Raw genomic sequence first — 55,589 nt, forward strand, 5'->3', positions numbered from 1 at the left:
GACCAGCGTGGGCACCCTGTCCATCCGCCGCTTCTTGCGCCCCGTGTGCTACCAGAACATCCCCGCGTCGATCCTGCCGGACGATTTGGGGTAAGACCATCCAAGGAGACTAGAAAATGACCCCCAACGAGATCAAAGCAGCCCTTGGTTCGGGACTGCTATCGTTCCCCGTGACCCATTTCGACGGCAACGGCGCGTTCCAGCAGGACAGCTACCAGAAGCACATCGACTGGCTGGCGGGCTTTGACGCACCGGTTCTGTTCGCGGCAGGCGGCACGGGCGAATTCTTTTCGCTGACCCCGTCGGAAATCCCGACCATCGTTCAAGCGGCCAAGGAAAGCGCGGGCAAAACCGCCATCGTGTCGGGCTGCGGCTATGGCACCGAAATGGCGGTCGAGATTGCTCAGTCCGTGCAGAAAGTTGGCGCTGATGGCATTCTGCTGCTGCCCCACTACCTGATCGACGCCCCCCAAGAAGGCCTGTTCGCGCACGTCAAAAAGGTCTGCCAGTCGGTAGATTTCGGCGTGATGGTTTACAACCGAGACAACGCGGTGCTGCAGCCCGATACTCTGGCGCGCCTGTGTGATGATTGCCCCAATCTGATCGGTTTCAAGGATGGCACCGGCGATATCGGTCTGGTCCGCCAGATCACGGCCAAGATGGGCGACCGCCTGACTTATCTGGGGGGCATGCCCACCGCAGAGCTGTTTGCCGAGGCCTATCTGGGGGCCGGGTTCACCACCTATTCCTCGGCCGTGTTCAACTTTATCCCCGCGCTGGCGAACAAGTTCTACAACGCGCTGCGGGCCGGGGATCGCGCCACTTGCGAAGACATCCTGAAAGGCTTCTTCTATCCGTTCATGGACCTGCGTTCGCGCCGCAAGGGGTATGCTGTTTCGGCGATCAAGGCGGGCGTCCGTTTGGTTGGCTTTGACGCGGGCACCGTGCGGTCGCCCTTGTCGGATCTGACCCCCGAAGAAGAGCAGATCCTGCAGCAGATCATCGACGCCAACCCCGTCTGAGGCCCAAAATGAAGATCACCGACGTTCGCACCCACCTGTTGGAACACCGCCTCGAGACGCCGTTCGAGAGCGCCTCGATGCGGTTCGACCGCCGCGCCCATGTGCTGGTGGAGGTCATCTGCGACGATGGCACCATCGGGTGGGGCGAATGTTTGGGGCCTGCGCGCCCCAACGCGTCGGTGGTCGCGGCCTACAAGGGCTGGCTGATTGGCCAGAACCCGATGGAGACCGAGAAAATCTGGGCCACCTGCTATAACGCGCTGCGCGATCAGGGGCAGCGCGGGCTGGCGGTCACGGCCTTGTCCGGCATCGATATTGCCCTGTGGGATATAAAGGGCAAGGTGCTGGGGCAGTCCGTGTCCATGCTGCTGGGGGGGCGTTTTCGCGAGAGCGTGAAGGCCTACGCCACCGGTAGTTTTAAACGGGATGGCGTGGATCGGGTTGAAGATAACGCTGCCGAAATTGCGGCCCACAAGGCCGCCGGTTTCCACGCCGCCAAGATCAAGATCGGCTTTGACGTGGACGAAGACCTGCGCGTCATCCGTGCCGTGCGCGACGTGATGGGCGACGACATGCGCCTGATGATCGACGCCAATCACGGCTATGACGTGGTGGATGCGGTGCGTCTGGGAAACAAGGCTGCCGACTATGACATCGATTGGTTCGAAGAGCCCGTCGTCCCCGAACAACTAGGGGCCTATGCCGATGTGCGCGCGCGCCAGCCGATTCCTGTCGCGGGGGGCGAGACGTGGCACACCCGTTGGGGCTTTGCCGAGCCCTTCGCCAAGCGTCTGGTGGATATCGCGCAGCCTGACCTGTGCGGGGTCGGCGGCTTTACCGAGATGCGGCGCGTGGCCGATATGGCGGCGACCAGCGGCATCCGTCTGGTGCCCCATGTCTGGGGGACCGGCGTTCAGATCGCGGCGGCGCTTCAGTGGATGGCGGCGCAGATTCCCAGCCCCGTGCGCCCTAGTCCCGTGGACCCGATCATGGAATTCGACCGGACCCACAACCCCTTCCGTCAGGCTGTCCTGACCACCCCGATCGAGCACGAAAATGGCGTTGTCCAGATTCCGAACGCCCCCGGTTTGGGGATCGAGATCAACCGCGATGCGCTGCGTGAATTTGCCATGAAGGACGCGTGATGATTGATCGCAAACTCACCGGTGCGCCGCCGAAAACCATCCTGCCGCGCGGAACTATCGACACCCAGATGCACATGTACGTGCCGGGCTATCCGGCGGTGGATGGCGGGCCGGGCCTGCCGCCTGCGCCCTTGCCGACACCCGACATGTATCGCTGCGCGATGGAGTGGCTTGGGATCGACCGCGTGGTGATCACCCAAGGCAACGCCCATCAGGCAGACAACGCATGTCTTCTGGCATGCGTGGCCGAGATGGGCGATCTGGCGCGTGGTATAGCGGTGATCAGCAAGGACACCTCGGACACCGAAATGGAGCACCTGACGGATGCCGGTATCGTCGGCGCGCGGATCATGGACCTGCCCGGTGGGGCGGTGGGTTTGGAGCAGCTAGAGGCCGTCGATGCCAAGGCTGCCGATGCGGGCTGGATGACGGCCGTGCAGTTCGACGGCACCGCTTTGCCCGATCTGGAGTCGCGCTTGACGGCTCTGAAATCCCGCTGGGTTCTGGACCATCACGGCAAGATTTTCGGCGGCGTCACACCCACCCATGTGGACACCATCAAGCGCTTGATCGACACGGGCAACGTCTGGTTCAAGTTCGCGGGCTGCTATGAGGCGACACTGGTCGGTGGCCCCGACTACCCCGATATCGCCGAATTCGCTCGGGATATCGCTGCCTATGCCCCCGAACGCATCATCTGGGGCACCAACTGGCCGCACAATCTGGCGAAAAAGACCGAAGATTACCCCGATGACGCCGACCTGACCGACACGGTCCTGTCTTGGCTGCCGTACGACAAATCCTTGCAGTTGGCACTGGTAGAAAACCCTCAGGAGCTTTACGGTTTTCCCAAATGGGAGTGAGGCATGAGACTGGTTTCTATCGGGGAATGTATGATTGAAATGTCGGGCGCCGGAGAGAACCTCTGGCGTTCGGGTTTTGCAGGGGACACGTTTAACACCGCTTGGTACGCGCGGGCGACTTTGCCCGCTGGATCAGTGGATTACGTGACCTGCGTGGGCACCGATCCGGTGTCGCAGCAGATGGTGGATTTCATGGGGGCAGGGGGCATTGGCACCGATCATGTGATGCGCCATCCGACCCGCGTGGCGGGCCTCTATATGATCACGCTCAAGGACGGTGAGCGTAGCTTTACCTACTGGCGCGATCAGGCAGCGGCGCGCTGTCTGGCCGACGATCCGGCGGCTTTGACCGCTGCTGTGAACGGGGCCGATCTGGTGTATTTCTCGGGGATCACCTTGGGCATTCTGACCGCTGATCGCCGCGTCGCTTTGCTGGAGTCTCTGCAGGGGCAACGAGTCGCTTTTGACCCCAACCTGCGCCCGCGCCTTTGGCCCGATACCGAGACCATGTGCGAGGCCATCATGCAGGCCGCGCATGTCAGTGAGATTGCCCTGCCGAGCTACGAGGACGAGGCGGATTTCTTTGGCGACGCAGACCCCGAGGCGACGCTGAAACGTTACGCGGATGCGGGCGCGACCGAAATCGTGGTCAAGAACGGCGGTGGCGACATGCTGGTGCTAGCAGATGGCCAAACTCATCTGATCGAACCCGGTCCCAAGGCACAGCCCGTGGATACCACCGGCGCGGGGGACAGCTTCAATGGTGCGTATTTTAGTGCCCGCTTACAGGGCCTACCCGCACCCGAAGCGGCGCGTTATGCCCACGGGATCGCCAAGCAGGTGATCGGCCACAAGGGGGCGCTCATGCCCATGGATCAGATCGCAAAGGACGCCGCATGACCCGCATTCTTGCCTTTGGTGACAGCCTGACATGGGGCCACAAACCCGAAGATGGCACCCGCCACCCCGCAGAGTTCCTGTGGCCGAACGTGTTGCAGCAGGAGCTTGGGGTCGAGGTGATCTCCGAAGGGCTCGGTGGCCGGACCACCGTATTTGATGACCATTCTGGTCCCTGTTGTCGCAACGGCGCCAAGGTGCTGCCAATCCTACTGCATTCCCACAGCCCGCTGGATTTGGTGATCGTGATGCTTGGGACCAACGATTTGAAGCCCACGATCTGCGGCCGCGCCGAGGGGGCGACTGCGGGGATGAAGCGGCTCGCGCAGATCATTCGCGCGCACCCCTATGACGGCATCGGTCAGGTGCCCAAAGTCCTGCTGGTTTCGCCGCCCCCCTGCGTGATCGGGCCAGACGGTGTGACGGGTGGTGGGCGTGATGTGGCGGAAACTCAGCGCCTCGCGCCAATGTATCAGCAGCTGGCGCTGGACCTTGGCGTTGCGTTTTTCGACGCGGGTACGGTTGCCACGACCTCGGCCATTGATGGCGTGCATTTGCCCGCAAAAGACACAGCTTCGATCGGCAGTGCATTAGCAGCGCCTGTGCGGGAACTCCTGAACCTCTGACCGTTAAGTGGCTGCGCGAAGGAGCGTGCGATACCGCTGTTGGCTGCCCTTCAGGTGCTGGCGCATTGCATCCCGCGCGCCCTGTTCGTCGCCGTTCAGAATGGCGGTGACAATGTTGTCGTGCTCTGTGTTGATCATGGCCCCATAAGCATGCGGGGAGCCTTCGGACGATGCCGTGTCCAAAGCGCGCCGCGGAATGCTGTTCGGGCCGACCACCTGCAAAAATTCACAGAAGCGTGGATTGTTTGTCGCCTCGGCGATGGCGAGGTGCAGATCGAAATCCGCATCGGCAGAGGGCGCGCCACTGGTGTTCGCGTCTGTCACTGTGCGCAGGGCGTCGATGATCCGCTCTTCTTGCGAGGGGCTGCGGCGCTGTGCGGCCAGACCGGCGGCCTCGACCTCGACTGCGGTGCGCAATTCCAACAGCTCGATCATGGACGACAGGCGCGCGCTGTCGATGTTGGTAAAGGGTGCAGGCACCTCGGCGGCGGGCTCTAGCACGTAGACGCCCGACCCTTGGCGCGGCTCGACCAAGCCATCGGCGCGTAGAGCGGCAATCGCCTCTCGCACAACCGTGCGGCTGACGGTGTGATCGCGGGTGAGTTGCGCTTCGCTAGGAAGTTTGTCGCCGGGGCAATATTTCCCAGACAGGATCATGGCCCGAAGGTCATCTCGTAGGGTTGCCACCAGTGTTTTGCGGGCCGAGGTTGTTATTGTTTTGCTCCTGATAACTGCTGGTTGCGCGGTTCGGACGGGCTTCGCGGCCCAAGCGTTGCGCGGACTGGCAGGATTTGGTTCAAGGGTACAAGAGTCTGACATACAATTGCAATTGTGAGGCCCGACTTCACCGCGAAAAGCGCATCGCGGGCGGGGAACCCAATGTCGGATGGCGCGTTCCACTTCGACGCAAAGCAAAGGAGTGCCGCCGTGCTGGGACAATACCTGTGGAAACTGCGGCAGGTGCTCAAGGAAATCTGGGTGAGGGTGCTGGGATACGGCGCGATCGCCGTGCTGGCTGCCTTGGTGTCCCCGTCTTTGGCCCCGTATGTCCCCGAAAATCTGAGGTTTGATCCAGGTGATGGCGCGGTTGAAGAGGTGCTTCAGATCATCGCCTCATCTATGTTGGCAGTGACGACATTCTCGCTGTCTATCGCGGTGCAGGCCTATGCCGCTGCGGCAACCTCGGCCACCCCCAGATCCACGGCTTTGCTGCAGCAGGACACGACAACGCAGAATGTGCTGGCGACCTTCCTTGGGGCGTTTCTGTTCAGTTTGATGGCAATCATCGGACTGGAGGCGGGCCTATACAGCGACGACGGGAAATTCCTGCTGTTCGTCTCGACCGTACTGGTTGTGGCGATGGTCGTTCTGGCGCTGCTGCGCTGGATCTCCCACTTGATCAACTTCGGCCGCATGAACGACACGCTCGACCGGGTGGAGCAAGCCGCGACCCAAGCGATCAAGACCCGTGTCGCAGCGCCCTTTCTTGGCGCCACCCCGCGTCTTGGAGCAATCCCGCCGGATGCGCGGGCTGTCTATCCGGCGCAGGTTGGGTACGTGCAGCATGTGGATGTGGCAGGGCTGGATAAGCTGGCCGAGGAGATGGATATCGAGGTTTGGATCTCTGAACCCGCGGGCAAGTTTGTGCATCCTTCCATTCCAATCCTCTATGTGACAGGCACGCGGCTAGACGAAGAGCAGATGGCGACAGTGCGCCAAGGTGTCACCATCGGGCGCGAACGCAACTTTGACCAAGATCCGCGCTTTGGTCTGATTGTTTTGTCAGAGATTGCGCTGCGTGCGCTATCTCCTGCGGTGAATGATCCGGGTACCGCAATTGACGTGATTTCGCGGCAAGCACGGGTGCTGAGCCTTTGGAAGCCTGAACCGCCGGACGAGCCGGATTGCAAGCGGGTCCATATGCCCCCGATCTCTGGCCAGAACATGATTGATGACGCGTTTCATGCGCTCACGCGCGATGGCGCGGCCTTTGTCGAAGTTCAAATACGGTTGCATATTGCATTGAAAGCTCTGGCAAAGAATAATGCAGAGGTGTTTGAACCGGCAGCCACCGCGTTGGCGGACCTGAGTGTACAAAGATGTACGGATGCGGGCATGTGTGATGACGACATTACCCGCCTGCGGAAACATGCCGATCTGACTCATCTTTTGTAGCTTTTTCTTTGAGTACGACTATTTTCTTTGGAACCTCCTGTGTGTTCAGTGCTTTGGTTGGTATGGCCGGGGCCAACTCGGCTGCCGAAGAGGACTTATTTTGAAGCTACCGATTGGTTATGACCGGACATCCGAGTTCGGCTCCCAACTTCCTGACCAAGATTTGCTCAAGCGATTGCGGGCGGAAACCCACGCGGTCCACGAGGAATTGGATCACCTATTTACCCCCTTCCAAGATGCGCCTCTTGACCATCTGGGATCGTTTTTGGCGGCCCAAATGGCCGGTTTGACCGCTCTGTCGACAGCTGCGCGCGTACCGCACGACGAGAACACGCTCATCCTTCTGTCCGAAACGTTGGACCGTTTAGAGCAAGACTGCCGATATTATGAATTGTCTGTCCCCGTGTTGCGTCACAAGCGGGACCTGCACCCGTTGGCTGTGGCTTATCTAGTGATCGGCTCGCGCATGGGCACCGAAGTGCTGCGCCGCAACCTGATCAAGCACGGGATCGAGCGTATCCCGCTTTATTTTACACCCCAAGATTACAAGCACGCTTGGCAAGATTTGTGTGCACGTTTGCAAGGCATGGCTGGCGCTGGACCTGAGGCTGACGATATTTGCGCTAGCGTAATTGCGGGTTTTCATTTATTCCACGATGCCGAAGCCCGAACCCGTGACTTGACAGGGAAATTCTCGTGAACGATGCCTTAGCTTCAGGTGAGCCGTATGATGGCCAAGTCGACCTGACGACCTGCGATCGTGAGCCCATTCATATTTTGGGCCGCACGCAGTCTTATGGTGTTCTGATTGCTGTATCCTCTGACTGGATCATTCAGCATGTGTCCGAGAATATTGAGCCTGTCCTACACGAGACACCAGAGAACCTGATTGGCACGCCGTTGGATGCGGTGATGCCGCGCAAAGCAATGTCGCGCATCCGTGCCAAGGTTCTGGAAGGTCGCGAAACGATCGCGCGCCTATTCGGTATCAAGCTGCTGGACCCGATGACCCGCTACGATGTGTCGATCCACAAGAGCGGACGACACACGATCATCGAATGCGAGCCCAAGCAAACCCATCATGTGGATTCCGATACTCTGTCGGATGTCTATCCCCTGATACAGCGCATCCGCGCGGCTGGCGATATCAATCAGGTGGTGACCGAGGCGGCGCGCGCCGTGCGGTTGTTGACCGGCTTTGACAGTGTGATGGTCTACCAGTTTCAGGGCGATGCCTCTGGTTCTGTTGTGGCGGAGAACCGTCGCGGTGACTTGCCAAGCTATCTGGGGCTGCGCTTTCCGGCGTCTGACATCCCAGTGCAGGCGCGCCAACTTTATAAGCGCAGCCTGTTGCGATTGATTGCGGATGTCGATGACGAGGGCAGCGCGCTCTACCCTCAGGTTTCGCCCGAAGGCAGCCCGCTGGACTTGTCGCTATCTGTGACGCGTGCGGTGTCCCCGATTCATCTGGAGTACCTGCGGAACATGGGCGTTCAGGCGTCGATGTCCGTGTCGATCATGCGCAACGGAGAGCTGTGGGGCTTGTTTGCCTGCCACCATCACTCTCCGCGCTATCTGGAATTCGAGCGTCGCACAGCGGTGGAACTGTTCGCCCACCTCTTTTCCTATGAGCTGACCCATTTGGAAGAGCAGGAGCGGTCCCGCGCGCAGTCCGAAATGTCGAGCCTACAGACCCGCCTCATGGCCTTGATGGCGCAGGGCGAAGACCTGGCGGAGAGCCTGATCAAGGTTTCGAGTGACCTGCGTGAAGTGATCCCTCATGACGGAATGGTCCTATTTGCCGATGGTGATTTCCACCAGATTGGCTCGACCCCGACCAAAGAGGAATTCGCCGGTCTGGCCCGTTTCCTGAACACCACTGCAGCATCTGGTGTTTTCACGAGCGATAGCATTGGCAAACAGTACAAACCTGCGGTCGACTGTGTGGATCGCTTTGCGGGTCTGATGGCGATCCCCATTTCACGCCGTCCGCGGGACTATCTGGTTCTTTTCCGCCGCGAGATTGCGACCTCGGTCACATGGGCGGGCAATCCGCAAAAGCCGGTGACGCCCGGACCCAACGGCCTGCGTCTGACACCGCGCAAAAGCTTTGATGCATGGCGAGAGATCGTCGCGGGGCATTGCGTCCCGTGGAACGAACACGCCAAGCACTCGGCAGAGCTCTTGCGTGTGCTTTTGCTTGAGATTTTCCTCAAGATTACTGATGCCACTGCCGATGAGCGCAAGCGCGCCCAAGAACGCCAAGAGCTTCTGATTTCAGAGTTGAACCACCGTGTTCGCAACATCCTGAACCTGATGCGCGGACTGGTGAAGCAAAGCTCGCAGGAGCGCGACACGGCAGAGGCTTTTGCACAGCGTTTGGATGGCCGTATCCAGTCGCTGGCCCGGGCGCATGACCAACTCACCGAGGACGAGTGGGATTATTCCTCGCTCAAAGATCTGATCCATCTGGAATTGGCGGCCTACACAAGCGGTGAGTCGTCTGGCCGCGTAGAATTGCTGGGGGATGACGTTCAGATATCGCCGCGTGCCTTTACCAATCTGGCACTGGTCATCCATGAATTGGTGACCAACTCGGTGAAATACGGGTGCCTGAGCAACGAGAGCGGCCGCCTGATCATTGCTCTGGGCAAAGATGGCGTGGGCGGGTTGACCATCGATTGGCGCGAGCGCGGTGGTCCTGCGGTAACGCCGCCGAAGCGCCGAGGCTTTGGCTCTTCGATCATCGAACGGTTCGTGCCTTTTGAACTGCAAGGCGAGGCGGACATTCAGTACAAAGTGTCCGGCGTCGAAGCCCGCTTTGTCATTCCTGCAAACCACGTCGAATTTGTCGTCGTCGAAAAGACAGAGTCAGTCGTCGCCGAAGAGAGCGCGGGTGCAGTCAACCTGACAGGCGTTGCGCTTGTGCTTGAAGATACGATGATCATCGCCATGGATGCGGCAGACATCATGACGGAACTCGGGGCGACCGACGTACGCATCTGTTCTAACGTCAACGACGCCCTCAAGGAAATTGAGACCCATGACCTTCAGATCGCGATCCTTGATGTGAACTTGGGATCAGAGCAATCGCTGCCCGTTGCCGAAAAGCTTGCAGAAATTGGGGTCCCATTTGTTGTCGCAACAGGGTATGGTGATCGCGAGGACTTGAAGGGGCTCTACCCCGATTGTCCTTTTGTTCGAAAGCCGTTTTCGAACGAAACTCTCGAGGCTGCGGTGGCCGAAGCCATGGATGCCAGTAAAAAGTGATTTCTGTTTGGCGCGTTCGCTGTGTACGCTAGTGCCGAAGGAAAGGTGGGGTCTGAAATGAGTATCCTTCTCGGCGATTTGCGCATCGATGCGTCAGCGTTGGAGACAGTGCTTGGCACAGTCGCGCAGCGCGCCAACATGTGTGTAAAGGTTCTCGATCAACATGGTGTGGTCCGCGCTGTAAACGAGCGTGGGCTGGCGATTTTGCACGTATGCCAAGAGGATTTCTGCGGTCAGGTCTGGACCTCTCTCTGGGATGGCGAGTCCCAGCAGCGTGCCATCTCTGCGGTGAACCAAGGTTTCCGTGGGATTGCGAACAGCTTTTCGGGTACTTTTCAGACTGGCGACGGTGTTATGCGGTCGTGGGTCGTCGAGGTTGTCCCTCTGAATAACCAAGAGAATGTCGTGGATTCGTTGCTAGTGATCTCGAACGACGTAACAGCGCACCCTTATCCTGTCGGCGCGCAGCCAGAGACAATCGAGGCGATGCAATCGCTGCTCGCCGCGAACAAGGATTCGCTGCACAATCTGAATAACATCGTCAGCATGACGGCCGGTGCCTCGCGTATTCTGTCGCGTGAACCCGACGCAGAGAAGGTGGCGCAGCTCTCGCAATATCTGCACGAGTGCAGTCTGAAGTGCCACGATGCGATTGCTCGCCTGCAAAGCGCGGTCGAGGCTGTCGAGGAAGCTCAGAAAGACGCGCTGGCTTAAGCCAGCGCGAGCGTTTTCTCAATTAGATCAACGAAGTCCGCGTAGCTTCCAAAGGCTGCGGTCTTTGGGATGCTGTTTAGATCAGTCTTGTGGTAGCCCTCGGTAAAGAACAGGAAAGGCACACCACCGCGTTGCGCAGTTTCGGCGTCTACTTCGCTATCCCCGACGTAGATCACCAGTCCATCGCCAAGCGCGTCTGCTGCTGCGTGCAGCATTGCTGGGTCGGGCTTGTGGGTGGGCAGCGTGTCGCCGCCAATCACGCTGTCGAACAAGCGCGCCATATCGAGATGCGCTAGAATAGCTTCGGTCGGTTTGAAGGGTTTGTTGGTACAGATGCCCAAGCTATGCCCTTTGGCTTTCAGCGCCTCTAGCGCAGGCACAGCGCCATCAAACACCACGGTCAGATCAACTGCGCTGACGTAGCCGATTTTGAACGCCGTGAGCAGTCGGTCCTGTTCGCTGTCGGGAATGTCCCGCGCTGCGCGCATGCGCGCCACGAACGTCGGTGCGCCGTTGCCGATAAAGCTGCGCGTCTGCTCCAATGTGATGGGCTGATGCCCCTCGGCCCCTAGGACGCCGTTGGCAACAGCTTGGATGTCCGGCGCGCTGTCAATCAGCGTGCCGTCCAGATCAAAGATGATGCGCGCCATTTACTGAGCGCTTTCGGCAGCCGCACGAATGGTACGAATGTTTTCGCCATAGACCTCGGGGTTGTTGACCGACCCGCCACGGAACACGGCAGAGCCCGCGACCAGTACGTCCGCGCCCGCTGCAGCGACCAAAGGCGCCGTGGTCGGGTCAACACCGCCATCGATCTCGATATGTACGGGGCGATCCCCAATCATCTCGCGCAGCTTGCGGATTTTGGTCGTCAGGTCGATGAACTTCTGGCCGCCAAAGCCGGGGTTTACGGTCATGACGCAGACCAGATCGGTCAGGTCCAGCAGATGCTCGATCGCGTCCGCAGGAGTGCCGGGGTTCAGTGCGACGCCTGCCTTCATGCCCGCGCCGCGGATCGCCTGCAGGGTGCGGTGGATGTGGGGGCCTGCCTCAATGTGGGCGGTCAGGTAGTCGGCGCCTGCGTCCGCATAAGCGTCGATGTAAGCATCAACTGGGCTGATCATCAGATGCACATCCATCACCGTTTTCACGTGCGGGCGAAAGGCTTTGACCGCGGGCGCGCCGAAGGTCAGGTTTGGAACGAAGTGTCCGTCCATGACGTCTACGTGGACCCAGTCTGCGCCCTGAGCTTCAATCGCTTGGATTTCTTGTCCGAAGTTGGCGAAATCTGCCGACAGGATCGAAGGGGCAATCTTGATAGACCGGTCAAAGCTCATCTGGCGTCTCCTTGGGTGGCGCAGCAATGCGCGTTTTCTTGGGACATGCTCTAGACTATTTGCCGCCGCTTGGCAGTCGCAAAATGCGGTGCGCGGTTCGTTGGTTTGGCTAAACGGTTTGCTCAAAAATCAGGCGATATACTGAATCTTGGGTAATAATTGCGCGGCCCTTCATTGTGGTGTCACGGTCCGCACGGGATAGTGCCTGCCAGGAGGACCGAATGACGACCCCGCCTTTGATTGTTTTTACCGATTTGGACGGCACTTTGTTGGACCACGAGACCTATGATTGGTCGCCCGCAAAGCCGGTTCTGAACGACTTGGCAGAGAGGGGCATTCCGGTGATCCTCACCAGCTCCAAAACAGCGCCAGAGATTGCAGAATTGCGTAGCGCGATGGCGCTGGATGCATGGCCCGCGATCTGTGAAAACGGGGCAGGGGTCATGCCAGCTGGGGCGGGCGCGTTGCCCGACCGCGCACCTTATTTCCAATTACGCGAAGTATTGAACCAAGTGCCAGATGCGCTTCGACAGCACTATTGCGGTTTCGGCGACATGGACGCGTCGGGTGTGGCCGAGGCGACCGGCCTGCCGCTTGAGAGTGCTGAAAAAGCCGCGCTAAGGGCCTTCTCCGAGCCTGGGGTGTGGACTGGCACAGACGAGGACAGAGGGGCCTTTGTCGCGGCGCTCGCTGCTCTTGGGGTGACAGCACGGGATGGAGGTCGGTTTCTGACGCTGGGGTGGGGCCGGATGAAATCCGACGCGATGGCCGAAGTATTGGCCATGTACGGTCAGCCCCCCTGCATCGCCTTGGGCGACGCACCCAATGACATCGAAATGATCCAGAACGCGACCCACGGCGTGATCATTCCGAACCCCCACCGCGCACCTTTGTCCCCCTTGAAGGGCGAGGCCGAGGGGCGCGTTATACGGGAACAACTGGCAGGCCCCGAAGGTTGGGCGCACGCGGTGCGGGACATCTCGCGACGGTATAAATAAAACAATAAGGATCAGAACCTTGGCCGATTTTCACCAGAATGGACATATTGCAACGCTCCACAACCTGCGCGCCAAAACAGCCGAGGAAATGAGCCACGAGCTGACCACCTTTGCCGAGGACCGCAAGATCACCCTGATCCTGCCCTGTCTCTATTCAGAGCTTGAATTGCCCGCAATCGAACAGATCGTCGACGAACTGTCCAAGGTACCCTATCTGCACCGGATCATTATTGGTCTCGACCGTGCTAATGCCGAACAGTATCGGCACGCGGTCAAATTCTTTTCCCGCCTACCGCAGAACCATGTGGTGATCTGGAACGACAGTCCGCGCAATCTGGCGATTGGTGAGCGGCTGCAATACCACGGCCTGTATCCCGCTGAGCCGGGCAAAGGCAAAAACGTTTGGGGCTGTCTGGGCTACATGATGGCGTGTCGCGATACCTCGGTCATGGCGATCCACGACTGCGACATCGCCACCTACAAGAAGGATATGCTGACACGTCTGGTGTATCCTGTTGCGAACCCGCGATTCCCCTATCAGCTGTCCAAGGGCTACTACCCCCGCATCGGGGACGGCAAAATCAATGGACGCGTGACGCGCCTGCTGGTCAGCCCATTGCTGATCGCACTCAAGAAGGTCGTGGGAGACAAGGACTACATCGATTTCCTGCGCAGCTTCCGCTACCCGCTGTCTGGCGAGTTCGCCATGCGCACGGCGATGCTGCCGGACCTGCGCATCCCCAGCGACTGGGGGCTGGAGATTGGCGTCCTGTCCGAGGCATGGCGGAACCTTGCGCCGAAGTCGGTCTGTCAGGTCGAGATCAGCGATGCCTACGATCACAAGCACCAAGAGCTGTCGCCCGAGGATGCCGCGACCGGCCTAAACCGGATGTCCACCGACATCTGCAAGGCGATTTTCCGCAAGTTGGCTGCGGACGGCACAGTGTTCACGCCCAACGTCTTCCGTACGCTCAAGGCTGTCTATTACCGCACTGCGCTAGATGTGCTCGAAAGCTATTACAACGATGCGGAGATGAATGGCCTGACTATCGACCGCCACAAAGAAGAGCAGAGCATAGAGCTCTTTGCCGAAAACATCATGACGGCGGGGCATGCGTTCCTAGATAACCCGTTTGAGACGCCCTTTATCCCCACGTGGTCGCGCGTGCACGCGGCAGACCCGACTTTGATGGCGGATATGCTGACCGCGGTCAAAGACGACTACGCAGACCTCGCCTGAGGTCTGTGTTGCATGGTGTGGATAAAAGAAGGGGCCCCGGAGGGCCCCTTTGTCGTTAAAGGTGGTTGCTGATCCAGCGGCATTGATAAGGGGCCAATTGGATTTTCTGGCCGTGCGTGTGAATGGCCTCTCCAGTCAGCAGATCGTACCAGTCATGCCCGTCGATCAAGTTGATGGAAACGGGATCAATCTCCACTGTTTCATCGCTGACATTGTGCAGGGCAAAGATGGATTGGTCCCGTTCCAGACTCTGACGCCAGATGCCAAAGATGCGGTCGTCCAGTTGCAGGGTGAACTGTGTGGCATTGGGGTGGAACGCAGGCTGCCGGCCTCGGATCGAAATCCGACGCTTCATTTCGGTCAGGACACGGCTCTGAGTACTCTGCGGGTCTGACAGCTCAGCATTCAGTGCGGGATAATCCCACCGATGCCGGTTGATCGCGCGGTTCAGGCCGGTCTTCTCGACTCCCGCCAGATCGTTTGAGGTCGCCAAGAGCACGTGGATGTAGAACGCAGGAATACCTTCCAACGCCATGACGATGCTCTGCGCCGCAAGGAAGCGGTCAATCTGTAGATCGTCCTGCCCCTTCATCGTCCCTTTGAGCGCGTCAAAGAAGGTGATGTTCAGTTCATAGGGGCTTTGCCCGCCATTGGGCAGGCTGCGCATCGAAACAAGGCCGCCGTGCGCTTTGACGCAATCGATGACCTGCTCGGTTTCGGCAGGGGGCAGGATCCCTTCGGCGGGGCGCATTCCGATGCCGTCGTGGCTGGCAGAGAAGTTCAGGTAGGCACACCCGAGCTGCGCGGGGGGCATCGTGGCTTGCCAGCGGTTCAAATATTTCGCCGATCCCGAAAGCATGGCGTGCAAGAGCAGTGGCGGCAAAGAGAAGTTGTAGACCGCGTGCGCCTCGTTCCGGTTCCCGAAGTAGGACAGGTTTTCCGCGTTCGGCACATTGGTTTCGGTGAGAAGGATCACGGGCTCTTGGGCAAAGTCAGCGAGCAGACGCATCAGGCGCACAATGGCGTGGGTCTGGGGCATGTGGATCGACTTGGTGCCGATCTCCTTCCAGATAAAGGCGACCGCATCCAGGCGCACGATCCGCACGCCATTGTCGATGTGCAGGCGCGTGACACGCAGGAATTCCAGCAAAACCTCTGGGTTCCGGAAGTCCAGATCGACCTGATCATGGCTAAAGGTGCACCAAACATGGCGCGTGCCATTGGCCGTATTCACCTCGCGCAGCAAGGGGTGCGTGCGCGGGCGGACGACTTCTGACAGATCATCCTCGGGCGAGGCTTCGAAGAAGAACTTGTCATAGGGCTCGTGCCCCTGACGGTATTCGTTGAACCAAGTGGATTGGCTGCTGACGTGGTTCAGGACCAGATCGGACATCAGCTTGAACTGCTTGGCGATGCGCTGGATGTCCGGCCAGTCGCCGAGGGTAGGGTTCACGGTGCGGTAGTCCGTGACCGCAAAACCATCGTCCGAAGTAAAGGGAAAGAACGGCAGGATATGCACGCCGTTGATCACGCCCTTCAGGTGGCGGGTCAGGAAGTCGCGCAGCAGGTCCAAAGGCTTGTGCTGCCCGTCACGGATCGAATTGCCGTAGGTGATAACCATGCAGTCCCGCTCGGACCACAGATTGTTCGACGGCGTCCGAGGCCGCTTGCGGCGCGCTGTCCCCTCGGGCCAGAAGGCGTGCTGCACCGCTTGGCTCAACTCGGCTGGATCATGGTCGGGGTAAATCTGCGTCAGCAGGTCATGCAGGCGGATCAGAAACGGGTCGCGCATAATCAAAAGGGCCTTCTTTTTAGGCCAGACTAAGCACTAGGTCCCCGATTGAAAGCCCCCGCGCATCGGAAAGGCCCGCATCGCGGGCAGTCGCCGAATAATTGGGCAGTGGCTCAGGTCAGTCTTTGGGGGCACAGAACAGCGAATACAGCATGTTGATCACTTGCGTGGTGCGATCATCTGCGAGGCTGTAATAGATGGTTTTGCCGTCGCGGCGGGTCGAAACCAGCCCCTCTTCTCGCAGGCGGGCCAGCATCTGACTGACAGCGGCCTGACGAATGTCCAAAAGCTGCTCCAACTCGCCCACACTGCGTTCCCCCGAGCCCAGATGGCACAGGATCATCAGTCGACCTTCGTGGGCCAACGTCTTAAGATAAGCCGCAGCTGCCTGAGCGTTGCTCGACATCTCGGAGGGTTCGGCGTGCAATTTTTCCAAGGGCGCGTTCATATGATTCTGCTTTTCGTCGCGACACTATACCTGCGGGTTAATCCGGATTCGAGACTCTCGGGCGCTATTCTCCGGCAGCAATCTTGTTTAGCAAACCTGCCAAGCGGGTAGGGTCTGCAAAAAACGGAGAGTGCGAGCAGTCCATAGCGTATACATCGCGCTCTGGCCAACCGTCTGTCATCGTTCGCTGATATTCCGGCGGGATTGTGCGGTCATCGTCACAGCGGATGTAGCTTTTGGGCACTGACGCGTAGTTTTCGCCAATCTCTATCGGGGTTTCCTGCGGTTTGATCGGCTGTTGCCCCAGTCGCGTCAGGGCGAATGCAACCGTCTCTGGCGGGCAGTCGTGATAGAAAACATCCCGCGCCTGCGCTGGATCGATGCCAAAGCTGATCCCGTCGGGGGCTTTGATCACCGCCTGCATGAGCGGCTGATAGGGCGCTTCGCGGCGCATGTCTGCCAGCCCCATGCCGTTGCGGGGTGCATAGGCGCAGACGTAGACGAGGCGCTCGAAATTGGTGGGGTCCAACTCTGCCGCGCGTGAAATCGGAAAGCCCGCCATGCTGTGTCCCACAACGATGGTGGGGCCCTTCATGGCCCTGAGAATCGCCTCTGCGTACATATCCAGCGTGACATCGGCCAAGGGTGTACCGTCCGAGCCGTGGCTTGGCAGGTCAATGGCGCGGGCCGAATGGCCACGGGTGCGCAGGGCAGGGATCAGATCGCGCCAGCACCAAGCGCCATGGCAAGAGCCGTGAATTAGGAGAAAATCACTCATGAGAGGTGTCCTGTCGCATTCAGGAAATCAGTTAGCGCGCGGGCATAGGTTTCGGGTTGGTCCACACAGGGCAGGTGGCCTGCACGGCGGATCAATGAAAACTCGGAGCCGGGGATCAGTTCGGTGGTTTCGCGCACAAGATCGGGCGGGGTTGAGGCATCGTTGACAGCCCCTATCCCCAGTGTGGGCAGGCGCAGGCTGGCCGTCGGCGTGTAGAAGTCAGTGCCCTTGATCGCTTCCATGGCGGCGATGTAGCCCTCGGGTGAGGTATCTTCGAGAATTTCTTTCACCTGCTGGATATGCGGCGTGGACAAATCCTGACGCGGGAACCAGCGCGCGAGCGACGCTTGAACCACGGCGCCGTGCCCTTGGGTACGGGCCTCTTCAATCCGTTTCGCCCAAAGCGTTTCGTGGCCGATGCGGGCAGCGGTATTGGACAGGATCAGGCAGCGCACCAGATCAAGCCGTTTGACAGCAATCCCTTGGGCAATCAGGCCGCCGATGGATAAGCCGCAAAAGGCAACATCCTTGGCATTCAGGTGGTCCAGCAGACGTTCTGTGTCGCGCACGAGTGCGCCCATACTGTAGGGGCCAGCAGGCACGTCGGATTTCCCGTGGCCCCGCAGATCAAAGCGGATCACGCGCAGCGCGTCTGGCAACAGGTTGCACACCTGATCCCAGATCGTAAGGTCCGTTCCCAGCGCATGGACAAGAACCAACGCAGGTGCATGTTTGGGGCCTTCGTCGCGGTAGTGGAGCCGCAAGTCAGGGAGAAAAGCGAAAGGCATATTTTATTCTTATTTTTGGGTGCGCAGAGCCTACGCGGCGAAGGTGCACAGGGCAACTCTTTCGCACAGAGCCGGTCCAAATCCGCCGATTACTCCAGCGTTGCAAGCGCTTTGCTGAATTGTGCCGGATCAACATTGCCGCCAGAGACAACCGCAACGACGGCGTCACCTTGGATGTCGTCCGTATGGTAGAGCGCTGCGGCCAAGGCAACGGCCCCCCCCGGTTCAGCAACGATCTTGAGCCGCAGGAACGCTTGGGCCATTGCGCGCAAGGCGTCATTGTCAGTTACAGCGATCCCCGGTCCGCAAAGGCGCTGCTGGATCGGAAAGGTCAATAGACCCGGCGCAGGCGTCACGATCGCGTCGCAGATGCTGCCGGACGGCCGGTCATTCGAAAGGATTTCCCCAGCGATCAGCGAACGCTTCGTGTCGTCGAAACCGACGGGTTCAACGGGACGGGCCCGCATCTGGGGTGCGTGCGCCTCGAGCGCTAGTGCGACCCCAGCGGTCAATCCGCCGCCCCCGCAGCACACTAGAACGTCGCCTGTTGTGACACCCAGTTCCGCCGCTTGCTCTGCGATCTCAAGACCCGTGGTGCCTTGGCCCGCGATCACCATGGGCTCGTCATAGGGTTTGATCAGGGTCAGACCGCGCTCTTTGCTCAGGGCTTGGCCGATCGCTTCTCGGCTTTCGCCGCCCACGCGATCATAGGTCACCACCTCGGCACCTAAGGCGCGGGTGTTGGCCAGTTTCAGGGCAGGGGCATCTTCGGGCATCACGATGACCGAGGGCACACCATGGCGCGCAGCGGCATAGGCGATCCCTTGAGCATGGTTTCCGCTGGAATAAGCTAAAACGCCTTTGGCGCGGACCTCTGGGTCCAGCGCCGAGAGGGCAGACCATGCCCCGCGGAATTTAAAAGATCCGGTGTGCTGCAAACACTCTGGTTTGACCAGAACCCGCCGCCCTGCCAACTCGTTAAGAAAGGGTGACTCCAGCAGCGGGGTGCGGCGGGCGTGACTCTTTAGGCGTTCGGCGGCGGCGGTGATCGCAGCGATGTCGGTCATGCAGGAACTCGGATACTCTCTAGAACAGCGTTGATTGCCTTTAACGCTTCGGGTTCATCGAGGAAAGGCACATGGCCCCGATCCGGCACGGTCGCGACCACCAAGTCCCCGTGACGTCGCGACATTTCAGCAACCGTCGCTTCAGACAAGAGATCCGAGTTTGCCCCGCGGATCACAGCAACCGGTTTACCTTTGAGCGCATCAAAGAAGGGCCACAGATCGGGGAAGTCGCCTGCCTTGGCCTGCTCGCGCATGGCATCCCCGAGCCGCGGATCGTAGCGCAGCACCACGTGGTTGTCGGCCTGACGGTAGATCGCTGCCGCATGTGCGCGCCAGCGCGACAACGGGACGTTCGGAAACTCTCCGCCGGCTTCTGCTTTGGCCATTGCTTGCGCAGCGGTTTCCAGATCGGGAAAGCGCGGGGTGACGCCCACGTAATCCTTGATCCGGTCCAGTCCGTCTTCGTCTATGACAGGGCCTATGTCGTTCAGAATAACACCCTGAAGGAGCTGCGGATGCGTCACCGCCAGCCCCATCGCGATCAGGCCGCCGCGAGATGTCCCAAGGATGACGACCCGTTCCAATCCTAGAAATGCACAAAGTTCGACCACATCCGCAGCCTCGCGCGGGATCGAATAGTTCATGTAGTCGCCATCCCACTCGGACAGCCCGCGCCCACGACTGTCGAGTGTGATCGCACGCACACCCTTGAGATGGGGCAGCACGAACTGGAAATCGTCGCCATTGCGGGTCAGCCCTGGCAAGCACAGCACGGGCAGTCCGTCACCTTGGTCGGTGTAATGCAGGCTCAGTCCATCACTTGTGTCAAAACGGGGCATTAGATTTCCTCCAAAACGTCTGTAATTCCGGTCAAGTCTGCAGCGACGAAACGGGGCCGCCACGGCATCCTGTCTATCGGCTGACCCATGCGATTGACCCAGAGCGTGTTGAAACCGTAGCCCGCAGCACCAGCGGCATCCCATCCATTGGACGACACGAACAGGACTTCATCCGCGCTGGTGTCAAAGCGTGCGCCAACCAGATCATAGACAGCGTAATCCGGCTTGTAGACACCTGCGTCTTCGACCGAGATCAAACCGTCAAGAAAATTCGCAATTCCGGCGGACACTACCGCATCTTCCAGCATTTTCGGCGATCCATTTGACAGGATTGCACATCGTTTGCCCATGGACTTCAGGGAGCGCAGGATTTCAGGTACCTCAGGATAGGCAGGTAGTGCCCGATAGAGATCCAGAAGCTGCGTCCGAAGGGTGGCATCCTGATCCAGTCCCATCGCCTCGAGCGACCAGTCTAGACTGTCTTGGGTCACCTGCCAGAAATCGGTATGGGCCCCGGTGATGGCTCTGAGCCAAGTGTATTCTAGCTGCTTTGCCCGCCACGATGCAGCCAAGGCGGGCCAGTGGTCCGCCAATGCCTGTCCCTCTGGCGTGGACGCAGCCTGTTTGGCGGCGCCCGACACGTCAAAGAGCGTGCCATAGGCGTCGAAAATACAGGTCGATGTCATCAAGGTCTCCTCCCCTTGTGGGCATAGACTGCACGCATTCCCCATAAAATAAAAGCGGTTTGCAATCTGCGGGCACGATCCCTAAGTTCGTAAGGATCGCAAAGGAGAACCCGCGCAACGGACCGTGGCCTCCGCCAACTCACCCTCCGAAAATGTAGAAAGCGAGTCCCTCATGACCGAAGCAAAATCGGGCGATAAAGTACGCATCCATTACACTGGCACTCTGAACGATGGCAGCCAGTTCGACAGCTCGGCGGGTCGTGACCCACTGGAATTCACTCTGGGCAGTGGCCAAGTGATCGCTGGCTTTGACAAGGGCGTCACCGGCATGACCGTTGGCGAGAAGAAAAACATCACCATCCCCGCAGCCGAAGCCTATGGCGAGCGTCAGGAAGAAGCGTGCCAGCCCGTGCCGCGCGCAGACATTCCCGCAGACATCCCACTGGAAGTTGGCCTGCAGCTGCAGATGCAGACCCCCTCGGGTCAAGTTGTTCCCGTCGTCGTTCAGGAAGTCACCGAAGAGCAGGTGGTTCTGGACGCAAACCACCCGCTGGCCGGTCAGGATCTGACTTTCGCGCTGGAGCTGGTCGAGATCGCCTGATCTCTTCGCTCAAAACGGTTTGACGGGGCGGCCTTTGGGTCGCCCTTGTTTTTGGGGGCAGGGCGCAGAGAGTGGTAGCCAAGACCTTTGTCAATCACGAGGTCTCCATGCCCGCGCAAACACTGCCTTAGGCTGGAACTTGCCGCTACGGCGCAACGGCCGTTTCGGTGAATGTGCCTGCGGTCATGACATCGGCATGCCATTGCAAGGGATGCTAGCGGATGAGTTCTAGCGCCCACTCTCTCTCCGCAATGTAGCCCACTCTGGGTTTGAGGTTGTGCGGGGTGCGACCGTGCTCGGGGGTGCGAAATCCTCTGATCTCACCCATCATTATTGCCCGGATGGTTATAGCTGGCTGTTCACATGCATCGGAATACTGCCGGATCTAGTGAACGTGCGGGTCTCAATGTTTGATGATCTGGACTGGTGTCGCCCGTTCATTTAGACCCAGACCTCCGCAAGCTTAGCCGCAAATTCAAAACGCGCACCCGTGTGGATGCGCGTTTTGAATTCGGCAAGCAGACAAGATCAAATGTTGTCTGCTTGCGGCATACCTAGGACGTGGAAGCCTCCATCCACGGTGATGATCTCGCCGCTGGTGCACGCGCCGTAGTCCGAGGCCAAGTAGACAGCGGTGCCGCCCACGGCTTCGAGCGTTGCGTTGTCGCCCAAGGGCGCGTTCGCTGCGGTGTGCTTGAAGGTTTTACGTGCGCCGCCGATCGCTGCGCCTGCCAGCGTTTTCATCGGGCCAGGGGAGATCGCGTTCACGCGGATGCCCTGTTGGCCCAGATCGTTGGCCAGATAGCGGGTGGCCGATTCCAGCGCCGCCTTGGCCACGCCCATGACGTTGTAGTAGGGGGTCACGCGGTTCGAGCCCTGATAGGTCAGGGTCAGCAGCGTACCGCCGTTCGGCATCATCTTGGACGCGCGGCGCGCCACGTCGATGAAGCTGAAGCAAGAGATTTCCAACGAGTGCTTGAAGTTGTCTCGGCTGGTGTTGATGAAGCGTCCGGTCAGCTCGTTCTTGTCCGAATACGCGATCGCGTGAACGACAAAGTCGATGCTGTCCCAACGCTCTTTGAGCGCGGCGAAACCGGCATCCAAGGACGCCTCGTCGGTGACGTCCATATCAACCAGGAAATCCGAGCCCACGCTCTCTGCCAGCGGTTTGACCCGCTGACCGAACGCTTCGCCTTGGTAAGAGAACGCCAGTTCCGCGCCCTCGGCGGCCATTGCGCTTGCAATGCCCCAAGCAATCGAGCGGTTGTTGGCGACACCCATCACCAGACCGCGTTTGCCCTTCATCAAATCAGCCATGTTCTAAAATCACCCCAGATACTTGCTGAGCAGCATGGACCCGTTGGTCCCGCCGAAACCAAACGAGTTGGTCATTACAGTGTCGAGACCCGCGTTATCCACGCGCGCCGTTGCGATCTCTTCGGGCTTCAGCGCGGGGTCCAGCGTTTCGACGTTGATCGACGGTGCGATGAAGTCGTTCTGCAGCATCAAGAGGCAGTAGATGGCCTCTTGGGCGCCGGTTGCGCCCTGGCTGTGACCAGTCATCGATTTGGTCGAGGAGATCAGCGGTGTGTTGCCTTCGCCAAAGACGCGGCGGACCGCTTCGACTTCGCCCACATCGCCCACGGGGGTCGAGGTGCCGTGCGCGTTGATGTAACCAACTTTGCGCTCGGGGTTCAGGGACTGCAGGGCCAGACGCATCGCGCGCTCGCCGCCTTCGCCGCTGGGGGCAACCATGTCGTGACCGTCCGAGGTCGCGGCGTAGCCAGTCACTTCGGCGTAGATTTTGGCGCCGCGGGCCAGAGCGTGCTCTAGATCTTCCAGAACGACGATACCGCCGCCGCCACCGATGACAAAACCATCACGGTCCGCGTCAAACGCACGCGAAGCCTTCTCGGGGGTGTCGTTGTATTTCGAGGACATCGCGCCCATCGCGTCGAACAGGCAGGACAGGGTCCAGTCTAGCTCTTCGCCGCCGCCTGCGAACATCACGTCCTGCTTGCCCATCATGATCTGCTCGGCTGCGTTGCCGATGCAGTGCAGAGAAGTCGAGCATGCCGAGGTGATCGAGTAGTTGATGCCCTTGATCTTGAACGCGGTCGACAGGTTCGCCGAGATGGTCGAGCTCATGCATTTCGGAACCGCAAAGGGCCCGATCCGCTTGGGCGACATGTTCTTCAGAACCGTCTGGTGGGCAGCGAGCATGGAGCTGGTCGAGGGACCACCGGAACCGGCCACAAGGCCGGTGCGCTCGTTCACGATGTCCGACTCTTCAAGACCGGCATCGGCGATGGCCTGCTGCATGGCGATATGGGCATAGGCCGCACCGGGGCCCATGAAGCGCAGGGTGCGCTTGTCTACGTGCTGGGTGACATCAAGGTTGATCGCGCCTGCGATCTGGCTGCGAAAGCCGTATTCCTTCATGTCCTCGTTGGCTGTGATGCCCGAACGGCCAGCCTTCAGGCTGTCCAGAACTTCGGCGGCATTGTTACCAATGGACGATACTACGCCCAAACCTGTGACGACGACGCGGCGCATGGCGCACTCCTCTTCCCTGATGGAAATCGTGATGGATTAGCTCTCGGAGAGAGCGACCTTCATGTCTTTGACCTGATAGATGACTTCGCCATCGGCTTCGACGATGCCATCGGCCACACCCATGGTCAGACGGCGGGTCTGAACGGCTTTGGTGAAGTTCACGCGGTAGGTCAGCATTTTGCGATCGGGGCGGACCATACCGGTCAGTTTAACCTCTCCCACACCCAGAGCATAGCCGCGACCCTGCCAGCCACGCCAGCCTAGGTTAAAGCCGGTTAGCTGCCACAGGCCATCCAGACCCAGACAACCGGGCATGATCGGGTTGCCGGGGAAGTGGCAGTCAAAGAACCACAGGTCCGGTGTGATGTCGAATTCGGCGATGATGTGGCCTTTGCCATGCTCGCCGCCATCGGCAGAAACTTCAGTAATCCGGTCCATCATCAGCATCGGCGGGGCAGGCAGCTGTGCGTTGCCGGGTCCGAACAATTCACCTCGTGCACATTTCAGCAGCTCTTCTTTGTCGAAGCTGGTGGGATAATCGGCCATCGAGGCGGCTCCTTATGATGGTTTTACGGTCATTTCGCGTTTCGCACCCCTTAGCACCCGCGCACAAAGGGTGGCAAGGGCATGACGTGTTGGCACGTCGTTATACGTTCCATTGGACAGCGTATTCGGGGCGTTGAAAAACCCTAGGGAAACGTCCTATATTCCCTTTTAACCCAGAACAGCCCGAGGCAGCATGACTACCACAGCGACAGAACGCGGAACCGACTGGCTTGCGACAGCAGGTCTGCGTCCGACGCGGCAACGTCTGGCACTTGCCGAGTTGCTGGTTGGCGACGGCGAAGATCGCCACGTCACCGCAGAGAGCCTGTATTCCGCCGCGCTGAAGCAGGGGCACAAGGTGTCGCTGGCGACAGTTTATAATACCTTGCGCGCATTTTGCGACGTGGGGCTGATCAACGAGGTGACGGTGGATGGCTCAAAGAGCTATTTCGACACGAACACCCACGACCACCCGCACTTCTACTGGGAAGACGAGGCGCGCCTGACCGACGCCCCTGCTGAGGATCTGGAAATCATCAGCCTGCCCAACGCACCTGCAGGGATGGAAATTGCCAAGGTCGATGTGGTGATCCGTTTGCGCCGCAAGTAAGACGGCACAACAGGGGATATAGCGAAGGGGCCGCGAGGGCCCCTTTTTTAATGCTCCAGAGTAATCTGTAGATCGTCGAGAGTTTTTACGACTTCTTCCCGTGCGATTTGCCAGCTGCGGTTCAGATGGCTGACGGACGCGCCGATGTCGAAATCTGGGTCAGTCTTTAGCCCCGTTTGAGCCGCGGCCAGATCGTGGTGGAAGTCGCTGAGGCCAAAGCTGCCTGCCGAGCCTGCAGTTTTGTGCACCATTGAGGTGATCTCGGCGCGGTGCTCTTCGTCATGTGGCATCGCGGCCATTTCTACGAATACGCCGTCCGTCTCGGTGATAAAGCGCCCGACCAGTCCCGACAAATCCTCTGGCGGCAGATCGCGAGCAAGCGACTTGATCACATTCTCTTCGGGTTCTGCTTCTTCGACGTGGTCAGGGTCAAAGCTGTCATCCTCACCGATCCACTGGTTCAGCGTCTTGGTCAACTCGTTGCGAACGACAGGTTTGTTGAGAACAGCGTTCACCCCCGCATCGATAAAGCTTTGTAGCTCTTCGGGCATGGCGTGGGCAGTGACCGCGATAATCGGCGAATGGGCATTCGGCCCGCCGCTGGCGCGGATGTGCTTTGTTGCGGTGACGCCATCCATACCAGGCATGGAGATGTCCATCAGGATTGCATCGTATAGATCAATGCTGGTCTTCTCTACCGCTTCCAGACCGTTGTGGGCTTCGGATACCGTGTGCCCCTGCGCCTCTAACATCTCGCGCAGAACGCGGCGGTTGATCTCGTTATCCTCGACCATCAACAGGTTCGCACCAGCTTTGACGGTGTTGGCCAGAGCCGCGAATTGAGCAGTATCGTCGTTGGTCTCAGTCTTGACGATGGGCAGGCGGACCCAGAACAGGCTGCCTTCGTCGACTTCGCTCTCGACGCCGATTTTGCCGCCCATCATCTGCACCAGTCGGCGCACGATCCCGAGGCCAAGGCCAGAGCCCTCGACGGCGCGGTCGTAGTTGGCATCCACAGTCTCAAAGTCATCGAACACGCGGTCGATGTCGCTCTCCGGAATGCCGCAACCGGTGTCCAGAATGCGCAACTCCAACTCGGGGCGGCCGTCCATGGTCAGAGGATCTAGAATCTCTGCCTCGACGGTGATCTCGCCGTTTTCGGTGAACTTGATCGCATTGTTCACAAGGTTCAGCAGGATCTGGCGCAGACGGGCGCGATCAGACAGCACGCCTTTGACCGGATCGCCAACCCATTCGTAGTGCAGCTGGTTGTCGTTCTTGCGAGCGAGCGCCAGTTGCGAGGCCAGAACCTCTTGGATCAGACGTTCGGGGTCGAAGCTAGAATTGTTCAGCCCATCAACCTCGGTGTCGAGCTTGGTCAGGTCTAGAACATTGTTGATCAGGTCGAGCAGGACGCGACCCGAGAAGTCCATATTGTCGATGTAGAAGTTCTGTTTGTTGTCGGTGCGGGTCTGACGCAGCAGGTCGAGCATGCCCAAGAGCCCGTTGAGCGGCGTGCGCATCTCGTGGCTCATGATCGCAAGGAAACGGGACTTTGTCCGCTCGCCAGCCAGTGCGCGGTCACGGGCTTCGACCAATTCGCGCTCGGCTTGTTTGCGATCAGAGATGTCGCGGATAAAGCTGACGAAATAGATTTCATCGTCCGAGACAACTTCTTCGATGGACAGTTCTACAGGAAAGATCGCTCCTGATTTGCGCTGTGCCTCAATCTCGATCCGGCCTCGGCCGACCAGACGGGTTTCCCCACGGTCGCGCATGCGCTGCATCCCGATCTCGTGGGCGCGGCGGTATTCTTCGGGAATGATCAGATCTGTCAGGTTGCCGCCAATCACTTCGGCGCTTGTGTAGCCAAAGACCTTTTCAGCGGCGCCGTTGAACTGGTGGATAAAGCCGTCAGTGTCCACCACCAGAACTGCGTCAAGAGAGCTGTCCAAGATGGTCTGCATGCGGGCAGCCAATTGGCGCTGCTCGATGGCGCGGCGTTCATTGGTGCCAGCCAAGCGGAACAGGATTAGGATGGTCACGGCCAGTGCAATCATCATGCCGATGGTCAAAGCCCCCAGCATCTGCATCATGCGCAGCACAGTCTCGCGGGCGACGTTCGAAATCCCGACGTAGTTCTGTAGATTTTCCAGCGATGCGGTGCGGACCAAGTCGCCGATCCGCGCGTCGCGCAATGACAGAGTGGGGAGGCCCGCAGCCAGCATTTCATCGCTGCCGTCGATCAGGGGAATGGACTGATCCAATTCATTTCGGATCACTCCAAAGATGGCGCGCGTTTCTGCGCCGCCTTCGTATTTGTACAGGCCGCGTAGGTTTGAAACCGTGTCCACCCGGCTGTAAAAAATGTCGAACTTCTGGCGCAGGTCACGCAGCTTGGCAGGGTTGTCGCCGTCTGTGCGGGCTTCCTGAAGTGCGGAAGAAAACTTCAGGTATTCGACTTCGAGCTGCGACAGCGTCCAGATCACACTGTCGGACGTCGCGACTTGCAGCTCCTTTTGTTTTTGAAAGACGCTGAGGGTCAGTGCCGTCACAGAAGCCAAAGCAATGCCAATAAAGAGCACGAGCGCGACCATTCGAAGGCCGCGCCCTTTCAGGCGGATTTGCTCTGTCTTGCGCTTGTTCGACACGTCAGGGGTCCTGAATTAGTCCGCGACGTTGATCGAGCGGAGCTGCCAGATGCTGTTCGAGAAAACGACCTCGCTCTGAAACTTGGGGTCCAGATCGTAAGGGTAGACCAGCCACAGGGGGCCTTTGCTGCGGACCGACATTGGTTCGCCGTTCATCTTGGTCGCGATAACAGGCCCGGGGAAGCCGTCGGTGCCTGCGTCCATTTCGATAGAGTAGTCATTCAGCGCGGTGGCCCGCAACTCGGTCGAGCCAGCGCCAACAGCATCTAGGACGGTCTTCAGGCTGGGTCCTTTGAAGGTCGGAGTGCCTTCGGTCCACTGGGTGGTGGTCTCAAAGCTTTCGGTGCCCAGAGCTTCGAGCATTTCGATGTCGAAATCCGCCTGATCGCCGTTGTTGGTTTCTGTGATGTTGCCGGTGACGGTCAGAACAACTTCGCCGGTGGGGGCATCGAGCGCATTGGCCATGGCAGGGGCAAGCCCGAGTGCCGCGATTGCGAAGGTTTTCCCCATGAAATCCATGAAAGACATGACTACGCCTCCTACGTAAAAAATGGCTTCGTTGTTGGCTTATCACGCCACCATAAGGGCGGGCACCTGATCAATGGAGCATTCAGTACCTCCGAAAGGTTGTATTCGGGTCAGAACCATTGCCCCGGTTCCATCAGGCCAAGGTCCATCAACTGTGCGGAATCCCATTCGAATTTTGTTGATGCGTGCCACATAAAACTATGGATATTAAAGGCGCTGCCGGGGTTGCGGCGCAGCGCCTTAGCGGCGCGAAAACTGGCAACTGCGGCTGTCAGGTTGTGATGCCACGGGCAAGAGTACGTATTATACTCCTCGTCGGTGAACGTGTAGTCGCTCAGCAGGGCCACGCCGGGCTTGGCTTTGAAGATAGAGATTCGGTCGATTTTGCGGCGCGGTGCGGGGACATACTCCTCGAACCGCCAGCGTAATCCGCCAAAGAAATCGAGCTGCCGTTCCTTGGGGTGGCGCATGGCATCAGGACGCCCCAAAGCGAAATAGCCTGAACGGTCCAAATAAGCTTCGTCCAGGTTCACGGCATCGGGATGCTCGTTCAGGTCCTTGGCATACAGATCAACCACATAGGTCAGCATCGCATCGCGGCGCTCCTCGGTGTGGAAGGTGACCATTTCGCCAATGGTGCGCGTCTCGCAGAAGGGGAAAAACAGATACTCTGCGTTATAGCAGTAAAAGACCCATTGGCCCTGCATCTGTTCGGACACGGCATTCACGGCGTGGGGCAGGGCGCCGTCAGGCAAGAGGTCGTACATCACGAAATGCACTTTCTCTGCGTCCGGCCCTTCGGTGATGTGGGGTTCGATCTCGATGGTTGGGCCGCCGAAAATCACAACATTCCGAAACCCGAGGCAAAGGTGGTGCAAAATGGTTGAGTCGAGCTCTACCGGATCTTCGGCAAAAATCAGGGCGATGGGACCTTTGGCAAAAATTGCGGTCCCACGTTTCAAAAATTCGTTCAAATTCGCGTAGTTCATCAATTGATCCTATGATGCGATCCCGCCCAAATTGGGTCATTCTGCCTGCCATTGCAAGATAAGCCCCAAGGGGATAAAAGCTGCGCTCAAACTTTCCCCATACAGAACCGGAAGCGCGTCATGGCCGAGCCTAAGAAGCTGTACATCAAAACCTATGGCTGTCAGATGAACGTCTACGACAGCGAGCGGATGGCCGAAGTCATGGACGGGTACGTCAAAACCGAGACGCCCGAAGACGCGGACATGATCCTGCTGAACACCTGCCACATTCGTGAGAAGGCCGCCGAGAAGGTCTATTCCGAACTGGGCCGTTTCAAAAACCTCAAGGCCGAGAAGCCAGATCTGCGCATCGGTGTCGCGGGCTGTGTCGCTCAGGCCGAAGGCGAAGAGATCATGCGCCGCCAGCCGATGGTCGATCTGGTCGTCGGTCCCCAAAGCTACCACCGCCTGCCTGAACTCGAGGCAAAATCGCGTGCGGGTCAGAAACCCGTGGACATCGACTTCCCCGAGGAAGACAAGTTCGAAAAGCTGAAAGGCCGCCCCAAAGCGTCGCGTGGCCCGACCGCATTCCTGTCCGTCCAAGAAGGCTGTGACAAATTCTGTGCGTTCTGTGTGGTGCCGTATACCCGCGGCGCCGAGGTTTCGCGTCCCGTTCAGCAGATCATTCGCGAGGCAAATGATCTTGTCGAGCGCGGTGTGCGTGAAATAACTTTGCTGGGTCAGAATGTGAATGCTTATCACGGCGAAGGTGAAGGCGGCACGTGGTCCCTGGCCAAGCTGATCTGGGAACTGGACAAAGTTGATGGGCTGGAGCGCATTCGTTTCACCACGAGCCACCCCAATGACATGTCCGATGATCTGATCGAGGCGCATGGCACCTGCAAGAAATTGATGCCTTATCTGCACCTGCCCGTGCAGTCTGGCTCTGACAAGATCCTGAAACGGATGAACCGCAGCCACACTGCTGAAGAATACCTGAAATTGATCGAGCGTATTCGCGAAGCTCGTCCTGATATTCTGATGTCGGGTGATTTCATCGTCGGCTTCCCCGAAGAAACCGAAGAGGATTTCCAGGCGACCATGGATCTGCTCGAAGCGGTGAAATACGGCTACGCCTATTCCTTCAAGTATTCCACGCGCCCCGGCACCCCCGCGGCAGAGCGTGAACAGCTGTCCGAGGACGTGAAATCCGAGCGCTTGTCCCGCCTGCAAGCAGTTATCACCCGTCACCAACGCGAGGTGCAGGATGATATGGTCGGCCGCAAGGTAAACGTACTTTTTGAAAAGCCCGGTCGACTAGAAGGTCAGATGGTCGGTAAGTCGGAATATCTGCACGCGGTTCACGTTCAGGCGGATGGATTGACAGCCGGTGATCTGCGTCAGGTGGAAATCACCGAAAGTGGCCCGAATTCGCTGGCAGGTCGCCTCGTCTGATTCGGGCGAGCCGCCTGTCAAAGTGTTGACTGTCCCGTTATTCTCATCATTATGGGGGTAACGGGCTTATTGTTTTCATTCGGACGTGTGTAGCTATTCCCTTAGCCGGATATAAACGATTTTCCCCAATGGATTAGAGATAAGCCTTCGGGTAAGTTTCGTTTAAGGTTCCTATTTGCGAAATTGTTCGGATCGGGGAAGGAAATATGAAAAAAAGTTTGACACGCACTGCTGGCGCCATCGTCGCGGCCTGTACTGCGCTGGCGGCCGGAACTGCATTTGCACAGCAAGGGTACGTCACCAACGAGAACTACGGCGTGCAGCAAGTTCAGCAGGGTGCCACGGTCACTGTTCAGGGTGAGCAGTACATTCCCACGATTTGGATTGACCCCGATGGCTGCGAGCATTGGGTGATGGATGATGGTGCCGAGGGCTACATGAGCCCCCACGTGCGCCGCGACGGAACTCCTGTCTGCCACGAGCGGAACCTGTGCGGCGTTCTGAATACCGACCAGTATTTCCCGACCGATAGCTCGCGGATTACCGCGCCGGGCCGCCAGCGTCTGCAGGAGTTCTTTCAGGGTGCAGATGCCCGCGCTTACATCGTGGCGGGTCACACCGACAGCCGCGCAAGCGACGAATACAACATGAAGCTGTCCCTGCGCCGCGCGAATGCTGTGGCCAAGGTTGGCAATTCGGTCGGCGCGCCGATCATCGACATTCGCGGTTACGGAGAGCGGATCCCCAAGGCTCCGAACGACACCGTTGAGGGTATGGCGCAAAACCGCCGCGTCGAAATCTTCTGCATCCGGTAATGTGAGGAAAACATGAAACTCATCAAATCCCTTCTTATCGGTTCTTGCGTTCTGACCTTGGCAGCCTGCGAAGGCGGTACTTGGGAGGGCGGCTTTCTTGGTGGCAACAACGGCGACATGACCCGTGACCGCGGCATCGACTCCAAAGATCTGAGCCAACTGCAGGCTGGCATCTGGGTTGATCCGAACGGCTGCGACCACTGGATCATCGACGACGGTGTCGAAGGCTATCTGTCTCAGCGTCTCGACAAATACGGCAAGCCCGTGTGTTCCGGTGCGGCCCCGCCGACATATGCAACCGGCGACTTCAAAGAGGGCGCGACCGCTATCATCGGCGACCCGATTTAAAAATCGCAAATGCTTTAAAATTCACAGGAACCCCGGCGCTTTGTCGGGGTTTTTCTCTGTGCGCCTGTCACAATTACGTACCAAGACTTGCGCAGGCCTTCTGAAGTTGGCAGCATCAAGAAAAGACTTAGCGGAGAGCAACTTGAAATTACGCGCCCCGTCCGCCAGCAGAAGTGTGCTGGACCATGGCTGAACTCTTCATTGAATTCGAAGATAACCGTCTGCTGTCAACGCTTTGCGGCGAATACGACAGACACTTGACCCAGATCGAGAAGGCGCTGACCGTTCAGTTGGTCCGCCGCGGGAACCAGATCACCATCATTGGCGAACAAGAGAACGCAGACATCGCGCTAGATGTGCTGGAGACTTTGTACGAGCGTCTGGAAACAGGGCGTCCGGTCGAGCCTGCGGATGTGGACCGCGAATTGCGCATGGACACCCATCCGCCAGAGCCCACACCCAATGGCGATCAACTCGAGATGTTCGGGCGCGGCAATTACGAGATCAAGACGCGCAAGAAGGTCATTGAACCGCGTACCGACGCGCAGAAGGCCTATGTGAAGTCCTTGTTCGAGAATGAACTCGCCTTTGGCATCGGTCCCGCAGGCACCGGTAAAACGTACTTGGCTGTGGCGGTCGGCGTGTCGATGTTCATCGATGGCAAAGTGGATCGCATCATCCTGTCCCGTCCCGCAGTCGAGGCAGGGGAGCGTTTGGGCTTTTTGCCCGGCGCGATGGAGGACAAGGTCGATCCCTACATGCAGCCGCTTTATGACGCTCTGAACGACTTCTTGCCCGGAAAGCAGCTTGCCAAGCTGAAAGAAGAAAAGAAGATCGAGATCGCGCCGCTGGCCTTTATGCGTGGCCGGACGCTGTCGAACGCCTTTGTGGTGCTGGACGAGGCGCAAAACGCCACGACCATGCAGATGAAGATGTTCCTGACTCGGCTTGGCGAAGGCAGCCGCATGGTGATCACCGGCGACCGTTCGCAGGTCGATCTACCGCGTGGTGTCCAATCCGGGCTGTCCCATGCTGAGCAACTGCTAAATGGGATCAAGGACATCAGCTTCAGCTACTTTACTGCCAGCGATGTTGTGCGACATCCTCTGGTGCGCGCGATCATCGAAGCGTATGACGAGGACTCGCAGAAGGCGTTCGAGCGCCAGCAGCAGCGTCAGCAGCAACAGTAGGGCACAGCATGATCACCGATTGCGTCATCGAGGACGACCGCTGGGAAGAGGTCGGTCTCGAAGAGTTGGCCGAAAAGGCCGCAACCGCAGTCCTGGAGCATCTGGAACTTGGCACGGACGGCTGGGAAATCGCCGTCCTTGCCTGTGATGACGCGCGGATCAAAGAGCTGAACGCCGACTTTCGCGAAAAGGACAAGGCCACGAACGTGTTGTCTTGGCCATCCGAAGAGCGTGCACCTGACGCACCGGGTGAGACGCCGTTTTATCCCGACCTTCCCGATCCCGATGGCCCGCCCGAAGAACTGGGAGATATCGCGATTTCCTACGACACCTGTCTGGCCGAGGCCGAGGCAGGCGGCATTCCGTTCGAGAACCACGTGATCCATCTGACCGTTCATGCGGTCCTGCACCTGTTAGGGCACGACCATATCGATGACATGGATGCAACGCTCATGGAGGGGATCGAAACGGAAATACTTGGCAAAATGGGTATTCCTGACCCATATACTTTATAAAGCAACGGACAGGTTGCGGGTTTTGGAACAGGATTAATGGGCGACACCAACGACGGATCTTCTATCGCAGCGCCAGGCGCGCTTCCGGTGGATGGGGATGAAGCAGCAAGTAACAGCGGATTCCTGCGGAAATTCTTTTCAATCATAGGCCCTTCTGGCGAAGGCGCAGAGGACGGCGAGGACACCCCAGACGGGGGCGCACCCACGGTTGGTCTGGCGAACTTGCGCCGCATGCGGGTCGAAGATGTCGCGATTCCCAAAGTCGAGATTGAAGCTGTCCCCAACGACATTTCCCTCGAAGGTCTGGTCGATGTGTTCCGCGAGAGCGGGATGTCGCGTCTACCGGTTTACGAGGGCACGCTCGACACACCCGTTGGGATGATCCACCTCAAGGACTTTGCCCTGAAGCACGGGTTTGGCGAGACCGAGACATTTGACATTAACGGGCTGATCCGACCGCTGCTTTTCGTCCCGCCGTCGATGACGATCGGGGTGCTGCTGCAAAAGATGCAGACAGAGCGTCGGCACATGGCACTCGTGATTGATGAATATGGTGGTGTGGACGGTCTGCTGACCATTGAAGACCTGATCGAACAGGTCGTGGGCGAGATCGAGGATGAGCACGACACTGATGACGACCAGTTCTGGACGAAAGAGCCGAACGGTCGTTACATCGTACTGGCCAAGACCCCTCTGGACGACTTCGAAGAAGAGCTGGGTCACTCCCTGACTGACAACGAAGACGTCGACGAAGAAGAGATCGATACCTTGGGCGGTTTGATCTTTATGCTGGCGGGCCGTGTTCCAGCGCGCGGCGAGGTGATCCAGCACCCTGCGGGCTTCGAGTTTGAGGTGATTGACGCCGATCCGCGACGCATCAAGCGCATGCGTGTCCGGCCAACACCCGAAGGCGGAGTGGCCGCTGAATGACCCAACGCTTGCGGCGCCTCATGATCGGGTGGGGCGCCCCTTTGATATCTGGCGCCGTGGCCGCGATGGGTCAGGCGCCATTTGATTTTCTGCCCGCTCTTCTTGCGGGTTTCGTGGCAGCTTTGTGGTGGTGGCCTCGATGCGCCTCGCCGAAACAGGCTGCCAAGTTCGGCTGGCTCTTTGGCACCGGCTATTTCGCTGTCACGCTGTCTTGGATTGTTGAGCCCTTCTTGATCGAACCAGAGGTGTTCGGCTGGATGGCCCCTTTTGCGCTGGTCTTTATGGCGGGTGGGCTGGCCTTGTTCTGGGGGCTGGCGGGTTACATCGCGAAAAGGATTGGCGGGCATCCGTTGGCCTATGCGGGAACGCTGGCGCTGGTCGAGCTTTTGCGGGCCTACGTGCTGACGGGATTCCCGTGGGCGCTTGCCTCGCAGGGTTTGGTCAATTGGGGCGCCTATCAGGCCGCTGCTTGGATCGGGCCGCATGGGGTGAATCTGGCGTTTTTGTTGGTCTGTGCGGCGGTGCCTTTGATCGTGCGTCGGCGATGGATTGCTGTGCCTTTGGCGCTGTTAATCGGGGCAGGGGTGTTCTGGCCCGTTCCGAAATCCGATGTGTCTGGCGATCTGCCCATCGCGCGCGTGATCCAACCCAACGCTGTCCAGAGCCAAAAATGGACCGAGGCCAACGTCCGCAAGTTCTTTGACCGCCAAGTTGCATTTACCGCTGCGCCTGCCGATCCGCGCCCCGATTTGGTCATCTGGCCCGAAACGGCTGTCCCCTTTGTTCTGGAATATGCAGGCCCTGCTTTGGGATATGTGGCAGAGCAGGCTGCGGGCAGCGAAGTGCTGCTCGGCATTCAGCGGACAGAAGGGGCGGGGCGCTGGTTCAACTCTGCTATTCTGCTGGATGATGCGGGCGCGCCGGTTGCGGTCTACGACAAATACCACCTTGTGCCCTTTGGGGAGTATCTGCCATTCCAAGCGTTCTTTGACCGCTTTGGTTTGACGGGCCTCGCGGCGTTCGGAGTGGGCGGCTATTCGGCGGGGGACGGGCCCCACGTGTTCGACGTGCCGGGGGTCGGACCGATCCTGCCGCTGATTTGTTACGAGGCGCTCTTTCCTCAGAATGTATTCGGCGCGCCCGAGCGTCCCGCGCTGTTGGTGCATATGACCAACGACGCTTGGTTCGGCAACTTCTCGGGTCCTTATCAGCATCTGGCCATCGCGCGGATGCGGGCGATTGAGTCCGGCATTCCAGTTGTCCGCTCGGCCAATACCGGGATTTCGGCGGTCATCGACGCCTACGGCAACGTGCTGGGGCAGGTTGAACTGAACAGCGCAGGCTATCTGGACCTGCCCGTTCCAACCTCTCGAAAGATGACGCTGTATAGCCGGACGAGTGATTGGCTCGCTATGCTCTTGATTTTAGGAATAGTTGCATCAGCTTTCCAGTTTCGCGGTCCGATTTCCGTTGACGCGGATGCCGGAGAAGCTTAGGGGCCTTTTTCATATTCCTGTCACAACGGCTTCCTGGCGTGACTAGCGACATTTAATGGAGCACTTCAATGACCAGACAGAACTACATCTTCACCTCGGAATCTGTCTCCGAGGGGCATCCTGATAAGGTGTGCGATCGTATCTCGGACGCGGTGCTCGACGCGCTGCTGTCAGCCGAGGAAAACGCGCGCGTGGCTTGCGAAACTTTTGCGACCAGCGGGATGGTGGTTGTCGGCGGCGAAGTGGGCTTGTCCGATCAGGAACAGCTGCGCAACTATATGGGCAGCATCACCCAGATCGCCCGTGATTGCATCCGTGACATCGGTTACGAGCAAGAGCAGTTCCACTGGAACACCTGCCACGTGCTGAACTTCTTGCATGAGCAGTCCGCGCACATTGCGCAGGGTGTGGACCGTGATGGGGCGGGCGACCAAGGGATCATGTTCGGTTTCGCGACCAACGAAACCCCCGAACTGATGCCCGCGCCGATCCAGTACGCACACGCGGTGTTGCGCCGTCTGGCGGACGCACGCAAGTCCGGCGCGGAGCCGACCCTGCGTCCTGACGCGAAGTCGCAGATTTCGTTGCGCTACGAGGACGGCAAGCCGGTGGAAGTGACCTCGATCGTGCTGTCGCACCAGCATGCGGACGAAGCGCAAACCAGCGACGACATCCGCGCGATTGTCGAGCCCTATATCCGCGAGATCATCCCGGCTGAATTGCTGACCGCAAAGACAGAATGGTGGGTGAACCCCACTGGGACGTTTGTGATCGGTGGTCCCGACGGGGACGCGGGCCTGACAGGTCGCAAGATTATCGTGGACACCTACGGCGGCGCAGCGCCCCACGGCGGCGGTGCATTCAGCGGCAAAGACCCGACCAAGGTGGACCGCTCTGCTGCCTACGCCGCGCGGTATCTGGCCAAGAACATCGTGGCTGCAGGGCTGGCGGACAAGTGCACCTTGCAGGTGAGCTATGCGATTGGCGTGGCGAAGCCCTTGTCGATTTACGTGGATTGCCACGGCACAGGGAAAATCGAGGAGGCCGCAATCGAGGCAGCGATTCCCCGCGTGATGGATCTGTCGCCCCGTGGCATCCGCACGCACCTGGACTTGAACAAGCCGATCTATTCGCGCACCGCAGCCTACGGTCACTTTGGTCGCGCGCCCGAAGCGGATGGCGGATTCAGCTGGGAGCGCACCGATCTGGCAGAGGCTCTGGCCCGCGAAATTCGCTGATTTCCGGCGACATCGGGATTCGTAGACGGGGCCCCTTGTGGGCCCTGTTTCGTTTTTGAGTATTTAAGGCAAAAAGAAGCTGGGGCTTGTTTTGGGCAGGGCGCGGCTTTATTGGGCAGGCCATGAGCGACGAGACACCGAAAACACACCCCTCTGGCGCGCCTTGGCGTAACTTCTATGGACGGTTCAAGGGCAAAACCTTGCGGCCGAACCAGAAGGAATTTCTGGAAGAGGATCTGGAGCCTTTGTCCCCCGGTCCGGTCGGTTGGGATGTGAACCCTGACCGCGAGAAGCTGGATGTGGAGGCCATGTTTGACGGACGTCCACTCTGGCTGGAGATCGGCTTTGGCGGCGGTGAGCATCTGGTCCACATGGCGAAGACCTATCCCGATATGGGGATTATTGGCTGTGAGCCGTTCATCAACGGTGTCGCCATGCTGTTGGGGAAAATCCGCGAGGCTGGCGTGACCAACCTGAAGGTGCACCCCGGTGACGCGCGCGATCTGTTTGACGTGCTGCCCGATGGCTGCGTCCAGAAGGCGTTTCTGAACTACCCCGATCCTTGGCCTAAGAAGCGGCACCATCGTCGCCGCTTTGTCACCCAAGAGCACTTGCAGCCCTTGGCTCAGGTGATGGCGCAGGGGGCCGAGTTTCGCGTGGCCACCGATATTCCCGACTACGTTCGCCAGACCATGCAAGAGGTTCCGCAAGCGGGCTTTGAATGGCTGGCCGAAGGGCCGTCCGACTGGCGTGAGCCTTGGGGCGACTGGATTTCCACGCGCTACGAGCAGAAGGCTCTGCGCGAGGGGCGCACGCCCCATTACATGACTTTCCGTCGCCGCTGAGGGCGATAGACCATGCCCTTTGTTTGCGATAACAGAAGGGCGGATTGATTGAACGAGGAACGCCCGATGTCTGCACATGGCACGCCCATCCCGATGACCGCCTATGCTTCTGGTCCCCTGACCGGAGAGGCTCATGTCCCCGGGGACAAGTCGATTAGCCACCGTTCGCTGATCCTTGGCGCGATGGCCGTGGGCGAGACTAAGATTTCTGGCCTGCTCGAGGGGCAAGACGTTCTGGACACCGCGAAAGCGATGCAGGCGTTCGGTGCCGAAGTCACCAACCACGGTGGCGGCAATTGGTCGGTCAAGGGTGTGGGCGTTGGTGGTTTTGCCGAACCTGACAACGTGATCGACTGCGGGAACTCTGGCACCGGTGTGCGCCTGATCATGGGCGCGATGGCGACATGCCCGATCACGGTGACCTTTACCGGTGATGCCAGCTTGAACAAGCGTCCGATGGCCCGTGTGACCGATCCGATCGCGCTGTTTGGCGCGCAGTCGGTTGGTCGCAGTGGTGGCCGCTTGCCCATGACCATCGTCGGCGCAGCAGAGCCGACCCCCGTGCGCTACACCGTGCCGATGCCCTCGGCTCAGGTGAAGTCGGCGGTTCTGCTGGCCGGTCTGAATGTGCCGGGTGAGACTGTGGTGATCGAGAAAGAAGCCACCCGCGACCATACCGAGCGGATGCTGGCCGGTTTCGGGGCAGAGATTTCGACGGTGGAAACCGAAGAGGGCCGCGTGATCACCCTGAAGGGCCAGCCCGAACTGAAGCCGCAGGACATCACCGTGCCGCGCGATCCGTCGTCGGCGGCGTTCCCCGTGTGTGCGGCGCTGCTGGTGCCCGGCTCGGACGTGCTGATCCCGAATATCGGCCTGAACCCGACCCGCGCTGGCCTGTTCACTACTCTGCGCGAAATGGGCGCGGACCTGACCTATGAAAACGAGCGCGTTGAGGGCGGCGAGCCCATGGCTGACCTGCGCGCCAAGTATTCGCCCAACATGAAGGGCATCACCGTCCCGCCCGAGCGTGCGGCCTCGATGATCGACGAATACCCTGTGCTGTCCGTTGTCGCGGCCAATGCGACCGGCGACACCGTGATGCGCGGCGTCAAAGAGCTGCGGGTCAAGGAAAGCGACCGCATTGATGCGATGGCCAAGGGCCTACGCGCCAACGGGGTCGAGGTCGAAGAGGGCGATGATTGGTGGATCGTCAAAGGTCTGGGTGCTGGCAATGTGCCCGGCGGCGCGACCTGCGAGACCCATCTGGATCACCGCATCGCCATGTCCTTCCTCGTGGGCGGTCTGTGCAGCCAGAAGCCGATCAGCGTGGATGACGGCGGCGCGATTGCCACCAGCTTCCCGATCTTCGAAACGCTGATTTCGGGGCTCGGTGGCAAGATCGAGCGAACCTGATCAAAGGGCGGCCCCAGCGGGTCGCCTTTTTCTTTGGGTCCGGTTGCAGGAAACTGCCCGCTCATTGCGGGATGCTTGTTCCCGATGGCGGTCTGGGCTAGGACAGACATCCGATTGACAGGAGGCCCCTATGTTCACAGTCGCGATTGATGGACCTGCCGCATCCGGCAAAGGCACGATTTCCCGCGCAATTGCTGCGCATTTCGGGTTTGCACATTTGGATACGGGCCTGCTGTATCGCGCGACGGGGCGCAAGACTTTGGACGGGACGCCCGCGCTGGAAGCGGCACAAACCCTCACGGCAGAGGATTTGCAGGGCGACGCTTTACGCGCGCCCGACGTGGCCCAAGCTGCCAGTAAAGTCGCTGCGATGCCGGACGTCCGCAAAGCTTTGGTCGATTTTCAGCGGGCCTTTGCAGCGCGGGCAGGGGGGGCGGTATTGGACGGGCGCGATATTGGCACTGTCATTTGCCCCGACGCCGAGGTGAAGCTGTTTGTTACTGCCAGCGACGATGTCCGTGCGGAACGGCGCTGGAAAGAGCTGACCTTCAAAGGGCACAAGGTCTCGATCGAAGAGGTTTTGGCAGATTTGCGCGAGCGGGATCGCCGTGACAGCACCCGTGCGGATGCCCCGATGAAAGCAGCGGATGACGCTCTGCAACTGGACACCACCAGCTTGTCAATCGAAGAGGCCGTCGCGTCTGCCGTCAAACGGATTGAGGCGCGTCAGGCGGAACTGGCCAAGCTCTGATCAGGCAGGCTGATCTGCATATTGCGGTAGGGTTGGCTCTCTTTGAAAAAGACGTCGCCGAAAGGCTGGAACCCGAATTTCGCGTAGAATGGCATGGCGCTTTCGCGGGCGCTGAGCCAAACCCGATCCGCGCCAGATGCCTCTGCCACGCTGAGCGCATGGCGCATCATGAGCGTGCCGACGCCTTGTCCTTGACAGTCAGAACGGGTTGCAAACTTACGTAACTGCATCGCGGACTCGTTTTTGAAGAGCGACAGGACACTGACCATTTTGCCGCCTACGTGGGCGCCGAAATGTAGGGCCGACTCGTCGCCAGCAACGCGGCTGAAATCCACCGGATGATCTGGCCAGAGCACGGAATGGCGCAGGGGCAGGGTGTCCTTGGCGCTGATTTGAACGATTTGAACCTGCATCGGGGCCTGTTTCGCTGGGTTTCACGGGGTCTGGTGCTTGCCAGTGGGACGAAAATCGCTTATTCCGCGCCTCGTCAACATGGCAATGACCAGACGGAACCCAAGGGTCGGATACACCAACCGGCCCTGCTTTGTTTGAAAATCGCCCGAAAGACCAACCCAAAGACCGGCGGAGACAACCGCTCGGCCAGAAAAAACGTTAGTAAAGGAAAAACGGACGCTATGGCGAACGCAATGATGGAGGAATTCGAAGCCCTCCTGCAAGAAAGCTTCGAAATCGACACCCCCGAAGAAGGTTCGGTTGTCAAAGGTAAGGTCATCGCAATCGAAGCGGGCCAAGCCATCATCGACGTAGGCTACAAAATGGAAGGCCGCGTTGATCTGAAAGAATTCGCAAACCCCGGCGAAGCTCCTGAAATCGCAGTCGGCGACGAAGTAGAAGTGTTCCTGCGCTCTGCTGAAAACGCCCGCGGCGAAGCTGTTATCTCGCGCGAGATGGCACGCCGTGAAGAAGCATGGGACCGCCTGGAAAAAGCATACGCAGACGATGCACGCGTCGAAGGCGCGATCTTCGGCCGCGTCAAAGGTGGCTTCACCGTCGATCTGGGTGGCGCAGTTGCGTTCCTGCCCGGCTCGCAGGTTGACGTACGCCCCGTACGCGACGCAGGCCCGCTGATGGGTCTGAAGCAGCCCTTCCAGATCCTGAAAATGGACCGTCGCCGTGGCAACATCGTTGTGTCGCGCCGCGCCATCCTGGAAGAGTCGCGCGCCGAGCAGCGTGCAGAAGTCATCGGCAACCTGTCCGAAGGTCAGGCGGTCGAGGGTGTTGTCAAGAACATCACCGAGTACGGTGCATTCGTTGACCTGGGCGGCGTTGACGGCCTGCTGCACGTCACCGACATGGCATGGCGCCGTGTAAACCACCCCTCCGAGATCCTGTCGATCGGCGAAACCGTCAAGGTTCAGGTCATCAAGATCAACAAAGAAACCCACCGCATCAGCTTGGGCATGAAGCAGCTGCAAGCCGATCCGTGGGATTCGGTTGCTGCGAAGTACCCGCTGGAAACCGTTCACACCGGCCGCGTCACCAACATCACCGACTACGGTGCGTTCGTGGAGCTGGAGCCCGGCGTCGAAGGTCTGGTGCACGTTTCGGAAATGTCGTGGACCAAGAAAAACGTCCACCCCGGCAAAATCGTTTCGACCTCGCAGGAAGTCGAAGTCATGGTGCTGGAAATCGACGAAGCCAAGCGTCGCGTTTCGCTGGGTCTCAAGCAGTGCATGCGTAACCCCTGGGAAGTCTTTGCTGAGACCCACCCCGAGGGCACCGTTGTTGAAGGCGAAGTCAAGAACATCACCGAATTCGGTCTGTTCATCGGCCTCGAAGGCGACATCGACGGCATGGTTCACCTGTCGGACCTCACTTGGGAAGGCCGCGGCGAAGACGTCATCGGCGACTACACCAAAGGCGACGTTGTCAAAGCGGTTGTCTCGGAAGTCGACGTCGAGAAAGAGCGTATCTCGCTGTCCGTCAAAGCTGTTGGCGGCGATCCCTTCGCAGAAGCCATTGGCGGCGTGAAGCGCGGCTCGATCATCACTGTTGAAGTGACCGCGATCGAAGACGGCGGCATCGAAGTCGACTACGAAGGCATGAAGTCCTTCATCCGTCGCTCGGACCTGTCGCGTGACCGTGCGGACCAGCGCCCCGAGCGTTTCCAGGTTGGCGACAAGATCGACGTTCGCGTCACCAACGTCGACAGCAAGTCGCGTCGTCTGGGCCTGTCGATCAAGGCACGCGAGATTGCAGAAGAGAAAGAAGCCGTCGAACAGTTCGGCAGCTCGGACTCGGGTGCATCGCTCGGCGATATCCTCGGCGCAGCGCTGAAGGGCAACGAGTAATCCTCGTTCCTTAAATCAAAGAGTTACATTAGCCCCGCAGGTTTTCTGCGGGGCTTTTTCTATGGCCGATTCGGTGAAAAACCGACCAAACGGATGGTTTCTGTGCTGCGGCATTCCTGCAAAAACGGGGTTCGTGGGCAGAAAGATACCAAAATTCACGACTTGCCTGCGATTTTGTTTCGTTTTCAGGCATTTGGCCCTATTATCAGATTTACAAGATATATTGCTGGCGAGGGGGAGACATCTGATGATCCGTTCGGAACTCATTCAGATCATTGCCGACGAAAATCCGCACCTGTATCAACGCGATGTCGAGCGCATCGTGAATACGGTCTTCGAAGAAATCACCGAAGCAATGGCGCGGGGAGACAGAGTCGAGTTGCGCGGCTTTGGCGCTTTTTCGGTGAAGAAGCGTGATGCGCGGATCGGTCGCAATCCTCGAACAGGTGAGACTGTTGAAGTCGAAGAGAAATTTGTACCTTTCTTCAAAACCGGCAAGCTGCTGCGAGACCGGTTGAATGGTTTGGAAGAGTCTGAAGAAGAATAATGATCCGCTATATTCGTTATGCATTTTTGGCCGTGATTGCGGTCGTTTTGGTCGCGATCGCCGCGGCCAACCGTGAAGCTGTCAGCCTGCAATTGCTGCCCGAAGGTCTGGCGGACATCGCTGGCTGGAACTTCATGCTCGAACTGCCCTTGTTCCTTGTGATCTTTGCCAGCGTGATCGCTGGTCTTTTGATCGGGTTCGTCTGGGAGTGGATGCGCGAGCACAAGCACCGCGCCGAAGCCCGCCGTCAGAAGCACGCGGCGCAGAGCCTGAACCGCGAAGTCGAAAAGCTGCGCGGCGAGAAGCACAAGGGTAAGGACGAGGTTCTGGCCCTGTTGGAGAGCAACGGCTAACCCATGTCCTCTGGAATCAGAGTTAAAATCTGCGGTCTGAGCACCGCAGAAGACGTGCGCGCTGCGGCAGAGGCCGGGGCGCGCTACGTTGGTTTTGTGTTCTTTCCCAAGAGCCCCCGTAACGTGACCATCGAACAGGCCCGTGATTTGGCCGTTGAGGTGCCTTTGGGTGTGGCCAAGGTGGCTTTGACTGTGAACGCGGATAACGACCTGTTGGATGCGATCACAGGGGCTGTACCGCTCGATATGATCCAGCTGCACGGGTCCGAAAGCCCAGAGCGTGTGACCGAGGTCAAAAAGCGCTATGGCCTGCCTGTGATGAAGGTCGTGGGTCTGTCGGGCGCGGATGATCTGTCGCGTATTGCCGAATACGAAACGGTTGCCGACCAGATCCTCGTGGATGCCAAGGCACCCAAGGACGCGGATTTGCCAGGTGGCAACGGGCTGTCCTTTGACTGGCGTCTGCTGGAGGGGCGCGAGTGGGCGGTGCCGTGGATGCTGGCGGGCGGTCTGCACGCAGGCAATGTGGCCGAGGCGATCGCGCGGACGGGCACCCGTCAGGTTGATTTATCTTCTGGTGTCGAAAGTGCGCCGGGCGTCAAAGATCCCCAGAAAATCAAGGAATTCATGCAGGCCGCTCTGGCCTGATGCACCCCTTTGTGGCGGCGGTTTCGCGATGGCGGGACCGATTGCCGCTTTTCGCTGGAAATGCCGCTCTATGTTGCATATCCACGTGCAAAATCTCAGTTGAAAGGCGCCCGAGATGAATGATCTTTTCAACAGCTTCATGACCGGACCCGATGACAAAGGCCGCTTTGGCAAATTCGGCGGACGGTTCGTGTCGGAAACGCTGATGCCGCTGATCCTCGAGCTTGAGGAGCAGTACGAGCATGCCAAGACCGATCCCGAGTTCTGGGCCGAGATGGACTACCTGTGGAAACACTACGTAGGCCGTCCGTCGCCGCTGTATTACGCAGAGCGCCTGACCGAGCAGCTTGGCGGGGCCAAGGTGTACTTCAAGCGCGACGAGCTGAACCACACCGGCGCGCACAAGATCAATAACGTGTTGGGTCAGATCATTCTGGCCCGCCGCATGGGCAAGACCCGCATCATCGCGGAAACTGGCGCAGGCCAGCATGGCGTTGCGACCGCGACTGTCTGTGCGAAATTCGGTCTGAAATGCGTTGTTTATATGGGCGCGCACGACGTTGAGCGTCAGAAGCCCAACGTGTTCCGCATGCGCCTGCTGGGGGCTGAGGTTGTGCCTGTGACCAGCGGTCGTGGCACCCTGAAGGACGCGATGAACGATGCCCTGCGGGACTGGGTGACCAACGTGGAAGAGACGTTTTACTGCATCGGCACCGTGGCTGGTCCGCACCCCTATCCTGCGATGGTTCGTGATTTCCAAGCCATCATCGGCAAGGAAACCCGCGAGCAGATCATGGAAGCCGAAGGCCGTCTGCCCGACACTCTGATCGCTGCGATCGGCGGTGGTTCGAACGCGATGGGCCTCTTCTACCCGTTCCTTGATGACAAGGACGTGGGCATCATCGGCGTCGAAGCGGGCGGCAAGGGCGTGAACGAAAAGATGGAGCACTGTGCCTCGTTGACCGGCGGTCGTCCGGGCGTGCTGCATGGCAACCGTACCTATCTGCTGCAGGACGAGGATGGCCAAATCCTTGAAGGGCATAGCATTTCTGCAGGTCTCGACTATCCGGGCATCGGCCCAGAGCACAGCTGGCTGCATGAAACCGGCCGCGCGGAATATGTCTCGATCACCGACAAAGAGGCGCTTGAGGCGTTCCAGCTGTCGTGCAGCACCGAAGGCATCATCCCCGCGCTGGAGCCTTGTCACGCGCTGGCCCACGTTGCCAAGATCGCGCCGACTTTGCCCAAAGACCACCTGATCGTCATGAACATGTGTGGCCGTGGCGACAAAGACATCTTTACCGTGGCGCGCCATTTGGGTGTGAACATCGCGGGCGAAGAAGGCCGCGATCTGGGCTAAACCCCGCCGAACAGCTTAATGACTGATGAACAGCCCCGCAGGTTCGCCTGCGGGGTTTTTCGTGTCTGGCCCATGAAAACAAGGGGTTTGGCGATGCCGGCTCACGTATGGCTGGCGTATGGTTTACGTCATGACGTTCCGGCTGGCTCTAGGCCTAGGGTTTAGGGGCGGTCTGCAGGCGCGCCATAACCCGCTCTATACCCCTTGGCGCATTTTCTTGGCGGCTGGCTCTGCCCAAGACAGAGGCAGAGGCCAGAGACATTTCTGGCGCAGACGGGAGAGATCACGATGATCAACAAACTGACAGCGCGCGTCGCGCTGGTGGGGGTGCTGTGTGTGGGCGGCGCGCAGGTATTTGCCCTGACCGTGGACGAGGCGATCAGCGCCACGACAGAGGCGGGCTACAGCGCGGTCGCGGTGCGGACCTCTCGGGATGGGGCGGTGACTTCGGTTCTGGCGACGGACGGGTCCAGCTACTACGAGATCGACTACGACACCGAGAGCGGCGCCGCGACCTCGACCACAGAAGTGACGCCGCGCGATGCCAGCTTTGAAACCTTGTCGACCGAGGACACATCAGCCGCGATTGCCGCCGCCGAGGAGTCGGGGCTGACCGTGGTTGCGGTGCGCGAGACCGATAGCGGGGTCGAGGTTTTGGCCACAGATGGCAACGCGATGTACGAGGTCAGCTATGACAGCGACTCGGGCGCGGCGACCACGACCGAAGCCACGCGCGGCGGTCGCAAGGGGCATGGCCGCGATGATCGCGATGATGACGACGAGTCTGATGATGACAGCAGCTCGGACGCGGACGACAGTTCCGATGACAGCTCGGATGACGACGAGGACGATGAGTCCGACGACGATCATGGGGGGCGCGACCGCGATCGGGACCGCGATCGTGACAGGGATCGTGAGGGGCGCGGCGGCGGAAACCACTAAGCCGCACGTACAACATTAGGAAAGCTGGCCCTGTGCATGGTACCATGCGCGGGGCGTACGCTTAGGAACTGGGAAGACCGCATGAAGAAAGTTTTGGCAGGATTGGTCTTTGGGGTCGGTTTGATCCCCGTCGCAGGCCATGCGGAAACGGTCAAAGAAGCGATCATTCAGGAACTGGCCGCTGAAGGATACACCAAGATCACGGTGTCGCGGACGTTGCTGGGGCGGCTGCGCTTTGTCGCGACAGGAGAGAACGGCTCTCGCGAAGTGGTGGTGCAGCCCAGCAATGGCGCGATTTTACGAGATCACTCTGACGACGATGATGATGATCGGCGCGGCGGTTCGGGCGAGCGGAACCGCGACTGGTCCGGTGGTTCTGATGACAGGGATGATCGGGATAGTGACCGCGACGATGACGGTGATGATGATCGGGACACTGATCGCGATGACGACCGTGATGATGATCGCGACGACGACAAAGACGACAAGGATGATCGCGACGATGACCGCGGGGGCGGGCGCGATGACGACAAAGACGATCGGGACAACGATCGCGATGACGACTAGGAGGCGCAAGGGAACGCAATGAAAGAAGCAGAAAAGAAGATGCGCCTGCAGCGCCTTGGGATGGCCTCGGTCATCGGGCTGCAGGCGTTTTGTGCCTTGGTGTTTATCTGGGAAATTGTTGTGTCTGTGCTGGGGCTGCCGTTCAATCTGGTGCCGTGGAGCCTGTTTGAGCTGGTCGAGATCGGGGCGGCGGTGGGCCTGCTGCTGGGGATTATCGTGGGCGGTATGGTGCTGCGGAATACCGCGCGGCGGGCCGAGGCAGCCGAGACCCGGTTGCGGGCGGCCAGCCGTGAATTCATGGAACTGCTGGAAGAGCGGTTTCTGGAGTGGGGCCTGACACCGGCCGAGCGGGATGTGGCGCTGTTTGCCTTCAAGGGGCTGTCCACCGCCGAGATCGCGGGGATGCGCAACACGTCCGAAGGCACGGTCAAGGCGCAGACCGCTGCCATTTATCGCAAGGCCAGTGTGTCCGGCCGTGCGCAGTTGATGAGCGTGATTATCGAAGACCTGCTGATGGACGAAACCCAGCCCAGTCCGTTCCGTCAGGCGGCGGAATAAGTCTCGAGCACTTCGAGCGGGATGATGTCGAGGGCGCGCTGGTGTGTGGCCTCGAGATCAACCTGAGGGGCGCAGCCTTCGTCATGGGCCTGTAGGAAGCGGCTGGCGCAGAGGCACCATTTGTCGCCGGGCATGAGGCCGGGGAAGCCGAACTCCAGCCGCGGGGTCGACAGGTCGTTCCCTACATATTTCGAGAATGCGAGGAATTCGGCTGTCATGACGGCGCAGACCGTGTGGCTGCCTTGGTCCTGCCAGCAGGTGTTGCACGACCCGTCGCGGAAAAAGCCGGTCATCGGGTCGGTGGAGCAGGGGCGCAAGGGGCCGCCGTTCACGTTGAGGGAAGGTTCCTTTTCCATCTGCTCTGCCTTTCTGGATGTCTTTGGTAGGATAGCCCAGCGCGGGCGGCTGACCAGTCCTAGCGGAACTTGTCGGCCAGCTTTTGCAAGGGCGTGCGCGTGTCTTCGGCTGGGGCCTGCGGTTCGGGCGCAGCTGCGGGCTTGGGTTCTGGCTTGGCCTTGGGCTTTTTCGACGGATCGCCGCCGGTGCTGCCATTGCGGGGCGGGTTCACGCGCAGGGCGACCGCGTTCTGGAATTTGGCGTTATCGCCGCGGGCAAGGGCAGGCGCCCCGTCCGAGATGCCGCGCATCATGTCGTCGAGCCAGCCCTGTTCGGCCTTGGCGAAGTCGTTCAGCACATAGGATGCAACTTTGTCCTTGTGACCGGGGTGGCCGATGCCCAGGCGAACGCGGCCATACTCGGCCCCGATGTGCTGGTGGATCGAGCGCAGACCGTTGTGGCCCGCGTGGCCGCCGCCCTGTTTGACGCGCAGTTTGCCGGGGGCAAGGTCGAGCTCGTCGTGAAAGACGATGACGTCCTGCGGCTCTAGCTTGTAGTAGCGCATCGCCTCGCCCACGGACTGGCCGGACAGGTTCATGAAGGTCTCGGGCTTGAGCAGGATCGCGCGGTCAGAGCCAAAGCGGCCCTCGGTGATCTGGCCGTTGAAGCGGGACTTCCACGGGGGGAAGCCGTGGTCGGCGGCGATCTGCTCCAGTGCCATGAAGCCGATATTGTGCCGGTTGCCTGCGTATTTCGCACCGGGATTTCCAAGACCGACGAAGAGGAGCATCTGGAACCTTCCTTGCTGATGGGCTGCGATGGCATATATGCCAACTCAGGGCAGCCTTCGCCACCCTTGCCGCAATGACAAAGACGTAAAGGAGAGGCTGATGTACCTCACGATGAACCGGTTCAAAGTCAAAAAGGGATCCGAAGAGGCGTTCGAAGAGGTCTGGCGCAGTCGCGACAGCCATCTGAACACCGTTCCCGGATTCAAAGCGTTCCACCTGATGAAGGGGCCAGAGGCCGAGGACTATGTCCTGTATGCCTCGCACACCGCGTGGGCAGATGAGGCGTCGTTCGTGGCGTGGACCAAGTCCGAGGCGTTCCGCATGGCCCACAAGGGGGCGGGCAGCAACAAGGACATGTATATGGGGCCGCCCGAGCTGGAGATTTTCGAGACCGTCCAGTCGGTCGCCTGATCCCCAGACCATGGACCGCTAGACAACAAAAAACGGAGCCCGAAGGCTCCGTTTTCCGTATCCGATAGGATCAGAGGGGGAAGATTACTCTTCGCCGCCTTCTGCTTCTTCTTCGTCGTCATCGCCACCAACGAGGCCCGCGGGCGCCGAGATGTTCGCGATCACGAAATCACGATCGGTGATGGTGGGGCGAGTGCCCTCGGGCAGGGTGATGTCCGAGATGTGGATCACGTCGCCGATCTGGCGGCCTGCCAGGTCAACAACCAGCTTCTCGGGGATGTCGCCTGCGGTGACCATCAGCTCTACGTCGGGACGTACAACGGTCAGAACGCCGCCTTTTTTCAGGCCGGGGCACTCTTCGTCGTTGATGAACTCAACGTGGATGAAGAGGTTCACACGCGAAGTGCGGCGCAGACGCATGAAGTCAACGTGGGTCGGCAGGTCTTTGACAACATCACGCTGGACGTTGCGGCAGATGACGCGCACGTCTTCTTGGCCTTCGACCTTCAGGTTCCACAGCTGCGACAGGAAGCGGCCGTTCTTCAGCGCTTTGATCAGCTTGTTGTAGGGGATGTTGATCGGCTGGGGGTCAACGCCACCGCCGTAAACAATACCAGGAACGAGGTTCTCGCGACGAGCTTGACGAGCGGCCCCCTTGCCTGTCCCCGTGCGCACTTGTGCTTCGAAATCAAGGACTTCACGTGCCATGATTTAATCTCCAAAAATTGTGGGCATCCTCCAAGGGTGTATGCCCGGTCAATGCCGGTTCGCGCCGGCCCAAAAACGAAGCGTCCCGCGCTGGTGGGCTGCGGGACGATCCGTTCGCGGGCGTATAGTCGAATTTACCGGATAGGGAAAGAGCGTATGCGCGCAAAACAGGCCGGAGATACTGGAAAATCCCCTGTTTTGCCGGGGGTAGAGGCTGTTTCGGGCCGCAGGTCAGGCGGCCGATTCGGTGTCCTCTTGGGGGGTGCTCAGATAACCGCCCGATGCGATGAGCGCGTCATAGAGCGCGTATTCATCGGCGCGTTCCTCGCGGAAGCGCAGGGCCAGTTCGTCCGAAATGGGGGTGGGGGCCTTGGGCGAGACGTTCTTGCGCGGGATTTTCATCGGCTCTTCGAAGATGTTGGCCAGAAATTCGTCCAAGAGTTCTGCGTGCTCGATCGCAAAGAGATGATGCATGCCGTTCTTGCCGGATTTACCCGCGAGGAAGTTCATCTGGGTGCCGACGGCGGCAACCGAAGGCGGTTTGAACTGGAGTGAGAGTTCGATGAACTGCTCGAAACTCATATTGGCGGTCGAGTTTTTATCGTCGGCTTTGAGCCGCGAGCGGTATTTGTACCAGCTGCGCATCAGGTCGAGCGGTTCGCGCATGACGGCCATCCGTTCGGGCACGAGGTTGAACGCCTTTTGCAGGAAGGGGCCGAAGCTGCGCTCGTACTTGCGCATGTTCAGGTGTTTCACCGCAGGGGCGCCGCGCATGATGATGTCGGCCTTGCCCTTGAGGGCGGCTTGGTAAGAGGTTGTGCCGGTCTTTGGGACGGCGAAGAAAACCAGATTGTGTTTGAGAAAGACCAGCATCAATTCATCCGTGTTTTCCTATGGTTGTCTGCGGGAGCAGCGACTTGTCAAGCTGTCTGACCGGTTGGAGGGGCTGTGTTGCGCGCGTGCCGCGCGCTGGGCCTGCGGCCCGATGGGTATTTGGGCCAAGAAAGAGGGTGCTGGGTCGCTGGAAATTCGGGTGGGGGTCGCGTATTGCTGAAGAAGGAATGTGTTTGGAGGATGCCATGGCGCCTGAAGAGGTCGAAGCTCTTTTTACCCGCAGCAGTGGTGAGTATCTGTTTGCCCGCTGGGGCCGCCCGATTGCACCGGTGGTGTTCGGGGTCGAAGAGGCGACATTGCAGGTGGTCAAGGGCGCTCTGGAGGCTGTCGTCGCGCTGGCGGGGCATCAGCTGGCGGAAACCGATCCCGAGCTGGGCTCGAACCTGATGGTGTTCTTTTTCCGCGAGTGGAAAGAGCTGACCGAGGTGCCGCACATGGAGCAGCTGGTGCCGGATCTGGGGCCACTGGTCGGGCGGCTGGAAGCGGCGGATGCCAACCAGTACCGGTTCTTCCGGTTTGACAAGGACGGGGCGATCCGTGCGGCCTTTGTGTTCCTTCGGATGGACAAGGAGCTGTCCAAGGTGCCTGCGGAGACTTTGGCGTTGAGCCAGATCGTGCAGACCATGCTGCTGTGGTCGGACGAGGCGTTTCGGGATCGCAGCCCCTTGGCTGTGGCGGGGGATCATACGATCCTGCGGCCCGATTTCGCGGGGCTGATCAAGGCGGCCTATGATCCTGTGATGCCCGCGATGGCGCAGGACCCAAGCCACGCCCTGCGCTTGTCGGCGCGGGTGGCGATGTACGCGCCGGACTGACGCGGGGTGTAAGCGGGTGTTGTGGGTTGCTCGTGCGGAGGGGCGGCCTTAGGGTCGGCCGTGTTTAGCAAGAGGCACTTTTATGACGCACCGGTTTTCCTTGCGGGTCTATTACGAAGACACCGATCTGGCGGGTATTGTTTACTATGCCAACTATCTGAAATTCATTGAACGGGCGCGGACCGAGTGGGTGCGCGGGCTGGGTGTGGACCAGAAGGCCCTGAAGGAATCAGAGGGAATCGTTTTTGCGGTGCGGCGTGTTGAGGCCGATTACCTGTCACCTGCACGTTTCGATGACGATTTGGTGGTCGAAACGACCCTTGAGGCGGTCACGGGCGCTCGCATTATTCTGCACCAAGAGGTCAAGCGCGGCGAGGAAGTGTTATTTGCCGCACAGGTGACCGTGGTCGCGCTGTCCGAAACGGGCCATCCGGCGCGGCTTCCGGCGAGTATTCGCCTGCTTCTGCACTAAAAAAGGCACTATTACGGCTTGTTGACGCGCTTGTGTTGGCAAGCCTCTCCAAAACGCTGTATTTTGCTGCGACACTAACCGCGCATTGAAAAGTGCGGATCTGAAGGCAAGAGCAGGCATATGGACGCAACGACCCTCGCAGTGGCGCAGGAGATTGATTTCTCCTTCTGGGCCCTTTTTGCACGCGCGACATTCGTCGTTAAAATCGTAATGATCCTATTGATCGCCGCCTCTGTGTGGGCGTGGTCGATTATCATCCAGAAGTACATCGTGTACCGGAAGGCCAAGCGCGAATCCGCGGCCTTTGACGATGCGTTCTGGTCGGGCGAGCCCTTGGACGAATTGTTCGACAATCTGGGGCCGGACCCCGAGGGACGACAGGAACGGATTTTTGCGGCCGCGATGACAGAGTGGCGCCGCAGCCATGACGCCGAAGGTCATCTGATCCCCAACGCCCAAGCGCGCATTGAACGCAGCATGAACGTGGCCATCACCCGCGAGGCGGATGATCTGCAGGGGCAGCTGGGCTATCTGGCGACCATCGGGTCGGTGACCCCGTTCGTGGGTCTGTTCGGCACCGTGGTCGGCATCATGAACTCTTTTATCGAGATTGCAGAGCAGCAGAACACCTCGCTTGCGGTTGTGGCACCCGGTATCGCCGAGGCGCTGCTGGCGACCGCGTTGGGTCTGCTGGCCGCGATCCCGGCGGTTGTGTTCTACAACCAGCTCAGCACCATTTCGGACAAGATTTTGGGCGGGTACGAGGCGTTTGCCGACGAATTCTCGACCATCCTGTCGCGCCAGCTGGATAGCTGATCCATGGGCGCGGGTGTCATGAAACGAGAGAGAGCGTCCGGCGGCCGTCGCCGCAGTCGGGCGCAGCCGATGGCCGAGATCAACATCACGCCTTTTGTGGACGTGATGCTGGTGCTCTTGATCATCTTTATGGTCGCGGCGCCGCTGATGACCGTGGGTGTCCCCGTGGAGCTGCCGAAATCGGCTGCGGGCGCGCTGTCGTCTGATCAGGAAGAGCCGCTGACCGTGACCATGACCGGCGATGGCCGCGTGATGATTATGACCACCGATGTGGCGATGGAAGATCTGGTCAGCCGTCTGCAGGCCATTGGCGCAGAGCGGGCGACGACCAAAGTGTTTTTGCGGGCCGATGGCAACGTCCCGTATTCGGATGTGATGACAGTGATGGGTGCGCTGAGTGCGGGGGGCTTCCCCGATATTGGTCTGGTGACCGATACTGGCGGGGCGCGCCTGACAGGGTCTGGGAACTAGGGGCGAACGGTGAAGACCGGCACCTATATCTCTGGCGCAGGGCACACGGTGCTGCTGCTGTGGGCGATCTTTGGGGGGGCCTTCAACTCGGAGCCTTTGCCCATTGAGAACGCCACCGACGTCTCGCTGATTTCGGCCGAGGAGTTTGCCGCGCTGACTGCGCCGCAGACCGCCGAGGATGCCGAAGAGGTCGTGCCCCAGCCGACAGAGGCCGACACGCCTCAGGAGTTGGATCAGGCGCTGCGCCCGCCCGAACTGCCTGTGACGCCGCCGCAGCCCGAGCCGGAACCGGAGCCTGAACCCGAACCGGCCCCCGCGCCGGAGCCGGAGCCCGTGATCCCCGAGGTCGCGGCAGAGGCGCCCGACGCGCCGCCGAGCGATACGCCGACGCCCGAAGAGGCGCCCCGCGTGGCGCCCGAGCCGGTCGAGGCCCCGCCCGAGGATGTCGAGGTTGCGCCCGAACGCCAAGAGGCAGCAGATGCCGAGGTGCCCGCAGAGGCCCCTGTGCAAGAGGAACAGCAAGCCGCCGCACCGGAGGCCGCAACGACAGAGATCGTGACCGAAGCCGAGGAGCCTGCCTCGTCGATGGAGCGGTCCTTGCGTCCGATGATGCGCCCGAACCGTCCGACGCCGCCACCGGTCGAGACCGCCGAGGCCGAGGCGCCGGCAGAGGAAGAGCCGCCCGCCGAGACGCCGGCAGAAGAGCCGGAACCGGCTGCCGATCCGCTGGCCGGTGCGCTCGAGGGCGCGTTGGCCGAAGCTTTGGGTGGCGCGACCAGCGAGCCTGCGCCAAGTCGCAGTGCCGCCCCGCCCCTGAGCGCCGGAGAGCGTGAAGGTCTGCGCGTGTCGGTCCAGCAGTGCTGGGTTGTGGACGTGGGATCGCAAGCGGCAAACGTGACGGTCGTGGTCGGCATGAACATGAACCCCGACGGAACGGTGGATCAGGGCAGTATCAACCTTGTGTCCGCGTCAGGGGGCGAAGGCCCCGCCGTCGAGACTGCCTATCAGGCCGCACGCCGCGCCATTTTGCGCTGCCAACGCCAAGGATATCCGCTGCCCTCGGAAAAATACGAGCAGTGGAAACAGATCGAAATGACTTTTGACCCTTCGCAGATGAGATTGCGTTAGGGTCAACCAAGGAACAGAGACTCACCGAACGTGAGGATGGAGTAATGATGAAACCCTTTGCACACGCCCTCGCTCTGGCACTTGCTCTGGTCGCTGGCACCGCTGCGCCTGTTTTTGCGCAGGGCGGGCCGCTCCGGATTGATATTACCCAGGGTGTGATCGAACCGATGCCGATCGCGGTCCCGCAATTCGTGGCGGAAACCGCTGGTGCGCAGGATATGGCCGCGCAGCTGACCCGCGTGATCGCCGCCGATCTGGTGGGCACGGGCCTGTTCCGCGAGATCCCCCGCGAGGCGCATATCAGCACCATCAGCAATTTCTCGGCCCCCGTGCAGTATGCCGACTGGAAGGCCGTGAACGCACAGGCGCTGGTGACGGGGGCGGTGTCCACGGATGCGAGCGGCCGTCTGATCGTGAAATTCCGTCTGCATGACGTGTTTAGCAACGGCGAGATGGGCGAGGGCCTGCAATTCGCGGGCACCACCGATGGCTGGCGCCGCATGGCCCACAAGGTTGCCGATCAGGTCTATAGCCGTATCACCGGCGAAGGCCCGTATTTCGACAGCCGCGTTGTGTTCGTGTCCGAGCAGGGCCCCAAAGCCCAGCGTCAGAAACGTCTGGCGATCATGGATTACGACGGCGCGAACGTGAACTACCTGACCGACAGCAGCAGCATCGTGCTGGCGCCGCGCTTTTCGCCCACGGGGGATCGCGTGCTATACACCAGCTACGAAAGCGGCTTCCCCCGCATCTACGTGATGGACGTGGGCAGTGCGACCCGTCGCCCGCTGGCCGATCAGCCCGGCACCATGAGCTTTGCCCCCCGTTTCGGCCCTGATGGCAACACCGTGGTGTATTCTGTGACCGAGGGCGGCAATACCGACCTGTATTCGCTGAACCTTGCTTCGGGCCAACGGGGCCGTTTGACCAGTGCGCCCTCGATCGAGACTGCGCCGAGCTTTAGCCCCGATGGCAGCAAGATCGTGTTCGAGAGTGACCGCTCGGGCAGCCAGCAGCTGTACATTATGTCCGCGAGCGGCGGCGAGCCGACCCGCATCAGCTTTGGCGATGGTCGTTATGGCACGCCCGTGTGGTCGCCCCGTGGGGATATGATCGCGTTCACCAAGCAGAACAAAGGCCGCTTCCACATCGGCGTGATGCGCGTGGATGGCAGCGAAGAGCGTCTGCTGACCGCGTCGTTCCTGGACGAAGGCCCGACTTGGTCGCCCAATGGCCGCGTGATCATGTTCACCCGCGAAACGCAGGGCGAGAATGGTGCCGCAGCGCTGTACTCGGTCGATATCTCGGGCCGCAATCTG

General features: G+C 59.7%; 60 protein-coding genes and 1 riboswitch (1 of these 61 running past the window's edge). Of the genes, 39 read left to right on the forward strand and 21 right to left on the reverse strand.

The genetic code is table 11. The features are described 5' to 3' along the window. Window positions 1-116 precede the first annotated feature (116 nt). From kdgD to BM225_RS17930, 5 genes are read left to right on the forward strand one after another with little or no spacing between them, the layout of a single operon-like run. Window positions 117-1,022 carry a 5-dehydro-4-deoxyglucarate dehydratase gene (gene kdgD / locus BM225_RS17910; protein WP_072705402.1) on the forward strand — a complete coding sequence of 302 codons (906 nt, stop codon included), beginning with the start codon at window positions 117-119 and terminating at the stop codon, window positions 1,020-1,022. A gap of 8 nt (window positions 1,023-1,030) precedes the next feature. Next, window positions 1,031-2,167, forward strand: a complete 1,137-nt coding sequence (locus BM225_RS17915) for a mandelate racemase/muconate lactonizing enzyme family protein (protein WP_072705408.1) — start codon at window positions 1,031-1,033, stop codon at window positions 2,165-2,167. Further along, window positions 2,167-3,030, forward strand: coding sequence for an amidohydrolase family protein (locus BM225_RS17920; RefSeq protein WP_072705464.1), 864 nt, complete (start codon window positions 2,167-2,169; stop codon window positions 3,028-3,030). The genes BM225_RS17915 and BM225_RS17920 overlap by 1 nt, the downstream gene beginning before the upstream one ends. 3 nt (window positions 3,031-3,033) lie before the next feature. Further along, window positions 3,034-3,930: a sugar kinase gene (locus BM225_RS17925; RefSeq protein WP_072705466.1), complete on the forward strand. Its 897-nt coding sequence runs from the start codon at window positions 3,034-3,036 to the stop codon at window positions 3,928-3,930. Beyond that, a complete protein-coding gene (locus tag BM225_RS17930; protein ID WP_072705468.1) occupies window positions 3,927-4,553 on the forward strand; it encodes an SGNH/GDSL hydrolase family protein in 627 nt (208 codons plus the stop codon). The genes BM225_RS17925 and BM225_RS17930 overlap by 4 nt, the downstream gene beginning before the upstream one ends. A gap of 3 nt (window positions 4,554-4,556) precedes the next feature. Here BM225_RS17930 and BM225_RS17935 read toward each other — a convergent pair whose 3' ends face one another. Beyond that, complete coding sequence (locus tag BM225_RS17935; protein WP_245780538.1) at window positions 4,557-5,240, reverse strand: FadR/GntR family transcriptional regulator; 684 nt, start codon at window positions 5,238-5,240, stop codon at window positions 4,557-4,559. Window positions 5,241-5,432: 192 nt separating this feature from the next. Here BM225_RS17935 and BM225_RS17940 point away from each other — a divergent pair, with 192 nt between their 5' ends. The 4 genes from BM225_RS17940 (at window position 5,433) to BM225_RS17955 (ending at window position 10,712) form a co-directional block, all read left to right on the forward strand. Beyond that, window positions 5,433-6,728: a DUF2254 domain-containing protein gene (locus BM225_RS17940; RefSeq protein ID WP_083595613.1), complete on the forward strand. Its 1,296-nt coding sequence runs from the start codon at window positions 5,433-5,435 to the stop codon at window positions 6,726-6,728. A 100-nt stretch (window positions 6,729-6,828) separates the two neighbouring features. Continuing rightward, on the forward strand, window positions 6,829-7,428 hold the full coding sequence (locus tag BM225_RS17945; protein ID WP_072705470.1) for a biliverdin-producing heme oxygenase: 600 nt from the start codon (window positions 6,829-6,831) through the stop codon (window positions 7,426-7,428). Then, window positions 7,425-9,998 (forward strand): HWE histidine kinase domain-containing protein, encoded by a 2,574-nt coding sequence (locus BM225_RS17950; RefSeq protein ID WP_072705472.1) that lies wholly within the window; start codon window positions 7,425-7,427, stop codon window positions 9,996-9,998. The genes BM225_RS17945 and BM225_RS17950 overlap by 4 nt, the downstream gene beginning before the upstream one ends. Before the next feature lie 57 nt (window positions 9,999-10,055). Next, complete coding sequence (locus tag BM225_RS17955) at window positions 10,056-10,712, forward strand: PAS domain-containing protein (protein WP_072705474.1); 657 nt, start codon at window positions 10,056-10,058, stop codon at window positions 10,710-10,712. Here the strand turns inward: BM225_RS17955 and gph are convergent. Next, window positions 10,709-11,362 carry a phosphoglycolate phosphatase gene (gene gph, locus BM225_RS17960; RefSeq protein WP_072705475.1) on the reverse strand — a complete coding sequence of 218 codons (654 nt, stop codon included), beginning with the start codon at window positions 11,360-11,362 and terminating at the stop codon, window positions 10,709-10,711. The two genes, BM225_RS17955 and gph, sit on opposite strands and share 4 nt — an antisense overlap. After that, complete coding sequence (gene rpe / locus BM225_RS17965) at window positions 11,363-12,049, reverse strand: ribulose-phosphate 3-epimerase (protein ID WP_072705477.1); 687 nt, start codon at window positions 12,047-12,049, stop codon at window positions 11,363-11,365. Between the two features lie 221 nt (window positions 12,050-12,270). Between rpe and BM225_RS17970 the strand changes: the two genes are divergently transcribed. Together BM225_RS17970 and BM225_RS17975 are read left to right on the forward strand one after the other, a co-directional pair. Further along, entirely contained in the window at window positions 12,271-13,047 is a 777-nt protein-coding gene (locus BM225_RS17970) for an HAD-IIB family hydrolase (RefSeq protein ID WP_072705479.1), read from the forward strand. Between the two features lie 19 nt (window positions 13,048-13,066). Further along, entirely contained in the window at window positions 13,067-14,287 is a 1,221-nt protein-coding gene (locus BM225_RS17975) for a glycosyltransferase family protein (RefSeq protein ID WP_072705481.1), read from the forward strand. A gap of 55 nt (window positions 14,288-14,342) precedes the next feature. On the opposite strand, the gene BM225_RS17980 is transcribed toward BM225_RS17975, so the two are convergent. From BM225_RS17980 to BM225_RS18010, 7 genes are all read right to left on the reverse strand, one after another. Next, window positions 14,343-16,079 (reverse strand): sugar phosphorylase, encoded by a 1,737-nt coding sequence (locus BM225_RS17980; protein ID WP_072705483.1) that lies wholly within the window; start codon window positions 16,077-16,079, stop codon window positions 14,343-14,345. 118 nt (window positions 16,080-16,197) lie between these two features. After that, window positions 16,198-16,527 carry an ArsR/SmtB family transcription factor gene (locus BM225_RS17985; protein ID WP_420809865.1) on the reverse strand — a complete coding sequence of 110 codons (330 nt, stop codon included), beginning with the start codon at window positions 16,525-16,527 and terminating at the stop codon, window positions 16,198-16,200. 64 nt (window positions 16,528-16,591) lie between these two features. Next, complete coding sequence (locus tag BM225_RS17990) at window positions 16,592-17,305, reverse strand: alpha/beta fold hydrolase (RefSeq protein WP_072705485.1); 714 nt, start codon at window positions 17,303-17,305, stop codon at window positions 16,592-16,594. Continuing rightward, the gene (pcaD, locus tag BM225_RS17995) at window positions 17,302-18,093 is read right to left on the reverse strand and encodes a 3-oxoadipate enol-lactonase (RefSeq protein ID WP_072705487.1); all 792 of its coding nucleotides are present in this window, start codon (window positions 18,091-18,093) and stop codon (window positions 17,302-17,304) included. The genes BM225_RS17990 and pcaD overlap by 4 nt, the downstream gene beginning before the upstream one ends. A gap of 89 nt (window positions 18,094-18,182) precedes the next feature. After that, entirely contained in the window at window positions 18,183-19,160 is a 978-nt protein-coding gene (locus BM225_RS18000; protein WP_072705489.1) for a threonine ammonia-lyase, read from the reverse strand. Next, window positions 19,157-19,999 (reverse strand): alpha/beta fold hydrolase, encoded by an 843-nt coding sequence (locus BM225_RS18005; RefSeq protein ID WP_072705491.1) that lies wholly within the window; start codon window positions 19,997-19,999, stop codon window positions 19,157-19,159. Before BM225_RS18005 ends, BM225_RS18000 begins: the two co-directional genes overlap by 4 nt. Next, the gene (locus tag BM225_RS18010) at window positions 19,999-20,688 is read right to left on the reverse strand and encodes a haloacid dehalogenase type II (protein ID WP_092465135.1); all 690 of its coding nucleotides are present in this window, start codon (window positions 20,686-20,688) and stop codon (window positions 19,999-20,001) included. Before BM225_RS18010 ends, BM225_RS18005 begins: the two co-directional genes overlap by 1 nt. A gap of 169 nt (window positions 20,689-20,857) precedes the next feature. Here BM225_RS18010 and BM225_RS18015 point away from each other — a divergent pair, with 169 nt between their 5' ends. Beyond that, window positions 20,858-21,286 carry an FKBP-type peptidyl-prolyl cis-trans isomerase gene (locus tag BM225_RS18015; protein WP_072705495.1) on the forward strand — a complete coding sequence of 143 codons (429 nt, stop codon included), beginning with the start codon at window positions 20,858-20,860 and terminating at the stop codon, window positions 21,284-21,286. Window positions 21,287-21,814: 528 nt separating this feature from the next. Here the strand turns inward: BM225_RS18015 and BM225_RS18020 are convergent. From BM225_RS18020 to fabA, 3 genes are read right to left on the reverse strand one after another with little or no spacing between them, the layout of a single operon-like run. Next, on the reverse strand, window positions 21,815-22,603 hold the full coding sequence (locus tag BM225_RS18020) for an enoyl-ACP reductase FabI (protein ID WP_072705497.1): 789 nt from the start codon (window positions 22,601-22,603) through the stop codon (window positions 21,815-21,817). A 9-nt stretch (window positions 22,604-22,612) separates the two neighbouring features. Continuing rightward, entirely contained in the window at window positions 22,613-23,842 is a 1,230-nt protein-coding gene (gene fabB / locus BM225_RS18025; RefSeq protein WP_072705499.1) for a beta-ketoacyl-ACP synthase I, read from the reverse strand. A 36-nt stretch (window positions 23,843-23,878) separates the two neighbouring features. After that, on the reverse strand, window positions 23,879-24,388 hold the full coding sequence (gene fabA, locus BM225_RS18030; protein ID WP_072705501.1) for a bifunctional 3-hydroxydecanoyl-ACP dehydratase/trans-2-decenoyl-ACP isomerase: 510 nt from the start codon (window positions 24,386-24,388) through the stop codon (window positions 23,879-23,881). Window positions 24,389-24,581: 193 nt separating this feature from the next. On the opposite strand from fabA, the gene irrA reads away from it, so the two are divergent. Further along, window positions 24,582-24,998 (forward strand): iron response transcriptional regulator IrrA, encoded by a 417-nt coding sequence (gene irrA, locus BM225_RS18035; protein WP_072705503.1) that lies wholly within the window; start codon window positions 24,582-24,584, stop codon window positions 24,996-24,998. A 47-nt stretch (window positions 24,999-25,045) separates the two neighbouring features. Here irrA and BM225_RS18040 read toward each other — a convergent pair whose 3' ends face one another. From BM225_RS18040 to BM225_RS18050, 3 genes are all read right to left on the reverse strand, one after another. Continuing rightward, window positions 25,046-27,649, reverse strand: coding sequence for a hybrid sensor histidine kinase/response regulator (locus tag BM225_RS18040; protein WP_072705505.1), 2,604 nt, complete (start codon window positions 27,647-27,649; stop codon window positions 25,046-25,048). A 15-nt stretch (window positions 27,650-27,664) separates the two neighbouring features. Next, window positions 27,665-28,177 carry a putative pterin-binding protein gene (locus BM225_RS18045; RefSeq protein WP_072705507.1) on the reverse strand — a complete coding sequence of 171 codons (513 nt, stop codon included), beginning with the start codon at window positions 28,175-28,177 and terminating at the stop codon, window positions 27,665-27,667. Between the two features lie 110 nt (window positions 28,178-28,287). Then, entirely contained in the window at window positions 28,288-29,166 is an 879-nt protein-coding gene (locus tag BM225_RS18050) for a hypothetical protein (protein ID WP_072705509.1), read from the reverse strand. A 120-nt stretch (window positions 29,167-29,286) separates the two neighbouring features. Here BM225_RS18050 and miaB point away from each other — a divergent pair, with 120 nt between their 5' ends. The 11 genes from miaB to cmk all read left to right on the forward strand — a co-directional run bounded on the left by miaB (window position 29,287) and on the right by cmk (window position 40,141). Continuing rightward, a complete protein-coding gene (miaB, locus tag BM225_RS18055) occupies window positions 29,287-30,600 on the forward strand; it encodes a tRNA (N6-isopentenyl adenosine(37)-C2)-methylthiotransferase MiaB (protein ID WP_072705511.1) in 1,314 nt (437 codons plus the stop codon). Window positions 30,601-30,806: 206 nt separating this feature from the next. Beyond that, window positions 30,807-31,415 (forward strand): OmpA family protein, encoded by a 609-nt coding sequence (locus BM225_RS18060; protein WP_083595614.1) that lies wholly within the window; start codon window positions 30,807-30,809, stop codon window positions 31,413-31,415. A 12-nt stretch (window positions 31,416-31,427) separates the two neighbouring features. Further along, window positions 31,428-31,763 (forward strand): hypothetical protein, encoded by a 336-nt coding sequence (locus BM225_RS18065; RefSeq protein WP_072705513.1) that lies wholly within the window; start codon window positions 31,428-31,430, stop codon window positions 31,761-31,763. A gap of 185 nt (window positions 31,764-31,948) precedes the next feature. Then, complete coding sequence (locus tag BM225_RS18070; RefSeq protein WP_072705515.1) at window positions 31,949-32,953, forward strand: PhoH family protein; 1,005 nt, start codon at window positions 31,949-31,951, stop codon at window positions 32,951-32,953. A gap of 8 nt (window positions 32,954-32,961) precedes the next feature. Further along, window positions 32,962-33,468, forward strand: a complete 507-nt coding sequence (gene ybeY, locus BM225_RS18075) for an rRNA maturation RNase YbeY (RefSeq protein WP_072705517.1) — start codon at window positions 32,962-32,964, stop codon at window positions 33,466-33,468. Between the two features lie 36 nt (window positions 33,469-33,504). Beyond that, window positions 33,505-34,398 (forward strand): hemolysin family protein, encoded by an 894-nt coding sequence (locus BM225_RS18080; protein ID WP_072705519.1) that lies wholly within the window; start codon window positions 33,505-33,507, stop codon window positions 34,396-34,398. Next, window positions 34,395-35,894 carry an apolipoprotein N-acyltransferase gene (gene lnt / locus BM225_RS18085; protein WP_083595615.1) on the forward strand — a complete coding sequence of 500 codons (1,500 nt, stop codon included), beginning with the start codon at window positions 34,395-34,397 and terminating at the stop codon, window positions 35,892-35,894. Before BM225_RS18080 ends, lnt begins: the two co-directional genes overlap by 4 nt. Before the next feature lie 14 nt (window positions 35,895-35,908). Next, window positions 35,909-35,957: riboswitch (SAM-SAH riboswitch) on the forward strand. 5 nt (window positions 35,958-35,962) lie between these two features. Then, window positions 35,963-37,132 carry a methionine adenosyltransferase gene (gene metK / locus BM225_RS18090; RefSeq protein WP_072705521.1) on the forward strand — a complete coding sequence of 390 codons (1,170 nt, stop codon included), beginning with the start codon at window positions 35,963-35,965 and terminating at the stop codon, window positions 37,130-37,132. A 122-nt stretch (window positions 37,133-37,254) separates the two neighbouring features. After that, complete coding sequence (gene trmB, locus BM225_RS18095) at window positions 37,255-37,977, forward strand: tRNA (guanosine(46)-N7)-methyltransferase TrmB (protein WP_072705603.1); 723 nt, start codon at window positions 37,255-37,257, stop codon at window positions 37,975-37,977. Window positions 37,978-38,043: 66 nt separating this feature from the next. Beyond that, window positions 38,044-39,390 carry a 3-phosphoshikimate 1-carboxyvinyltransferase gene (aroA, locus tag BM225_RS18100; RefSeq protein ID WP_072705523.1) on the forward strand — a complete coding sequence of 449 codons (1,347 nt, stop codon included), beginning with the start codon at window positions 38,044-38,046 and terminating at the stop codon, window positions 39,388-39,390. Between the two features lie 130 nt (window positions 39,391-39,520). Beyond that, complete coding sequence (gene cmk, locus BM225_RS18105) at window positions 39,521-40,141, forward strand: (d)CMP kinase (protein ID WP_072705525.1); 621 nt, start codon at window positions 39,521-39,523, stop codon at window positions 40,139-40,141. Here the strand turns inward: cmk and BM225_RS18110 are convergent. Next, complete coding sequence (locus BM225_RS18110; protein WP_072705527.1) at window positions 40,117-40,554, reverse strand: GNAT family N-acetyltransferase; 438 nt, start codon at window positions 40,552-40,554, stop codon at window positions 40,117-40,119. The genes cmk and BM225_RS18110 overlap by 25 nt on opposite strands. A 222-nt stretch (window positions 40,555-40,776) precedes the next feature. Between BM225_RS18110 and rpsA the strand changes: the two genes are divergently transcribed. The 8 genes from rpsA to BM225_RS18150 all read left to right on the forward strand — a co-directional run bounded on the left by rpsA (window position 40,777) and on the right by BM225_RS18150 (window position 47,428). Next, window positions 40,777-42,453, forward strand: coding sequence for a 30S ribosomal protein S1 (rpsA, locus tag BM225_RS18115; protein WP_072705529.1), 1,677 nt, complete (start codon window positions 40,777-40,779; stop codon window positions 42,451-42,453). A gap of 247 nt (window positions 42,454-42,700) precedes the next feature. Continuing rightward, complete coding sequence (ihfB, locus tag BM225_RS18120; protein WP_072705531.1) at window positions 42,701-43,000, forward strand: integration host factor subunit beta; 300 nt, start codon at window positions 42,701-42,703, stop codon at window positions 42,998-43,000. A 2-nt stretch (window positions 43,001-43,002) separates the two neighbouring features. Then, a complete protein-coding gene (locus BM225_RS18125; protein WP_072705605.1) occupies window positions 43,003-43,353 on the forward strand; it encodes a LapA family protein in 351 nt (116 codons plus the stop codon). A 3-nt stretch (window positions 43,354-43,356) separates the two neighbouring features. Continuing rightward, the gene (locus BM225_RS18130; protein ID WP_072705532.1) at window positions 43,357-44,001 is read left to right on the forward strand and encodes a phosphoribosylanthranilate isomerase; all 645 of its coding nucleotides are present in this window, start codon (window positions 43,357-43,359) and stop codon (window positions 43,999-44,001) included. Between the two features lie 115 nt (window positions 44,002-44,116). Further along, entirely contained in the window at window positions 44,117-45,361 is a 1,245-nt protein-coding gene (trpB, locus tag BM225_RS18135) for a tryptophan synthase subunit beta (protein ID WP_072705534.1), read from the forward strand. A gap of 288 nt (window positions 45,362-45,649) precedes the next feature. Further along, a complete protein-coding gene (locus BM225_RS21875) occupies window positions 45,650-46,303 on the forward strand; it encodes a hypothetical protein (protein WP_072705536.1) in 654 nt (217 codons plus the stop codon). Between the two features lie 81 nt (window positions 46,304-46,384). Next, window positions 46,385-46,870, forward strand: a complete 486-nt coding sequence (locus BM225_RS21880) for a hypothetical protein (protein WP_072705538.1) — start codon at window positions 46,385-46,387, stop codon at window positions 46,868-46,870. Between the two features lie 18 nt (window positions 46,871-46,888). Next, window positions 46,889-47,428 carry a helix-turn-helix transcriptional regulator gene (locus tag BM225_RS18150; RefSeq protein WP_245780539.1) on the forward strand — a complete coding sequence of 180 codons (540 nt, stop codon included), beginning with the start codon at window positions 46,889-46,891 and terminating at the stop codon, window positions 47,426-47,428. On the opposite strand, the gene BM225_RS18155 is transcribed toward BM225_RS18150, so the two are convergent. Beyond that, window positions 47,413-47,784, reverse strand: coding sequence for a DUF2237 family protein (locus BM225_RS18155; protein WP_072705540.1), 372 nt, complete (start codon window positions 47,782-47,784; stop codon window positions 47,413-47,415). The two genes, BM225_RS18150 and BM225_RS18155, sit on opposite strands and share 16 nt — an antisense overlap. Window positions 47,785-47,843: 59 nt before the next feature. Beyond that, window positions 47,844-48,554, reverse strand: a complete 711-nt coding sequence (gene pth, locus BM225_RS18160) for an aminoacyl-tRNA hydrolase (protein ID WP_072705542.1) — start codon at window positions 48,552-48,554, stop codon at window positions 47,844-47,846. 100 nt (window positions 48,555-48,654) lie between these two features. Between pth and hmuQ the strand changes: the two genes are divergently transcribed. After that, window positions 48,655-48,966, forward strand: coding sequence for a heme-degrading protein HmuQ (gene hmuQ, locus BM225_RS18165; RefSeq protein ID WP_072705544.1), 312 nt, complete (start codon window positions 48,655-48,657; stop codon window positions 48,964-48,966). 84 nt (window positions 48,967-49,050) lie between these two features. On the opposite strand, the gene BM225_RS18170 is transcribed toward hmuQ, so the two are convergent. Then, on the reverse strand, window positions 49,051-49,674 hold the full coding sequence (locus tag BM225_RS18170; protein WP_072705546.1) for a 50S ribosomal protein L25/general stress protein Ctc: 624 nt from the start codon (window positions 49,672-49,674) through the stop codon (window positions 49,051-49,053). 231 nt (window positions 49,675-49,905) lie between these two features. Further along, window positions 49,906-50,547: a hypothetical protein gene (locus BM225_RS18175; RefSeq protein ID WP_072705548.1), complete on the reverse strand. Its 642-nt coding sequence runs from the start codon at window positions 50,545-50,547 to the stop codon at window positions 49,906-49,908. Between the two features lie 206 nt (window positions 50,548-50,753). On the opposite strand from BM225_RS18175, the gene BM225_RS18180 reads away from it, so the two are divergent. The 6 genes from BM225_RS18180 to tolB all read left to right on the forward strand — a co-directional run. Further along, a complete protein-coding gene (locus tag BM225_RS18180; protein WP_072705609.1) occupies window positions 50,754-51,383 on the forward strand; it encodes a hypothetical protein in 630 nt (209 codons plus the stop codon). An 82-nt stretch (window positions 51,384-51,465) separates the two neighbouring features. Further along, the gene (gene ybgC / locus BM225_RS18185) at window positions 51,466-51,855 is read left to right on the forward strand and encodes a tol-pal system-associated acyl-CoA thioesterase (RefSeq protein ID WP_072705550.1); all 390 of its coding nucleotides are present in this window, start codon (window positions 51,466-51,468) and stop codon (window positions 51,853-51,855) included. A 120-nt stretch (window positions 51,856-51,975) separates the two neighbouring features. Next, window positions 51,976-52,671 carry a protein TolQ gene (gene tolQ / locus BM225_RS18190; RefSeq protein WP_072705552.1) on the forward strand — a complete coding sequence of 232 codons (696 nt, stop codon included), beginning with the start codon at window positions 51,976-51,978 and terminating at the stop codon, window positions 52,669-52,671. Between the two features lie 3 nt (window positions 52,672-52,674). Then, window positions 52,675-53,142: a protein TolR gene (gene tolR, locus BM225_RS18195; RefSeq protein ID WP_072705554.1), complete on the forward strand. Its 468-nt coding sequence runs from the start codon at window positions 52,675-52,677 to the stop codon at window positions 53,140-53,142. A gap of 9 nt (window positions 53,143-53,151) precedes the next feature. Next, window positions 53,152-54,270: a hypothetical protein gene (locus BM225_RS18200; protein ID WP_072705556.1), complete on the forward strand. Its 1,119-nt coding sequence runs from the start codon at window positions 53,152-53,154 to the stop codon at window positions 54,268-54,270. Window positions 54,271-54,317: 47 nt separating this feature from the next. After that, window positions 54,318-55,589, forward strand: the 5' portion of a protein-coding gene (gene tolB, locus BM225_RS18205) for a Tol-Pal system beta propeller repeat protein TolB (protein ID WP_072705610.1). The gene runs 60 nt beyond the window's last position; only the first 1,272 of its 1,332 coding nucleotides appear in the window; it begins with the start codon at window positions 54,318-54,320; the stop codon falls past the right edge of the window.

Source organism: Donghicola eburneus, from assembly GCF_900115865.1.
Classification (GTDB): Bacteria; Pseudomonadota; Alphaproteobacteria; order Rhodobacterales; family Rhodobacteraceae; genus Donghicola; species Donghicola eburneus.

Bases quoted from the DNA above. Each gene is read 5' to 3' on its own strand.
- BM225_RS18060 (WP_083595614.1), top strand. From the start codon at position 30,807: ATGAAAAAAAGTTTGACACGCACTGCTGGCGCCATCGTCGCGGCCTGT.
- BM225_RS18175 (WP_072705548.1), bottom strand. From the start codon at position 50,547: ATGCTGGTCTTTCTCAAACACAATCTGGTTTTCTTCGCCGTCCCAAAG.
- kdgD (WP_072705402.1), top strand. From the start codon at position 117: ATGACCCCCAACGAGATCAAAGCAGCCCTTGGTTCGGGACTGCTATCG.
- pcaD (WP_072705487.1), bottom strand. From the start codon at position 18,093: ATGCCTTTCGCTTTTCTCCCTGACTTGCGGCTCCACTACCGCGACGAA.
- BM225_RS18020 (WP_072705497.1), bottom strand. From the start codon at position 22,603: ATGGCTGATTTGATGAAGGGCAAACGCGGTCTGGTGATGGGTGTCGCC.
- BM225_RS17990 (WP_072705485.1), bottom strand. From the start codon at position 17,305: ATGAGTGATTTTCTCCTAATTCACGGCTCTTGCCATGGCGCTTGGTGC.
- BM225_RS18050 (WP_072705509.1), bottom strand. From the start codon at position 29,166: ATGAACTACGCGAATTTGAACGAATTTTTGAAACGTGGGACCGCAATT.
- BM225_RS17920 (WP_072705464.1), top strand. From the start codon at position 2,167: ATGATTGATCGCAAACTCACCGGTGCGCCGCCGAAAACCATCCTGCCG.
- BM225_RS17940 (WP_083595613.1), top strand. From the start codon at position 5,433: ATGTCGGATGGCGCGTTCCACTTCGACGCAAAGCAAAGGAGTGCCGCC.
- trmB (WP_072705603.1), top strand. From the start codon at position 37,255: ATGAGCGACGAGACACCGAAAACACACCCCTCTGGCGCGCCTTGGCGT.
- BM225_RS17955 (WP_072705474.1), top strand. From the start codon at position 10,056: ATGAGTATCCTTCTCGGCGATTTGCGCATCGATGCGTCAGCGTTGGAG.
- BM225_RS18065 (WP_072705513.1), top strand. From the start codon at position 31,428: ATGAAACTCATCAAATCCCTTCTTATCGGTTCTTGCGTTCTGACCTTG.
- BM225_RS18155 (WP_072705540.1), bottom strand. From the start codon at position 47,784: ATGGAAAAGGAACCTTCCCTCAACGTGAACGGCGGCCCCTTGCGCCCC.
- BM225_RS18170 (WP_072705546.1), bottom strand. From the start codon at position 49,674: ATGGCACGTGAAGTCCTTGATTTCGAAGCACAAGTGCGCACGGGGACA.
- ybeY (WP_072705517.1), top strand. From the start codon at position 32,962: ATGATCACCGATTGCGTCATCGAGGACGACCGCTGGGAAGAGGTCGGT.
- metK (WP_072705521.1), top strand. From the start codon at position 35,963: ATGACCAGACAGAACTACATCTTCACCTCGGAATCTGTCTCCGAGGGG.
- BM225_RS18015 (WP_072705495.1), top strand. From the start codon at position 20,858: ATGACCGAAGCAAAATCGGGCGATAAAGTACGCATCCATTACACTGGC.
- lnt (WP_083595615.1), top strand. From the start codon at position 34,395: ATGACCCAACGCTTGCGGCGCCTCATGATCGGGTGGGGCGCCCCTTTG.
- BM225_RS21880 (WP_072705538.1), top strand. From the start codon at position 46,385: ATGAAGAAAGTTTTGGCAGGATTGGTCTTTGGGGTCGGTTTGATCCCC.
- BM225_RS18005 (WP_072705491.1), bottom strand. From the start codon at position 19,999: ATGCCCCGTTTTGACACAAGTGATGGACTGAGCCTGCATTACACCGAC.
- rpe (WP_072705477.1), bottom strand. From the start codon at position 12,049: ATGAGCTTTGACCGGTCTATCAAGATTGCCCCTTCGATCCTGTCGGCA.
- BM225_RS18130 (WP_072705532.1), top strand. From the start codon at position 43,357: ATGTCCTCTGGAATCAGAGTTAAAATCTGCGGTCTGAGCACCGCAGAA.
- gph (WP_072705475.1), bottom strand. From the start codon at position 11,362: ATGGCGCGCATCATCTTTGATCTGGACGGCACGCTGATTGACAGCGCG.
- BM225_RS18150 (WP_245780539.1), top strand. From the start codon at position 46,889: ATGAAAGAAGCAGAAAAGAAGATGCGCCTGCAGCGCCTTGGGATGGCC.
- fabA (WP_072705501.1), bottom strand. From the start codon at position 24,388: ATGGCCGATTATCCCACCAGCTTCGACAAAGAAGAGCTGCTGAAATGT.
- BM225_RS18070 (WP_072705515.1), top strand. From the start codon at position 31,949: ATGGCTGAACTCTTCATTGAATTCGAAGATAACCGTCTGCTGTCAACG.
- BM225_RS17930 (WP_072705468.1), top strand. From the start codon at position 3,927: ATGACCCGCATTCTTGCCTTTGGTGACAGCCTGACATGGGGCCACAAA.
- tolQ (WP_072705552.1), top strand. From the start codon at position 51,976: ATGGACGCAACGACCCTCGCAGTGGCGCAGGAGATTGATTTCTCCTTC.
- aroA (WP_072705523.1), top strand. From the start codon at position 38,044: ATGTCTGCACATGGCACGCCCATCCCGATGACCGCCTATGCTTCTGGT.
- BM225_RS17970 (WP_072705479.1), top strand. From the start codon at position 12,271: ATGACGACCCCGCCTTTGATTGTTTTTACCGATTTGGACGGCACTTTG.
- pth (WP_072705542.1), bottom strand. From the start codon at position 48,554: ATGCTCCTCTTCGTCGGTCTTGGAAATCCCGGTGCGAAATACGCAGGC.
- hmuQ (WP_072705544.1), top strand. From the start codon at position 48,655: ATGTACCTCACGATGAACCGGTTCAAAGTCAAAAAGGGATCCGAAGAG.
- BM225_RS18180 (WP_072705609.1), top strand. From the start codon at position 50,754: ATGGCGCCTGAAGAGGTCGAAGCTCTTTTTACCCGCAGCAGTGGTGAG.
- fabB (WP_072705499.1), bottom strand. From the start codon at position 23,842: ATGCGCCGCGTCGTCGTCACAGGTTTGGGCGTAGTATCGTCCATTGGT.
- BM225_RS18110 (WP_072705527.1), bottom strand. From the start codon at position 40,554: ATGCAGGTTCAAATCGTTCAAATCAGCGCCAAGGACACCCTGCCCCTG.
- rpsA (WP_072705529.1), top strand. From the start codon at position 40,777: ATGGCGAACGCAATGATGGAGGAATTCGAAGCCCTCCTGCAAGAAAGC.
- BM225_RS17985 (WP_420809865.1), bottom strand. From the start codon at position 16,527: ATGAACGCGCCCTTGGAAAAATTGCACGCCGAACCCTCCGAGATGTCG.
- tolR (WP_072705554.1), top strand. From the start codon at position 52,675: ATGGGCGCGGGTGTCATGAAACGAGAGAGAGCGTCCGGCGGCCGTCGC.
- BM225_RS17925 (WP_072705466.1), top strand. From the start codon at position 3,034: ATGAGACTGGTTTCTATCGGGGAATGTATGATTGAAATGTCGGGCGCC.
- BM225_RS18000 (WP_072705489.1), bottom strand. From the start codon at position 19,160: ATGACCGACATCGCTGCGATCACCGCCGCCGCCGAACGCCTAAAGAGT.
- irrA (WP_072705503.1), top strand. From the start codon at position 24,582: ATGACTACCACAGCGACAGAACGCGGAACCGACTGGCTTGCGACAGCA.
- cmk (WP_072705525.1), top strand. From the start codon at position 39,521: ATGTTCACAGTCGCGATTGATGGACCTGCCGCATCCGGCAAAGGCACG.
- BM225_RS21875 (WP_072705536.1), top strand. From the start codon at position 45,650: ATGATCAACAAACTGACAGCGCGCGTCGCGCTGGTGGGGGTGCTGTGT.
- BM225_RS18045 (WP_072705507.1), bottom strand. From the start codon at position 28,177: ATGTCTTTCATGGATTTCATGGGGAAAACCTTCGCAATCGCGGCACTC.
- trpB (WP_072705534.1), top strand. From the start codon at position 44,117: ATGAATGATCTTTTCAACAGCTTCATGACCGGACCCGATGACAAAGGC.
- BM225_RS18080 (WP_072705519.1), top strand. From the start codon at position 33,505: ATGGGCGACACCAACGACGGATCTTCTATCGCAGCGCCAGGCGCGCTT.
- BM225_RS17980 (WP_072705483.1), bottom strand. From the start codon at position 16,079: ATGCGCGACCCGTTTCTGATCCGCCTGCATGACCTGCTGACGCAGATT.
- BM225_RS17915 (WP_072705408.1), top strand. From the start codon at position 1,031: ATGAAGATCACCGACGTTCGCACCCACCTGTTGGAACACCGCCTCGAG.
- ybgC (WP_072705550.1), top strand. From the start codon at position 51,466: ATGACGCACCGGTTTTCCTTGCGGGTCTATTACGAAGACACCGATCTG.
- miaB (WP_072705511.1), top strand. From the start codon at position 29,287: ATGGCCGAGCCTAAGAAGCTGTACATCAAAACCTATGGCTGTCAGATG.
- ihfB (WP_072705531.1), top strand. From the start codon at position 42,701: ATGATCCGTTCGGAACTCATTCAGATCATTGCCGACGAAAATCCGCAC.